The sequence below is a fragment of the Pseudonocardia sp. CA-142604 genome (assembly GCF_050948475.1).
GTDB lineage: Bacteria > Actinomycetota > Actinomycetes > Mycobacteriales > Pseudonocardiaceae > Pseudonocardia > Pseudonocardia alaniniphila.
Genome location: NZ_CP192045.1, coordinates 4,314,680 through 4,369,626, shown reverse-complemented (window position 1 = coordinate 4,369,626; position 54,947 = coordinate 4,314,680). Strand labels below are relative to the sequence as shown.

General features: G+C 70.7%; 53 protein-coding genes (2 of these 53 running past the window's edge). 28 read left to right on the top strand and 25 right to left on the bottom strand.

Features of this window, described 5'->3' with window-relative positions; genetic code table 11:
* Both ACQPZQ_RS19805 and ACQPZQ_RS19800 read right to left on the bottom strand, forming a co-directional pair.
* Positions 1-417, bottom strand: partial view of a TetR/AcrR family transcriptional regulator gene (locus ACQPZQ_RS19805; RefSeq protein ID WP_433299293.1) — the 5' portion only. The gene continues 189 nt to the left of window position 1, outside the view; the window shows 417 of its 606 coding nt (coding positions 1-417); the start codon lies at positions 415-417; the stop codon falls past the left edge of the window.
* 174 nt (positions 418-591) lie between these two features.
* Positions 592-1,230 (bottom strand): HD domain-containing protein, encoded by a 639-nt coding sequence (locus ACQPZQ_RS19800; protein ID WP_433297945.1) that lies wholly within the window; start codon positions 1,228-1,230, stop codon positions 592-594.
* Between the two features lie 87 nt (positions 1,231-1,317).
* Here ACQPZQ_RS19800 and ACQPZQ_RS19795 point away from each other — a divergent pair, with 87 nt between their 5' ends.
* Positions 1,318-2,328: a GlxA family transcriptional regulator gene (locus tag ACQPZQ_RS19795; protein WP_433297942.1), complete on the top strand. Its 1,011-nt coding sequence runs from the start codon at positions 1,318-1,320 to the stop codon at positions 2,326-2,328.
* A gap of 189 nt (positions 2,329-2,517) precedes the next feature.
* Here the strand turns inward: ACQPZQ_RS19795 and ACQPZQ_RS19790 are convergent, their stop codons facing one another.
* Positions 2,518-2,805, bottom strand: a complete 288-nt coding sequence (locus ACQPZQ_RS19790; RefSeq protein WP_433297940.1) for a hypothetical protein — start codon at positions 2,803-2,805, stop codon at positions 2,518-2,520.
* A 437-nt stretch (positions 2,806-3,242) separates the two neighbouring features.
* On the opposite strand from ACQPZQ_RS19790, the gene ACQPZQ_RS19785 reads away from it, so the two are divergent.
* From ACQPZQ_RS19785 to ACQPZQ_RS19775, 3 genes are read left to right on the top strand one after another with little or no spacing between them, the layout of a single operon-like run.
* A complete protein-coding gene (locus ACQPZQ_RS19785; RefSeq protein ID WP_433297938.1) occupies positions 3,243-3,788 on the top strand; it encodes a TIGR03086 family metal-binding protein in 546 nt (181 codons plus the stop codon).
* Positions 3,785-4,120, top strand: a complete 336-nt coding sequence (locus ACQPZQ_RS19780) for an ArsR/SmtB family transcription factor (RefSeq protein ID WP_433297936.1) — start codon at positions 3,785-3,787, stop codon at positions 4,118-4,120. The genes ACQPZQ_RS19785 and ACQPZQ_RS19780 overlap by 4 nt, the downstream gene beginning before the upstream one ends.
* The gene (locus tag ACQPZQ_RS19775) at positions 4,117-4,587 is read left to right on the top strand and encodes an SRPBCC family protein (RefSeq protein WP_433297934.1); all 471 of its coding nucleotides are present in this window, start codon (positions 4,117-4,119) and stop codon (positions 4,585-4,587) included. The genes ACQPZQ_RS19780 and ACQPZQ_RS19775 overlap by 4 nt, the downstream gene beginning before the upstream one ends.
* A gap of 213 nt (positions 4,588-4,800) precedes the next feature.
* Here ACQPZQ_RS19775 and cbbX read toward each other — a convergent pair whose 3' ends face one another.
* From cbbX to ACQPZQ_RS19760, 3 genes are read right to left on the bottom strand one after another with little or no spacing between them, the layout of a single operon-like run.
* Positions 4,801-5,904, bottom strand: a complete 1,104-nt coding sequence (cbbX, locus tag ACQPZQ_RS19770; protein WP_433297931.1) for a CbbX protein — start codon at positions 5,902-5,904, stop codon at positions 4,801-4,803.
* On the bottom strand, positions 5,901-6,335 hold the full coding sequence (locus tag ACQPZQ_RS19765) for a ribulose bisphosphate carboxylase small subunit (RefSeq protein WP_433297929.1): 435 nt from the start codon (positions 6,333-6,335) through the stop codon (positions 5,901-5,903). Before ACQPZQ_RS19765 ends, cbbX begins: the two co-directional genes overlap by 4 nt.
* 8 nt (positions 6,336-6,343) lie before the next feature.
* Complete coding sequence (locus ACQPZQ_RS19760) at positions 6,344-7,774, bottom strand: form I ribulose bisphosphate carboxylase large subunit (RefSeq protein ID WP_433297927.1); 1,431 nt, start codon at positions 7,772-7,774, stop codon at positions 6,344-6,346.
* A gap of 129 nt (positions 7,775-7,903) precedes the next feature.
* Here ACQPZQ_RS19760 and ACQPZQ_RS19755 point away from each other — a divergent pair, with 129 nt between their 5' ends.
* The gene (locus ACQPZQ_RS19755) at positions 7,904-8,842 is read left to right on the top strand and encodes a LysR family transcriptional regulator (protein WP_433297924.1); all 939 of its coding nucleotides are present in this window, start codon (positions 7,904-7,906) and stop codon (positions 8,840-8,842) included.
* Here the strand turns inward: ACQPZQ_RS19755 and ACQPZQ_RS19750 are convergent.
* Positions 8,839-9,639 (bottom strand): sulfurtransferase, encoded by an 801-nt coding sequence (locus ACQPZQ_RS19750; protein ID WP_433297921.1) that lies wholly within the window; start codon positions 9,637-9,639, stop codon positions 8,839-8,841. The two genes, ACQPZQ_RS19755 and ACQPZQ_RS19750, sit on opposite strands and share 4 nt — an antisense overlap.
* Before the next feature lie 160 nt (positions 9,640-9,799).
* Between ACQPZQ_RS19750 and ACQPZQ_RS19745 the strand changes: the two genes are divergently transcribed.
* Positions 9,800-10,831, top strand: a complete 1,032-nt coding sequence (locus ACQPZQ_RS19745; RefSeq protein ID WP_433297918.1) for a class I fructose-bisphosphate aldolase — start codon at positions 9,800-9,802, stop codon at positions 10,829-10,831.
* On the opposite strand, the gene ACQPZQ_RS19740 is transcribed toward ACQPZQ_RS19745, so the two are convergent.
* Complete coding sequence (locus ACQPZQ_RS19740) at positions 10,815-12,017, bottom strand: GAF domain-containing sensor histidine kinase (protein WP_433297915.1); 1,203 nt, start codon at positions 12,015-12,017, stop codon at positions 10,815-10,817. The genes ACQPZQ_RS19745 and ACQPZQ_RS19740 overlap by 17 nt on opposite strands.
* Positions 12,014-12,682 carry a response regulator gene (locus ACQPZQ_RS19735; protein ID WP_433297913.1) on the bottom strand — a complete coding sequence of 223 codons (669 nt, stop codon included), beginning with the start codon at positions 12,680-12,682 and terminating at the stop codon, positions 12,014-12,016. The genes ACQPZQ_RS19740 and ACQPZQ_RS19735 overlap by 4 nt, the downstream gene beginning before the upstream one ends.
* Before the next feature lie 116 nt (positions 12,683-12,798).
* Here ACQPZQ_RS19735 and rpe point away from each other — a divergent pair, with 116 nt between their 5' ends.
* The 3 genes from rpe (at position 12,799) to ACQPZQ_RS19720 (ending at position 15,011) form a co-directional block, all read left to right on the top strand.
* Complete coding sequence (gene rpe / locus ACQPZQ_RS19730; RefSeq protein WP_433297911.1) at positions 12,799-13,479, top strand: ribulose-phosphate 3-epimerase; 681 nt, start codon at positions 12,799-12,801, stop codon at positions 13,477-13,479.
* Between the two features lie 25 nt (positions 13,480-13,504).
* Entirely contained in the window at positions 13,505-14,446 is a 942-nt protein-coding gene (locus ACQPZQ_RS19725; RefSeq protein ID WP_433297909.1) for a phosphoribulokinase, read from the top strand.
* Between the two features lie 181 nt (positions 14,447-14,627).
* On the top strand, positions 14,628-15,011 hold the full coding sequence (locus ACQPZQ_RS19720; protein ID WP_433297907.1) for a VOC family protein: 384 nt from the start codon (positions 14,628-14,630) through the stop codon (positions 15,009-15,011).
* Between the two features lie 50 nt (positions 15,012-15,061).
* On the opposite strand, the gene ACQPZQ_RS19715 is transcribed toward ACQPZQ_RS19720, so the two are convergent.
* Positions 15,062-15,754 (bottom strand): hypothetical protein, encoded by a 693-nt coding sequence (locus ACQPZQ_RS19715; RefSeq protein ID WP_433297905.1) that lies wholly within the window; start codon positions 15,752-15,754, stop codon positions 15,062-15,064.
* A gap of 580 nt (positions 15,755-16,334) precedes the next feature.
* Between ACQPZQ_RS19715 and ligA the strand changes: the two genes are divergently transcribed.
* The 3 genes from ligA to ACQPZQ_RS19700 are packed head-to-tail and all read left to right on the top strand — an operon-like array spanning position 16,335 to position 18,528.
* Positions 16,335-16,724 carry a protocatechuate 4,5-dioxygenase subunit alpha gene (ligA, locus tag ACQPZQ_RS19710; RefSeq protein ID WP_433297902.1) on the top strand — a complete coding sequence of 130 codons (390 nt, stop codon included), beginning with the start codon at positions 16,335-16,337 and terminating at the stop codon, positions 16,722-16,724.
* Positions 16,724-17,566 (top strand): class III extradiol dioxygenase subunit beta, encoded by an 843-nt coding sequence (locus ACQPZQ_RS19705; RefSeq protein ID WP_433297899.1) that lies wholly within the window; start codon positions 16,724-16,726, stop codon positions 17,564-17,566. Before ligA ends, ACQPZQ_RS19705 begins: the two co-directional genes overlap by 1 nt.
* On the top strand, positions 17,563-18,528 hold the full coding sequence (locus ACQPZQ_RS19700) for a Gfo/Idh/MocA family oxidoreductase (RefSeq protein WP_433297896.1): 966 nt from the start codon (positions 17,563-17,565) through the stop codon (positions 18,526-18,528). Before ACQPZQ_RS19705 ends, ACQPZQ_RS19700 begins: the two co-directional genes overlap by 4 nt.
* A gap of 66 nt (positions 18,529-18,594) precedes the next feature.
* Here ACQPZQ_RS19700 and ACQPZQ_RS19695 read toward each other — a convergent pair whose 3' ends face one another.
* The gene (locus ACQPZQ_RS19695; RefSeq protein ID WP_433297894.1) at positions 18,595-19,833 is read right to left on the bottom strand and encodes a M20 metallopeptidase family protein; all 1,239 of its coding nucleotides are present in this window, start codon (positions 19,831-19,833) and stop codon (positions 18,595-18,597) included.
* A 101-nt stretch (positions 19,834-19,934) separates the two neighbouring features.
* Here ACQPZQ_RS19695 and ACQPZQ_RS19690 point away from each other — a divergent pair, with 101 nt between their 5' ends.
* The 7 genes from ACQPZQ_RS19690 to ACQPZQ_RS19660 all read left to right on the top strand — a co-directional run bounded on the left by ACQPZQ_RS19690 (position 19,935) and on the right by ACQPZQ_RS19660 (position 27,996).
* A complete protein-coding gene (locus ACQPZQ_RS19690) occupies positions 19,935-20,954 on the top strand; it encodes an Lrp/AsnC family transcriptional regulator (protein WP_433297891.1) in 1,020 nt (339 codons plus the stop codon).
* 190 nt (positions 20,955-21,144) lie between these two features.
* Positions 21,145-22,158, top strand: a complete 1,014-nt coding sequence (locus ACQPZQ_RS19685; protein WP_433297889.1) for an ABC transporter ATP-binding protein — start codon at positions 21,145-21,147, stop codon at positions 22,156-22,158.
* The gene (locus ACQPZQ_RS19680; RefSeq protein WP_433297886.1) at positions 22,155-23,198 is read left to right on the top strand and encodes an ABC transporter ATP-binding protein; all 1,044 of its coding nucleotides are present in this window, start codon (positions 22,155-22,157) and stop codon (positions 23,196-23,198) included. The genes ACQPZQ_RS19685 and ACQPZQ_RS19680 overlap by 4 nt, the downstream gene beginning before the upstream one ends.
* A 51-nt stretch (positions 23,199-23,249) precedes the next feature.
* Entirely contained in the window at positions 23,250-24,833 is a 1,584-nt protein-coding gene (locus ACQPZQ_RS19675; RefSeq protein ID WP_433297884.1) for an ABC transporter substrate-binding protein, read from the top strand.
* 93 nt (positions 24,834-24,926) lie between these two features.
* The gene (locus tag ACQPZQ_RS19670) at positions 24,927-25,853 is read left to right on the top strand and encodes an ABC transporter permease (RefSeq protein WP_433297881.1); all 927 of its coding nucleotides are present in this window, start codon (positions 24,927-24,929) and stop codon (positions 25,851-25,853) included.
* Between the two features lie 18 nt (positions 25,854-25,871).
* Positions 25,872-26,717: an ABC transporter permease gene (locus ACQPZQ_RS19665; protein ID WP_433297879.1), complete on the top strand. Its 846-nt coding sequence runs from the start codon at positions 25,872-25,874 to the stop codon at positions 26,715-26,717.
* A 43-nt stretch (positions 26,718-26,760) separates the two neighbouring features.
* Positions 26,761-27,996 (top strand): amidohydrolase family protein, encoded by a 1,236-nt coding sequence (locus ACQPZQ_RS19660; RefSeq protein WP_433297876.1) that lies wholly within the window; start codon positions 26,761-26,763, stop codon positions 27,994-27,996.
* A gap of 82 nt (positions 27,997-28,078) precedes the next feature.
* On the opposite strand, the gene ACQPZQ_RS19655 is transcribed toward ACQPZQ_RS19660, so the two are convergent.
* Positions 28,079-28,780: a GntR family transcriptional regulator gene (locus ACQPZQ_RS19655; RefSeq protein WP_433297874.1), complete on the bottom strand. Its 702-nt coding sequence runs from the start codon at positions 28,778-28,780 to the stop codon at positions 28,079-28,081.
* Positions 28,781-28,948: 168 nt separating this feature from the next.
* On the opposite strand from ACQPZQ_RS19655, the gene ACQPZQ_RS19650 reads away from it, so the two are divergent.
* The gene (locus ACQPZQ_RS19650; RefSeq protein ID WP_433297871.1) at positions 28,949-29,863 is read left to right on the top strand and encodes a hypothetical protein; all 915 of its coding nucleotides are present in this window, start codon (positions 28,949-28,951) and stop codon (positions 29,861-29,863) included.
* A gap of 354 nt (positions 29,864-30,217) precedes the next feature.
* Here ACQPZQ_RS19650 and ACQPZQ_RS19645 read toward each other — a convergent pair whose 3' ends face one another.
* From ACQPZQ_RS19645 to ACQPZQ_RS19600, 10 genes are all read right to left on the bottom strand, one after another.
* Positions 30,218-31,501, bottom strand: coding sequence for an amidohydrolase (locus tag ACQPZQ_RS19645; RefSeq protein WP_433297869.1), 1,284 nt, complete (start codon positions 31,499-31,501; stop codon positions 30,218-30,220).
* The gene (locus tag ACQPZQ_RS19640; RefSeq protein ID WP_433297867.1) at positions 31,488-33,104 is read right to left on the bottom strand and encodes an N-acyl-D-amino-acid deacylase family protein; all 1,617 of its coding nucleotides are present in this window, start codon (positions 33,102-33,104) and stop codon (positions 31,488-31,490) included. The genes ACQPZQ_RS19645 and ACQPZQ_RS19640 overlap by 14 nt, the downstream gene beginning before the upstream one ends.
* The gene (locus ACQPZQ_RS19635) at positions 33,097-34,044 is read right to left on the bottom strand and encodes an ornithine cyclodeaminase family protein (protein ID WP_433297865.1); all 948 of its coding nucleotides are present in this window, start codon (positions 34,042-34,044) and stop codon (positions 33,097-33,099) included. The genes ACQPZQ_RS19640 and ACQPZQ_RS19635 overlap by 8 nt, the downstream gene beginning before the upstream one ends.
* On the bottom strand, positions 34,041-35,042 hold the full coding sequence (locus ACQPZQ_RS19630; protein WP_433297863.1) for a proline racemase family protein: 1,002 nt from the start codon (positions 35,040-35,042) through the stop codon (positions 34,041-34,043). Before ACQPZQ_RS19630 ends, ACQPZQ_RS19635 begins: the two co-directional genes overlap by 4 nt.
* 2 nt (positions 35,043-35,044) lie before the next feature.
* Positions 35,045-35,953, bottom strand: coding sequence for a dihydrodipicolinate synthase family protein (locus ACQPZQ_RS19625; RefSeq protein ID WP_433297861.1), 909 nt, complete (start codon positions 35,951-35,953; stop codon positions 35,045-35,047).
* Positions 35,950-37,380, bottom strand: a complete 1,431-nt coding sequence (locus ACQPZQ_RS19620) for an FAD-dependent oxidoreductase (protein WP_433297859.1) — start codon at positions 37,378-37,380, stop codon at positions 35,950-35,952. Before ACQPZQ_RS19620 ends, ACQPZQ_RS19625 begins: the two co-directional genes overlap by 4 nt.
* Positions 37,361-37,639: a (2Fe-2S)-binding protein gene (locus tag ACQPZQ_RS19615; RefSeq protein ID WP_433297857.1), complete on the bottom strand. Its 279-nt coding sequence runs from the start codon at positions 37,637-37,639 to the stop codon at positions 37,361-37,363. The genes ACQPZQ_RS19620 and ACQPZQ_RS19615 overlap by 20 nt, the downstream gene beginning before the upstream one ends.
* Positions 37,636-38,799 (bottom strand): NAD(P)/FAD-dependent oxidoreductase, encoded by a 1,164-nt coding sequence (locus ACQPZQ_RS19610; protein WP_433297854.1) that lies wholly within the window; start codon positions 38,797-38,799, stop codon positions 37,636-37,638. The genes ACQPZQ_RS19615 and ACQPZQ_RS19610 overlap by 4 nt, the downstream gene beginning before the upstream one ends.
* Before the next feature lie 62 nt (positions 38,800-38,861).
* Positions 38,862-39,932 (bottom strand): DUF2891 family protein, encoded by a 1,071-nt coding sequence (locus ACQPZQ_RS19605; RefSeq protein ID WP_433297851.1) that lies wholly within the window; start codon positions 39,930-39,932, stop codon positions 38,862-38,864.
* The gene (locus tag ACQPZQ_RS19600; RefSeq protein WP_433297849.1) at positions 39,916-41,595 is read right to left on the bottom strand and encodes a 5-oxoproline transporter, DUF979 family subunit; all 1,680 of its coding nucleotides are present in this window, start codon (positions 41,593-41,595) and stop codon (positions 39,916-39,918) included. The genes ACQPZQ_RS19605 and ACQPZQ_RS19600 overlap by 17 nt, the downstream gene beginning before the upstream one ends.
* Before the next feature lie 451 nt (positions 41,596-42,046).
* On the opposite strand from ACQPZQ_RS19600, the gene ACQPZQ_RS19595 reads away from it, so the two are divergent.
* The 8 genes from ACQPZQ_RS19595 (at position 42,047) to ACQPZQ_RS19560 (ending at position 51,536) form a co-directional block, all read left to right on the top strand.
* Entirely contained in the window at positions 42,047-43,000 is a 954-nt protein-coding gene (locus ACQPZQ_RS19595; protein ID WP_433297846.1) for an ABC transporter permease, read from the top strand.
* A complete protein-coding gene (locus tag ACQPZQ_RS19590) occupies positions 42,997-43,905 on the top strand; it encodes an ABC transporter permease (protein ID WP_433297843.1) in 909 nt (302 codons plus the stop codon). Before ACQPZQ_RS19595 ends, ACQPZQ_RS19590 begins: the two co-directional genes overlap by 4 nt.
* On the top strand, positions 43,902-44,906 hold the full coding sequence (locus ACQPZQ_RS19585; RefSeq protein ID WP_433297841.1) for an ABC transporter ATP-binding protein: 1,005 nt from the start codon (positions 43,902-43,904) through the stop codon (positions 44,904-44,906). The genes ACQPZQ_RS19590 and ACQPZQ_RS19585 overlap by 4 nt, the downstream gene beginning before the upstream one ends.
* Positions 44,903-45,916, top strand: coding sequence for an ABC transporter ATP-binding protein (locus ACQPZQ_RS19580; protein ID WP_433297839.1), 1,014 nt, complete (start codon positions 44,903-44,905; stop codon positions 45,914-45,916). The genes ACQPZQ_RS19585 and ACQPZQ_RS19580 overlap by 4 nt, the downstream gene beginning before the upstream one ends.
* Entirely contained in the window at positions 45,913-47,733 is a 1,821-nt protein-coding gene (locus ACQPZQ_RS19575; protein ID WP_433297837.1) for a gamma-glutamyltransferase family protein, read from the top strand. The genes ACQPZQ_RS19580 and ACQPZQ_RS19575 overlap by 4 nt, the downstream gene beginning before the upstream one ends.
* 126 nt (positions 47,734-47,859) lie before the next feature.
* Entirely contained in the window at positions 47,860-49,443 is a 1,584-nt protein-coding gene (locus ACQPZQ_RS19570) for an ABC transporter substrate-binding protein (RefSeq protein WP_433297835.1), read from the top strand.
* 81 nt (positions 49,444-49,524) lie between these two features.
* Positions 49,525-50,832, top strand: a complete 1,308-nt coding sequence (locus tag ACQPZQ_RS19565; RefSeq protein WP_433297833.1) for an alpha/beta fold hydrolase — start codon at positions 49,525-49,527, stop codon at positions 50,830-50,832.
* Positions 50,833-50,912: 80 nt separating this feature from the next.
* Complete coding sequence (locus tag ACQPZQ_RS19560; protein WP_433297830.1) at positions 50,913-51,536, top strand: helix-turn-helix domain-containing protein; 624 nt, start codon at positions 50,913-50,915, stop codon at positions 51,534-51,536.
* On the opposite strand, the gene ACQPZQ_RS19555 is transcribed toward ACQPZQ_RS19560, so the two are convergent.
* From ACQPZQ_RS19555 to ACQPZQ_RS19545, 3 genes are all read right to left on the bottom strand, one after another.
* Positions 51,520-52,161 (bottom strand): LysE family translocator, encoded by a 642-nt coding sequence (locus ACQPZQ_RS19555; RefSeq protein WP_433297829.1) that lies wholly within the window; start codon positions 52,159-52,161, stop codon positions 51,520-51,522. The genes ACQPZQ_RS19560 and ACQPZQ_RS19555 overlap by 17 nt on opposite strands.
* Before the next feature lie 55 nt (positions 52,162-52,216).
* Positions 52,217-53,464 (bottom strand): amidohydrolase family protein, encoded by a 1,248-nt coding sequence (locus tag ACQPZQ_RS19550; protein WP_433297826.1) that lies wholly within the window; start codon positions 53,462-53,464, stop codon positions 52,217-52,219.
* A 144-nt stretch (positions 53,465-53,608) separates the two neighbouring features.
* Positions 53,609-54,947: the 3' portion of a hydantoinase B/oxoprolinase family protein gene (locus ACQPZQ_RS19545; RefSeq protein WP_433297824.1), read on the bottom strand. The gene runs 383 nt beyond the window's last position; 1,339 of the gene's 1,722 nt are visible here — the last part of the coding sequence; the start codon falls outside the window, past its right edge; it ends in the stop codon at positions 53,609-53,611.

The following is a 54,947-nucleotide window of genomic DNA, read 5'->3' as shown; positions in this document are numbered from 1 at the left end:
CCGCCGGGGGCCGATGAGTCGATCGCTCAGTTCTGCGGCAATCTGGGGATCGAACTGCGCCTCCCCGACGATCTGAGCGTAGACCCGCCCACTGGGGCCGTTGTAGAAGCGCATCATGCCGCGCAGTACGTGGCGGAAATCCTCACGCACGGAACCGGTGTCAGGGTCGTCGGACTCGACGAACATCTCCGACAACAGGGCCTCGATGGCAACCGCGTACTTGTTCGGCCACCACTTGTAGATCGTCGCCTTGCTCGCCCCGCACCGGCCGGCGATCTCCTCGGTGGTCATCACTCGCAGTCCGACCTCGTGCATCAGCTCGCTCGTCGCACGCAGAACGGCCTTGCGGGTCTGCTCGCTGCGTGGACGGCCCGGACGCGGTCGGGGCTGCTCCTGCTCGCCACGACTGACGGCCATCGGCCACCTTCCCCCAATACGATACTGCCCGTTCAGTTTACATCTAGCGGAGCTCGCCAGGGCCGAACGGCGCTTGTCAGTTGGTCCGATCAGCAATCACGGATGGCCCGGCCTCACCCACTGCGGGGCGGGACCGGGCCATCTGTCGTCGACCATGACGATCGGGAGCGGACGTCACTCGGGCCAGTCGGAGCCCAGAATCACCTCGACGAAGTCACCGCGGCGGAAGCCGGGTACGAAGTGTTCGAGCACGTCCGCCTTGACGTTGCCGAACGTGGTCTCGGGCCGGTCCTTGATGCCGTCGGTGAAGGCCGCGAGGATCTGGTTCTTGAAGTCGGGACGCGGGTGCGCAGCCACGATCTGCGCGCGCTGCTCGTCGGTGATCGCGTCGTAGCCGATGCCGAGCACGTCCAGCTCGACGCCCCGGGTGACGAGGGCGACCTCCGGTGCCATGTGCAGCGGGATCTCCGGCGTGGTGTGCAGCGCGATGGCCGTCCAGACGGTCTCGGCAGGCTTGGTGGCGATTCCGTGCGCGAGCAGGAAGCGGCGGGCCTCGTCGGCACCGTCGATCTCGAAGCGCTGGTCCATGCGCCGGTACTTCGCTGTCAGCCCGAGGTCATGGAACATCGCGCCCACGTACAGCAGCTCCGGGTCGAAGCGCAGGCCCTGCGCACGGCCCCGCAGGCTGCCGAACAGGTAGACCCGCCGGGAGTGGTGGTAGACCAGTGGGGTCGCCGCCTCGCGCACCAGCTCGGTGGCCTCGGCGACCAGTCGCGTGTCAGGAATCTCGACGTCCGAAATCGTCTCCGTCATGGACCTAGCATCAGCTGAGGTCGAGGTCCGGCACCATGTCATGAAGGACGGGCACACCACACATCCGGACACGAGCGGGAGCTGGCCATGGCACGCGCACATCGGGTCGGGATCCTGGTGTTCGACGGCCTCACCATGCTCGACGTCAGCGGGCCTGCCGAGGTGCTGGGCACGGCCCAGCGGTTCGGTGCGTCGTACGAGGTCGTCCTGGTCTCGCCCCGCGGCGGGGACGTGCTGACCTCGGCAGGTCTCCGGCTGGGCCCCACGGTGGCTGCGCACGAGGTGGGCCACCTGGACACCGCGATCATCGCGGGGGGCGACCGGCTGCCGGTGCAGGCCATCGAGGAGGAGCTGCTCACCGCGGCACGGGTCGTCTCCGCGGCGGCGGGGCGGGTGGCCTCGGTCTGCACGGGGGCGTTCGTGCTGGCCGCGCTCGGCGCGCTGGACGGCCGGCAGGCCACGACGCACTGGCGCCACGCCGACCGGCTCGCGCGCCGCTACCCACAGGTGCACGTACAGCGCGACGCGATCTTCGTCATGGACGGGCACGTGGTCACGTCAGCGGGCGTGAGCGCGGGAATCGACCTCGCGCTGGCGCTCGTGGAGCAGGACGAGGGTGCGGAGGTCGCGCGGAAGGTCGCCCAGGAGCTCGTGGTGTTCCTGCAACGCCCGGGCGGTCAGTCGCAGTTCTCGGTGGCTGCCCGCACGCCCGTGCCGCTGAACGCGAAGATCCGCGAGCTGCTGGCGGCCGTCGTCGCCGAGCCGGGTGCGGACCACTCCCTCACGACGATGGCCGCAGCGATTCCGACGAGCACCCGTCATCTGGCGCGCCTCTTCCAGGAGGAGGTGGGCACCACGCCGGCTCGGTGGGTGGAACGCACCCGGCTGGAGGCGGCGCAGCGGCTCCTCCTGGAAGGTCACAGCGTCACCGCGGCCGCGGAGCTCAGCGGCCTGGGCAGCGACGAGTCGCTGCGGAGGGTGTTCGGCCGCCACCTCGGCATCACGCCCAGCGAGTACCGGCAGCGGTTCGCCAGCACCCGACGCAGCGCCGTGAGTTCCTCGGCAGAGCCGACGGTCGACGCGCTCTCGGCACGCTGACCCCTCGCCCGCCGACGCGGCGAGGCCGATCGGTCAGCGGTAGGGGCCGCTCCACCGTTGTGCCGACACGCCGGGCGGCCTGGCGCTCGAACCGGCCTTAGGTGTCGCAGCGCCGGCGGTCATCCTCGGTGGCCGGGCCGAACAGGCTGCTCATGGCGACACCGTGCCACGGGGACCGGCGGTCCACGGCTAATGGAACGCGACGAGCGCGGCGTCATACGCGTCCAGCCATGGCCGCGCGCCGCAGTAGTCGTCCCAGAGCGAGAGGTGCACGTAACCCCAGTCCCCGCCGGGCAGTCCCGCCAGGTAGTAGTTCCGGCGTTCCGGCGCGGGTTTCCGGGTCATCATGAGGTTCTCGTACCCGTTGTCGAGGTCCTGCCCGTTGTCGTCGCGGTAGGGGTGCCAGTGGCCGTTGACCAGCTCCGCGACCATTCCGTTGAGGGGTCCGCCGATGTAGATCGTCGCGCGTTCGCTCATCCGGCCATCACGCCTCCGTCCGGCTCGATTGCCGCGGCTCGTCAGCGTCCACGTGGTCACCCCTTGCTCAAGAGCGACTACCAGTCGTAGCCAGCGCAGGCACGCTAATCGCTCAAGAGCACCGAGACAGCACCCGGCAGAGCGACACACGGAGAGGACGTCGTTCACCCATTCGACCAGGACCCGACGCCGCGACTCACCCGTCCGTTCACACGTTGTGGCTGCTCACCCGATCGGTCGACACCCTCTCGCACGGCCTGGCCGACCCGGGCGGGCAACTGATCGACCTGGGCGGGACGCCTCAATGATCACTGCGGGCGGCGACATGACGACGCGTACTGACGGGGTGCCTCGATCCCGCCGTGCCGGACACGAGGCCTTCCCAAGTAGTTCAGCAATCGCTAAATTTAGCGACTCTTGAACAACGGGAGGGCGAGATGCACGATCCTGTCGGCTTGTTCCAGGCAGCTGCGCAGCGGAGTGGAACCGTGATGGCCGGCGTCGGTGCGACGAAGCTGTCCGCGCCAACGCCCTGCGAGGAGTGGTCGGTGCAACAGCTGATGGACCACATGGCCGGCGGGCCGGCCTACTTGCTCGCGGCTTCGCAGGGCGGCGCGCCGGCGCCGGTACAGGGTGTGACGGCGGACGATTACCGAAAGCGCGTCGACGAGGTGCTCGCGGCCCTCACCTACCCCGCAGTCCTCGCGCGGACATGCGTCTCGCCGCTCGGGTTCGAGTGGACGGTGGCGGAAGCTGTGGCCGGCACGTTCATGGACACACTGGTCCACACCTGGGACCTCGCGGTGGCCACCGGCCAGGACAGCACGCTCGATCCGGCGCTCGTCCAGGCGTGCGTGATGATGTTCCTTCCGGACATGCCCGCGCACGGCCGGGCCGCGGGCCTCGTCGGACCCGCCGTGCCGGTTCCCCCGGACGCACCTGCCCAGGACCGGCTACTGGGCGCGATGGGCCGGCGCCCATGAGCGAACCAGCCCGCGAGGAGCAGATCCGCGCCCTGGCCCATCCCGGTCGGCGGGAGATGCTGCGACTGGTGTGGGACACCGAGCGGCCCGCCACCGAGCTCGCCGAGGCAGCGGGATTGTCCAAGTCGGCGGCGAGCCAGCACCTCAAGCTGCTGCGCGACACGGGCTTGATCACGGTGCGCACCGACGGGAACCGGCGGCTCTACCGAGCCGACCTCGGTCGGGTCGCTGAGGTCGCCGCCTTCCTCGACGCGTTCTGGGCGGAACCGCTCGCCCGGCTGAAAAGCGTCGCCGAGGCCCGCCGGGCGCCAGGACGGCCCGGGCCGCCGTGAAGCTTGTGGTGCAGGAACTCGTGATCCACGCCCCGGCCGCCGAGATCTACCGGATGCTCGTTGTACCTCACCTGTTCGCGCAGTGGATGGCGGTCGACGCCATCCTGGACCCCGTGGTGGGCGGGGCCGTCCGGTGGACCCACGCGAACGGGGACACGTGCTCCGGTCGCTACCTGGAGCTGGTCCCGGATCGCCGCGTCGTCTTCACCTACGGTTGGGAGCGGACCGAGGTCGGGATCCCGCCCGGATCGACGACCGTCGAGATCGACCTCGTCACGGACGGCCCCGCGTCCACGCTGCTGAAGCTCGTACACCGCGGCCTGGACGACGACGCCGCCGCCGCGCACCACGGCGGATGGATTCACTACCTCGGCAGGCTGTGCGCGCTCGCACGAGGCGTGCGGCCTGGCCCAGACCCGCTCGCCGACCGCCGTGTGCCGTCGTTCGCAAGCGACGATCGACCCTGATTCCCCGGCGTCGATGCCAGCCGCCGCGGTGGAGACCAGCTGCGAGGTCACGCTGTGACCGCCGCCTCCCGGCCCGGCCTGGCTCCGCGGCTGGGCATGCCGACCCGGCTTCCTCCGCCGGCACGTCCTCCTGCGACGTGATGCGGAAATACGCAGAGCACGTCGCTGTCCTTGGGCGCCCCGCGCGTGCCGATCTATGCGCTGACACGCACCTCAATGATCACTGTGGGCGGGCCGCTCATCGGCCTTCGGAGCCCCGGGCCGCTCGCCGCCGCCGTCCACGTCGGCCGAGAACACCCGGCTGGCCAGGAAGTCGGCGGGTTCGAGCCGCATCAGGTCGTCCTTGGCCCACTCCCGACCGGGTTCGTCCACCAGGCGATTGGCGTGGCGCAGGCGGGCGCGCTCGAGCGCGTTGCGCACGCTGCGCGCGTTCGCGAACCGTGGCTGACGCATCCGGCGGCGCAGATAGTCGTCCAGCGTCTGCTCGGCGTCGGCGGACAGGCGGTAGCGCTGTCTGCGCAGCATCATCTGCGCGATGGCGAGGAGCTCGTCGAGCTCGTAGTCCGGGAAATGCAGGTGGTGGGCGATGCGTGAGCTCATCCCGGGGTTGGACGCGAAGAACTCCTCCATCCGGTCCTGGTAGCCGGCGAGGATCACCACGATGTCGTCGCGCTGGTTCTCCATCACCTGCAGCAGGATCTCGATGGACTCCTGGCCGTAGTCACGCTCGTTCTCCGCCCGGTAGAGGTAGTAGGCCTCGTCGATGAACAGGACACCGCCCATCGCGCGCTTGATGACCTCCTTGGTCTTCGGCGCGGTGTGCCCGACGTACTGCCCGACCAGGTCGTCGCGTGTCACGGCCACGAGATGGCCCTTGCGGAGATAGCCGAGCCGCTGCAACAGCCCGGCCATCCGCAGTGCCACCGTTGTCTTCCCGGTGCCGGGGCCGCCGGTGAAGCTCATGTGCAGGTTGGGCCGCTCGGTGGCGAGGTCGAAGCGGTCCCGAACGCGGTCCACCAGCAGCAGCGCGGCGATCTCCCGGATCCTCGTCTTCACCTGGGCGAGCCCGACGAGCTCCTCGTCCAGGCCTGCCAGGATCTCGTCGATACCCGACGCCGCACGCTCGGCTTCGAGGTCGACCGTCGCGTCCTCCGGCAGCGACTCCTCAGCGGACCCACCACCGGGAACCTCGACGCGACGGTCGTCCCCGGCCTCGCCGTTACGACGATCGCCGTCGCCGGAGTCGTCGGGATCCGGCGACGTCACCCCGGGCCGCGGCATCCCGAAGCTCGGCCGGCCGCCGTCCGATGCCGTCATCGCCGGTCGGCGGGCTGGTACCGCTCACCCGCCGGACGCTCGGTGGCGTACGCATGGGTGGTGTAGCGGATGACCCGGTCGTGGCTCTCCTGGCGATCCAGGCGGAACCCTGGTTCCTCGGCCGGCCGATGGACCAGGAACGACAGCACGATCGTCTGCCGCCCCAGCCGCGCGTCGTAGGCGTTGAGCCGGATGTAGCAGTTCGGGTACGCCTCCCGGCACGCGTTGACCTCCATCAACACGCCGGCCGCGTCCGCCAGGTCGAACATCGGCATCCCCCACATCTCCCAGTACGTGTTGCGGGGGTGCGGGTCGTCGGTGAACTCCACCGACAGCGGCCACGAATTGCCCAGTGCGTAGTCGATCTGCGCGGTGATCTCCTCGTCGGTGAGATCGGGTAGGTAGGAGAAGGTTCCCTGCGTGATGTGCATCGGTGCTCCTAGGCGTGTGTCGGCGTCGCCACGACGTCCGGGGTGTCCGTGGACTCGTAGTTGAACGTGATGTCGCCCCAGGTGGAGAGCGCCACGTCGAGCTCGCGGCTGTGCTTCGCGGCGGCCTTGAGGATGTCCTCGCCCTCGGCGTAGTAGTCGCGGCCCTCGTTGCGCGCCTTGATCATCGCCTCGACGGCCACCCGGTTCGCGGTGGCGCCCGCGGCGATGCCCATCGGGTGCCCGATCGTGCCGCCGCCGAACTGCAGCACGACGTCCTCGCCCAGGTAGTGCAGCAGCTGGTGCATCTGACCGGCGTGGATCCCGCCGGAGGCCACCGGCATCACGGTGGCGAGCGAGGCCCAGTCCTGGTCGAAGTAGAGGCCCTTGACCGGGTCGGCGCTCACGTGGTCCTTGCGGAGGACGTCGTAGAAGCCGGCGGTCGCGTTGGGGTCGCCCTCGAGCTTGCCGACCACCGTGCCGGCGTGGATGTGGTCGACCCCGGCCAGCCGCATCCACTTGGCGATCACGCGGAAGCTGACCCCGTGCGTCTTCTGCCGGGTGTAGGTGCCGTGCCCGGCGCGGTGCAGGTGCAGGATCACGCCGTTGGCCCGCGCCCAGCGGGCCATCGACTGGATCGCCGTGTACCCGACGGTCAGGTCGATCATGACGATCACGCTGCCGAGCTCCTTGGCGAAGTCGGCACGCTCGTACATGTCCTCCATCGTCGCGGCGGTGACGTTGAGGTAGTGCCCCTTGATCTCGCCGGTGGTGCTCTGCGCGCGGTTCACCGCCTCCATGCAGAACAGGTAGCGGTCCCGCCAGCGCATGAAGGGCTGGCTGTTGATGTTCTCGTCGTCCTTGGTGAAGTCCAGCCCGCCGCGCAGCGCCTCGTAGACGACCCGCCCGTAGTTCCGCGCGGACAGGCCCAGCTTCGGCTTGGTGGTGGCGCCGAGCAGCGGCCGCCCGTACTTGCCCAGGTACTCCCGCTCCATCACGATCCCGTGTGCCGGCCCCTGGAACGTCTTCACGTAGTGCGGCGGGATCCGCATGTCCTCCAGGCGCAGCGCCCGCAGCGCCTTGAAGCCGAAGACGTTGCCGATGATCGACGAGGTGAGGTTCGCGATCGACCCCTCCTCGAACAGGTCGAGGTCGTAGGCGATGTGGGCGATGTACTGCCCGGGCGTCCCGGGTACCTCGTCCACCCGGTAGCACTTCGCCTGGTAGTGGTCGTACGCCGTGAGCCGGTCGGTCCACACCACCGTCCAGGTCGCGGTGCTCGACTCCCCCGCCACTGCCGCCCCGGCTTCCTCCGGCGGCACGCCCTCCTGCGGCGTGATCCGGAAGGCGCACAGCACGTCGCTGTCCTTCGGCTCGTAGTCCGGCTGCCAGTAACCCATCTCGGCGTACGGGATCACGCCCGCGCCCCAGCGTTCGGCCATCTCCACCACCTCGGTGTGTGTGTTCGTCTACGGCTGGAGTTCCCCACCGTGGCCTCGGACTATCGAACTGTCTATTGAGAATCGCCTCGACATCGTCAAGGATTGACTTATGAGTGGGGTGAGCCTGCGATGACACTGGCGCAGCTGCGCACGTTCCTTGCGGTCGCGGAGACCGGGTCGGTCAGTGCGGCCGCGGCGCGGCTGGTGGTCACACAGTCCGCGGTCTCGGCGTCGATCGCGGCACTGCAACGCTCACTCGAACTCCAGCTCGTCGAGCCGAGTGGCCGAGGCCTGCGGCTCACCCCGGCAGGCGCCATCTACGCCGGTTACCTGCGCCGCGTACTCGGGTTGCTCGACGAGGCGCGGGTCGCTGCAGGCTCCGAGGGCGAACCCGCGCGGGGTGAGCTGCGCATCGCGGCGGTGACCACCGTCGGCGACCACCTGCTGCCGAGGATTCTGGTCCGCTTCCGGGAGGCCCACCCCGAGGCACGAATCCACGTCGAAGTGGGCAATCGGGCGCAGGTGCTCGCTCTGCTCGACGACCACGAGGTCGACCTCGTGCTCGGCGGCCGCCCGGTCCGCACCCGCAACCACGTGGCACTCGCGGTGCGGCCAAACGAGCTCATCGTGGTCGGTCCGCCCGGCTCACCGCAGCACAGCGGCGACGAGCTGCTGAGCTGGCTCGCCGCGCAAACGTGGGTGCTGCGCGAGCCCGGGTCGGGCACCCGGGCCACCACCGATTCCTACCTGGCCGGTCTCGACCTCACGCCCGCGCAACTCACGCTGTCGTCCAATGCCGCGGTCTGCGAGTCGGTGGCCGTCGGGCTCGGCGTCACCCTGATCTCCCGCGACGCGGTGGCCCGCGACCTGGCCGAGGGTCGACTGGTCGAGCTCGCCGCGCCGGGCGCCCCCCTGAAACGCGACTGGTACCTGCTGGCCCACCGGAGCGGGCCGCCTGCCACCGCGCGCCTGCTCGTCGACCAGCTGCTCGCCAACGGCGAGTTCGAACGCCCCCCAGGAGCTCGCCGCCGCTCCCGAACGCCCGCCGAGGCGGTCGGGGACCGCTAGCTCGTCTCGATCGGACGGTTCGGGTCGCGGCTCCACTGCGACCACGAGCCGGGGAAGAGGCGGCCACCGCCGAGACCGGCGTGCTCGAGTGCGATCAGGTTGTGGCACGCCGTGACGCCCGATCCGCAGTAGGAGATCACGGGCTGCTCCCCCGTGATGCCCGCCTCGGCGAACGTGGCCCTGAGCTCGTCCTGCGGCAGGAAGCGACCGTCCGGCGCGAGATTCTCCCGGCACGGGACGCTGCGTGCGCCAGGGATGTGGCCGAAGCGCGGGTCCAGGTTGTCCGGGGCGCCCTCGAAACGCTCGCGCTGACGGGCGTCGATCACGACGTTGGCACCGGTCCGCGCAGCCTCATCGATCGAGGCCAGCTTGTCCTGCGGCCACGGCCTGGCGGCGAAGGTCGCGGGCGCGCGCAGCGGCGGATCCGTCTCGAGCGGGCCGTCGTAGGCCTGGATCCCGCCGTCGAGCAGCGCGGCCTCGTGACCGGTCGCCCGAAGCATCCACACCAGTCGCGCCGCCATGACGCCGCCTGCGTCGTCGTAGGCGACCACGACGTCGTCGTCACCGATCCCGAGGGCGGACATGTCACGGGCGAACGCCTCCGGCGCGGGAAGCGGGTGGCGGCCCGCGACGCTCGGGTCGGTGTGGTCGGCGAGCACCTCGTCGAGGTCGACGAACACGGCTCCGGGCAGGTGGCCGGCGTCGTAGGCGTCGCGGCCGACACGCCCGTCCAGGTAGGAGCGCACGTCGGCGAGCACGGCGCCGGCTGGAGCATCTGAGACGACGGGAGCAATCACACTTCGGAGGGTACGAGCACCGGCGCGCCGGGGTGAGTGCGTCTCCCACCGGAAACCCCTCGCCGGAGGGAAGGACGTCCCGCTGCACCCGCCTACCGTCCGGGGACTCCGGGCGGCGAGTCGGCGTGCCCGCCTTCCGCACCCGGCGAAGGAGGACGCCATGACCGAGCTCGTCACGACCGCGCGGGCGCTGGTGGCCGAGGGCAAGGGCATCCTTGCCGCCGACGAGAGCACCGGCACGATGGACAAGCGGCTGACCGCAGTCGGGGTGGCCGCCACCGCCGAGTCGCGCCGGCAGTTCCGCGAGATCGTGGTGACCACCCCCGGCCTGGGCGAGAGCATCAGCGGGGTGATCCTCTTCGACGAGACGTTCCGCCAGAAGACGTCCGACGGAACGCCGATCCCGAGGACCGCCGAGGATGCCGGGATGCTGCCCGGCATCAAGGTCGACACGGGCGCGAAGCCGCTGGCCATGACCACCGACGAGACGGTCACCGAAGGGCTCGACGGCCTGCGCGAGAGGCTCGCGGAGTACGTCGAGCTCGGCGCACGGTTCGCGAAGTGGCGGGCGGTCATCCGGATCGGCGAGCAGCGACCCACGACGAGGTGCCTCCGGGCGAACGCACATGCGCTCGCCCGCTACGCCGCGCTGTGCCAGGAAGCCGGGGTCGTGCCCATCGTCGAGCCCGAGGTGCTGATGGACGGCGACCACTCGCTGGAGCGCAGCGAACAGGCCACCGGGGACGCACTGGACCATGTGTTCGCCGAGCTCGCCGGCCAAGGCGTGCTGCTGGAGGGCATCGTGCTGAAGCCGAACATGGTGCTGCCCGGCACGGATCACCCGGACCAGCGGGATGTGGCCGCGGTGGTCACGGCCACCCTGCGCTGCCTCCGCCGGCACGTCCCGGCGGCCGTGCCGGGCATCGCGTTCCTGTCCGGCGGCCAGGGCGACGAGGCCGCCACCGTCCATCTCGACGCCCTCAACCGGGCAGACCCCCAGCCGTGGCGGCTCACCTTCTCCTACGGACGTGCGCTGCTCTCCCCTGCGCTGTCGGCCTGGGCAGGCCGGGAGGACGAGGCGCCTGCCGCCCAGCGGATCCTCGCGCACCGGGCCCGGTGCAACGGGGCTGCCGCCATGGGCCGTTACTCCCCCGAGCTGGAGGATCGGCTCGAGGTCACCGCCTCAGCCTGAGCGGCACCCGCACCCGCAGCGTGCTGCCCCGGCCAGGGGCGCTGTCCACCTCCAGCCGGCCGCCGAGCAGCTCGGCACGCTGCAACATCCCGGACAATCCGTACCCACCCGACCCGGGGCTCTCGGACTCCGGCACCGACGCCGGATCGAAACCCACGCCGTCGTCGCTGACCTCGAGCAGGACGGTGCCCGAGGAGACCTTCAACCGGATCTCCACGTTCTGCGCCGACGCGTGCTTCACGACGTTCTGCAGGGACTCCTGGGCGATCCGGTAGAGCGCCGTCTCCAGGTGCTCGGGCAGCGCTTCGGCGCAGACCTGGACGTCCACGTCCAGCTCAGGGGAGGCGTGCGCGAGGCTCTCCAGACTCGCCGCCAGCCCCAGGTCGTCCAGCACGGAGGGCCGCAGGCCCGTCATCGCCGCACTGACCTCGTCCAGCGCGGCCGCCGCGAGCTGCTGCGCCTTGTCGATCTGCTCGCCTGCCAGCGTGGCGTTCGTGCCCACCAGGTCCGCTGCAGCGGACAGGTAGAACGACAGGCTCACGATGCGCTGGCCGATGCCGTCGTGGATCTCCCCCGCGAGCCGCCGCCGGTCCAGCTCCTGCATCCGCACCATCCGCTCGGTGAAGCGCTCGAGCGCCTCCTCCCGCTCGGCGAGCCTGCGGTGCAACCGGGCGTTGTCCATCGCGCCGGCGATCAGCCCGGCAATCGACCGCAGCAGCTGCACGTCGGCCCCGGTGAACTCGCGGCGGAGGCGTGTGTGGACGTTCAGGACGCCCACCAGGGCACCCAGCCGGGTGATGATCGGGACCGAGACCAGCGACGTGAAGTCCTCTCCGCGCAGCTCGGGGATGTACTTGTACCGGGGGTCGGCGAACTTGTCCTGCACGATCACCACGGGCTCGCGGTGCGCGGCCACCCATCCGGCCACGCCCTCGCCCACCGACAGCTCGATCCGCCGGACCACCCGCTCGAACGGCGGAGTGGCCCCCCGAAGCTCCAGATGACGGCCGGAGTCGTCGATGAGGTGGACGAAGCAGACGTCGGTTGCGGTCATCTCGGTGATCACCACGGCCACCCGCTGGGCGACGGCGTCGAGGTCGAGACCTGCCGAGATGGTCTCGATGATGCGCATCAGCAGGCCGACCTCGTGCTCGGCGTCCGCCAGGCCGAGGCGTCCCTCGGTCATTGGAAGACCCCTTCGCGCAGGGCAGCAGCGACAGCGCCCGCCCGGTCGCTCACCTCGAGCTTGCGGTAGATCCCCCGCGAGTGCGTCTTGACCGTCTCCTCGCTGACGAAGAGCTTGGTGGCGATGGCCCGGTTGGACAGCCCCGCCACCATGAGGGCCAGCACCTCGCTCTCGCGCTGGCTGAGCCCGAGCTGCGCACCCGGCCAGAACTCCCCGCTCTGCACCCGCGCCGCGGACAGCGCGACCCGGCTGGCCAGCGCCGGGTCGACCAGCGTCTCGCCCTCGTGCACCCGTGTGAGGTACGCGACCAGCTCACTGCCTTCGATCCGTTTGAGCAGGTAGGCCGCCGCGCCCAGGCGGAGCGCCTGGTAGAGGTACTGCTCGTTGTCGTAGACGGTCAGGAACACGATCTTGCAGCCCGGGTCCTGCTCCAGGAGGTCCGCGCACAGGTCGAGTCCGCTGGAGTTCTGCAGCCGCACGTCGAGCAGCACGGCGTCCGGCTGTTGCTCCGCGACGATCCGGATCGCCTCATCCGGTCTACTGGCCTCGCCGACTATCTCGACCTGGTCGGCGTAGGGCAGCAGCATCGCTTTGAGCCCGTCCAGCACGATCTGGTGATCGTCGACGATCACCAGGCGCAAGGGCCGCGCTGTGCCGGATTCCATGCCCGAGAACAGTAGATACCGGGGGGTCGTCGAGAAAGGCGAGGAAGCCGCTGCCACCCCATGAGCCCCACCTGCGGGGGAAGCGGCACCGCCTGACGGGTTCGTACCGTCCGCGGATGGACAGACGACGCGCCCAGATCGCGCCCTCGGTTCTCCCGGCGGACTTCGCCGCCCTGGGCGACGAGTGCCGGGCGCTGGAGAAGTCCGGCGCCGACCGCATCCAGTGGGACGTCATGGACGGCCGGTTCGTGCCGAACCTGACGTTCGGTCCGGACGTGGTGGCCGCCGTGCGACCCCACACCGCGCTGCCGTTCGAGGCGCACCTCATGGTCGTCGAGCCGGACGCGCTCGTCGGGGAGATGGTCGAGGCAGGCTGCGAGCTGGTCATCGTGCACGCCGAGGCGTGCGTCCACCTCCACCGCACCCTGGGCGCGATCCGCGACCTCGGCGCGCGCTCCGGGGTGGCGGTCAACCCGGCCACCCCGCTGACGGCGGTCGAGCACGTGCTCGACATCGTCGACCTGCTGCTGGTGATGACGGTGAACCCCGGGTTCGGCGGCCAGCCGTACCTGGCGAGCATGGAACCGAAGATCGCAGCCGCGCGCCGGCTCATCGGACGGTCCGGTCAACGGATCGAGCTGGAGGTCGACGGCGGGATCGGTCCGGCAACGATCGGTGGCGCCGCACGTGCCGGTGCCGACGTGTTCTGCGCAGGCAGTGCGCTCTACCGCCACCCAGACGGCCTCGCGGCGGCCGTCACGGAGCTGCGCGAGCGCGCCGAGGAGGCCTGGCGATGACCAGGTGCGGGACGGGAGAAGAGCCATGTCGCACAAGTTGATGCAGATGCAGCGCGCAGAGACAGGACCACCGCCGGTGCGGCCCATCATGCTGGGGATCGCCGGCGACAGCGCCGCGGGCAAGACCACCCTGACCGGCGGCCTCGTGAAGGCGCTCGGGGCAGAGCGCAGCACCTCCCTCTGTGTGGACGACTACCACCGGTACGACCGGGCGGAACGAGCGTCGCTGCCGTTCACGCCACTGCACCCGGACTGCAACTACGTCGAGATCATGGAGCAGCACCTCCAGCTGCTGGCCACCGGCAAACCGGTGCTCAAACCGGTGTACGACCACAGCGACGGCACTCTCACCCGGCCCGTACTGCTCGAACCGAGGGAGTTCGTGATCGTCGAGGGTCTGCTGCCGCTGTACACCAAGCTGGCCAGGGCATGCTTCGACGTCACGGTCTTCCTCGCCCCACCCGAGGACATCCGCACCCGGTGGAAGATCACGCGGGACACCACCAAACGGGGCTACACGGAGGAGAAGGTCCGCGCCGAGATGCAGCGGCGCGAGCCCGAGTCCGAGCGCTTCATCCGCTCGCAGCGCAGCAACGCCGACATCGTGATCGTCTTCAGCCCGATCGAGGGCCGTGACGACCCCCCGGACACCCCGCTGTCGGCCACGATCCTGCTCCGGCCGACCATTCCGCACCCACCGCTCGCCGAGATCCTCGCGGAGACGCCGAGCAAGGCCATGCACGTCAAGTTGATGCGGGACGTCGACGGCAGCCCGGTCGACGCATTGCACATCCACGGCTACGCCCCCACCGAGCAGAGCACCACGGTGGCCAACGCGATCTGGGAGCGCCTCCCGGTCGACGACCCACTGCCGGACGGGCTGGGCACGCTGGCCGACGGCGAGCACAACGAACCGCTGCGGCTGGCTCAGCTCATCCTGCTGTACCACCTGATGGGCGGAGCCTGACGAGCTGCGAAAAGCGCCCAGTGCGGGCCTTTTCGGAATTCACGAATTCGCATTCACGGACGACCCACGAGGCCCTGCACTACCGTGATGTGATGGCAGCGAACGGCGGTCGGTACACCGGAAACGGCCCCGCTCCACAGACCGCCGTCCTCATCGCGACAGGCACCACTGGGAGTTCGTCATGCGGATCGACCGGCTCGACCACACCGTCCTGACCGTTGCCGACCTCGGCAAGACGATCACGTTCTACACCGAGGTCCTCGGCATGGACCTCGTGACGTTCGGGGAGGGTCGCAAGGCCCTGACCTTCGGCCGCAACAAGATCAATCTCCACGAAGCGGGCCACCCCTTCTCCCCGCACGCCGCGAGCCCCGTCCCCGGGAGCCAGGACTTCTGCCTGATCGTGGACGGAGCACTCGACGACGTGATGGAGGACCTGAAGCGGGGTGGCGTGGCGATCGAGTTGGGCCCGGTCGACCGCACGGGCGCCACCGGGACGATCCGGAGCGTCTACGTGCGGGACCCGGACCAGAACCTCGTCGAACTGAGCGTCTACGGGGAGTAGTCCGCGACCTCGTCGGCGCGGACCGTCCCCGGGAGCCACAGCAAGATCGGTCAGCCGCCCGGCAACATGGAGTGCAGCGAGATGTCGAGGGTGGTCGCAAAGGTCAGGTACATCAGCCAGAGGCCGGTGACCAGATGGAAGAACCCGAGCGCGCGCTCCCCCGGGTTGACCACTGAGGCCTCGGGTGCTCGGCTGGCGCCCAGGGACCCACTCAGAACCCCACCACTCGCCTGCGCCCCGCTCAGCGAAGACGGCGGACCCGTCCTGGCCCCGATGCGGAAGCTGGCGAAGAACTCACTGACGTAGACACCGGTGAGGCCGGCGAACAGGATCCCGACGGGCCAGGCTCCGGCGGCGAAGAAGACCACCAGGCCCAGTACCGAGATGATCGTGAAGGCAATGGACATCAGGCCGGTCGGACGGACGTCGTTGCCCTGATACCTGTTCCAACCCAGCGCGAACCAGTGGATGCCGTAGGCGGAGAACGCAAGCGCGGCGGTGTACAGCACCGGATCCTTCAAGGTTTCCAGCCAGGTCAACGCCACGAACAGGTACACCCCGGTGACGAACTGGCAGAAGCCGGGAAGCCAGATGCCCCAGACCCCGGAGGCCCGGTCCACCGAGGCATCACGGCGCGGGAAGCCGAACAGCTCCTGGGGCCCGTAAATGAGATAGCCGGTGCCCAGTCCGAAGAATCCGAGGACGACCGGCGCAAATGCGGTCGTCGCGAGCGTCACATTCATTAATCGTTTCTCCTTGCGGCACGGTTTCGCGCTGACAGCTCGGCCGCCGGTAGCTCGGCGCTGACGCTTCCAGGATGTGCATCACGTACTAAGCGGACATCCCCGCCAGCCACCCTCCGCCGCTACCGCTGGGGGAGAGTCCGGATACCGGCTACCTGGAAGGCGCCTGCCGAACCATGCCTCGATGTCGGGGAATGGCCGCGACGCCGGGTTTCGCGGGATCGGATGAACGGATGTAATGGGAGAATGACATCGAATAGCTCTTCGCCTCCAGAACCACCCATCGTGGCCGTTCAGGGCCGAAGAAGACCTGGACACACCGGCCCGGCCGACAATGGCCCGACTCGGGACCGAACCGCTGCGACCACCCCGGGAATGGTTTCCGGTGGCGAATCTCGATGCTCCTCCGTCTGCGCCGGCCGTGATGTCGATAGCGAACCTCAATGAGTCCATGCACGAACCAGATCGGCATGACCCGAGTCGATCACTAGGGTTGCACCCATGATTATCTCGAGGGCCCACAATTCACACTCGGGTATCCATCCGATGGCGGACGGCCGGCAGGATGGGTAGCGAACCCATGAGCACTGAGGCACACCTTCACGACATTCCCGGCACCACCGTCTTCACCGGACGGCAGACGCGCAAGGGCTACCATCTCAACCAGTTCTGCATGAGCCTGCGCCACGCCGAGAACCGCGCACGATTCCTTGCCGACGAGCGCAGCTACCTCGACGAGTGGCCCATGACCGAGGCGCAGAAGCGGGCCGTGCTCGACCGGAACTGGAACGCCGCGCTGGCCGAGGGCGGCAACATCTATTTTCTCGCCAAGATCATCGCCACGGATGGCACCAGCATGTCCGAGGCGGCCAGTGCGATGTCCGGGGTGAGCGTGGCGGAGTACACCGCCATGATGGCTGCCGGGGGCCGGTCACCCGAGGGGCAGCGATCGATCAGGGAAGGCCGCTGATGGCCCGAATCACCGCAGGGGTAGCAGCCAGCCACGTGCCGGCGATCGGTGCCGCGATCGATCACGACCAGGAGGGCACGGACTACTGGAAGCCGCTCTTCGACGGATTCGCCTGGACCCGTGAATGGATCAGCCGGGAGCCACCGGATGTCGTGATCCTCGTCTACAACGACCATGCCACGGCGTTCGACCTGCGAATGATCCCGACGTTCGCCATCGGCTGCGGCGACTCGTTCCGTCCTGCCGACGAAGGGTTCGGTGCCCGTCCGGTCCCCACGGTGCAGGGACACCCCGAACTGGCGTGGCACCTGGCCGAGTCGCTGATCCTCGACGAGTTCGACATGACCGTCCTCAACGAGCACGACGTCGACCACGGGCTGACCGTGCCACTGTCGCTCATGTTCGGACAGCCCGAGGCGTGGCCCGTGAAGGTTGTTCCGGTGCTCGTCAACGTCGTGCAGTACCCGCCGCCCACAGGAAACCGGTGCTGGTTGCTCGGCGAGGCCATCCGGCGTGCGGTGGAGAGCTTCGACGAGAATCTGGACGTGCAGATCTGGGGAACGGGTGGCATGAGCCACCAACTTCAGGGCCCGCGCGCCGGGCTGATCAACACGCCGTTCGACCACGCCTTCATGGATCGGCTCGTCACCGATCCCGAAGCGCTGCGGCGCATTCCACACCTCGAGTACCTGCGCGAAGTCGGGACGGAGGGCATCGAGATGGTGATGTGGCTGATCATGCGCGGGGCACTGGGACCCGACGTGACGGAGCTCCACCGCCACTACCACGTCCCGGCGTCGAACACCGCGGTCGGCCACATGGTGCTGGACGCCTCGGCATGACGGCGCCGCTACGGATCGCGCTCGTCGGCGCCGGAGCGTTCGGGGCCAAGCATCTCGACGCGCTCTCGGCGATCGAGGATGCGGTGGTCGACACCGTGGTGAGCCTTCCGCTCGAACAGGCCGAGAAGCTCGCCGACCGTCATGGCGTGGCGCATGCCGACAGCGACCTGCACCGGGTGCTGGCGCGCGATGACATCGACGCGGTCATTCTCGCCACTCCCACCCCGCTGCACGCGGAGCAGGCCCTCGCCGCGCTGCGGGCGGGCAAGCACGTGGAGGTCGAGATCCCGCTCGCCGACTCCTGGGCCGATGCCGAACTCGTCGCCCAGGTCGCCGAGCAGACCGGGCTGGTGTGCATGGCCGGCCACACCCGCCGGTTCAACCCTTCGCACCGCTGGGTGCACGACCGGATCCGGCGCGGCGAGCTGAGTCTGCAGCAGCTCGACGTGCAGACCTACTTCCTGCGCCGCACGAACATCAACGCACTCGGCGAGCCGCGGAGCTGGACCGACCACCTGCTGTGGCACCACGCCGCACACACGGTGGACCTTCTCCGGTACCAGACCGGAGAGGAGGTGGTGGCGGCGAACATCCTGACGGGCCCGACCCACCCGGAGCTCGGCATCGCTATGGACATGTCGGTGCAGCTACGCACCAGCGGAGGAACGCTGTGCACCCTGTCGCTCAGTTTCAACAACGACGGCCCGCTCGGCAGCGTCTTCCGCTACATCGGCGACACGGGCACGTACCTCGCGCGCTATGACGACCTGTTCACGGGCCACGAGGAGCCGGTCGATCTCTCCGCGGTGCCTGCGCCGCAGAACGGCATCGAGGGCCAGGATCGCGAGTTCGTCGCGGCGATCCGCCAGGGCCGCGAACCGGAGTCGAGCGTGCGGGCGGTGCTGCCGTCGTATCGGGTGCTGGCCGATCTCGACGCGCAGCTCCGCCCAGAGACGTCGTAGCCGGGTCCGGCCACGCCGGCGCATCGCGTCGGCGGCCGGGCTCTGCCTTTGCGGATCGCGTCCGGTTCAGCCGGCCACTGCGGCGCCGACAGCCTCCCCCGCGGAGTCCCGCTCGAGCGCGCGCACCGCCAACTCGGCGTGCAGCAGCACGCCGTCGGAGAGCACGGAGTCGGTGAACCGGGCGCGCGGACTGTGGTTGTTGGGGGCCGTCTGCCAGTCCTCGCCCATTGCCGCCCCCAGGAACAGGTAGCAGCCGGGCACCGCGGCCAGCACACGGGAGAAGTCCTCGGCACCGGTCTGCGGGTGCACCATCGGGGCGTACCTCTCGTCACCGAACACGTCGGCGGCGACCCCGGCCGCGAACGCGGCGTGGTCGGCGTCGTTGACGGTCACCGGGTACTCCTCGAGGTACTGCGCGTCCACCTCCATGCCGTACGCGGCGGCCACCGACTCGCACAACCGCACCGACTCGACACGCATCTGCTCCCGCGCCGCCGCCGAGAACGACCGGACCGTCGCCTGGAACCGCGCCTCGTCCGGGATGATGTTGCGCATCGTTCCGGCGTGGAACGAGCCCACCGTGAGCACCACGGGGTCGAAGGCGTTGAACCGCCGGGTGATCAGGGTCTGCAGGTCGCCCACGAGCTGAGCGGCCACCGAGATCGGGTCACGCGCCAGGTGCGGCGCCGAACCGTGACCGCCGGCACCGCGCACCACCACACGCAGCTCGTCGGCTGCGGCCATCAGCGGGCCCGGCCGGGTGATGAACTGCGCCGGGGGGATCGCCGAGGACATCACGTGCATGCCGTAGGCCGACGACACCCGCGTGCCAGCGGCGTCGAGCACACCCTCGGCCAGCATCTTCCCGGCGCCGTCGCAGCCCTCCTCGCCCGGCTGGAACATGAAGACCACGTCCCCGGCGAGCTGGTCGCGGTGGGCGCTCAGCAACCGGGCCGCACCGGCGAGCATCGCGGTGTGCAGGTCGTGACCGCAGGCGTGCATCACCCCGTCGACCTCGCTGGTGAAGTCGAATCCCGTCTCCTCCTGCACCGGCAGCGCGTCCATGTCGCCGCGCAGGAGAACCGCCGGGCCCGGACGACCGCCACGCAGGACCGCCGTCACCGACGTCAGCGCCTCGCCCGTGCTGATCTCCAGCGGGAGTCCCTCCAGCGCCTCGAGGACGGTTTCCTGCGTCCGGGGTAGTTGCAGCCCCACCTCGGGACGACGGTGCAACCGGTGGCGCAGCTGCGCCAGCTCGCCCTGCATCGCGTGCGCGTCGTCGCGCAGTGCCGCTGACCCAGCCATGTGCCCCCCTTGATGTCGACCCGCCGAACGTTAAGAGAAGTCGGCCGATTCCTCCAACATGCGACAGAATCTGCATATATCCGTCACGAAGGGTCGCTGAGATGCAGGGATCGGTTGCGCTCGACAAGGACGACCTTACTCTGGTGGAGGCGCTGCAACGCGATCCACGGGCTCCCTGGACGACGGTCGCCGAGATCGTGGGCACGAACCCCGTGACCGCATCACGCCGGTGGGAGCGGTTGCGCTCCACGGGCGCCGCCTGGGCCACCGGCACACCCGGACCTGGGTCCTTTCACGCCCAGTGCCTCGCCTACGTCGATGTCACCTGCCTGCCCAGCGCCAAGACGCGGGTGGCGCAGGAACTCGCAGGCGATGCGCACGCCCTCTCGGTCGACATCACCGCAGGCGGCCGGGATCTGCTGATGACCGTCGCCGCGGTCGACCTGCCGACGCTCGGGCGATACCTGCTCGAACGCCTGGACCGGGTGCCAGGCGTCACCGGCACGCGCGCCCGGATCGCCACCCGGCTCTACGCCGAAGGCAGCTTGTGGCGCCTCGGGGTGCTCCCCGCGGCCGCAGGCGGTGCACCACTTCCGCCGACCCGCGCCGCCACCCTCGACGCCGTCGACCGCGAGCTCATGTCCGCGCTCGGAGTGGACGCCCGCGCGTCCTATGCCACGTTGGCGCAGGTCACGGGCATCAGCCAGCCGACCGCGCGCCGCCGGGTGGACCGCCTGATCAGCTCCGGTGCGATCCTGCTGCGCACCGAGGTGGCGGCGCCGCTCGCCGGCTGGCCGGTGTCGGTGGTGCTGTCGGCAGACGCGCCTGCCGGCCGCCTGCACGACGTCGCCACCACGCTCGCGCGGCTGCGGGAGGTGCGGTTGTGCGCCACCCTCGCCAGCACGCCGAGCCTGCTCGTGGTCGCGTGGCTCTCCTCCCTGGAGGAGGTCCACCGGTTCGAGCAGGACTTCCTGCAGAAGGTGCCCGACGTCGAGGTGCTCGACCGGCTGGTCGTGCTGCGCGCGGTGAAGCGCATGGGCCACCTGCTCGACGACGAAGGGCGCGCCGTCGGCATGGTGCGGATGGACGTGTGGCAGGACCCGGTGAACCCGGACGAGTAGGTATGGACCGGACAGCGCACGGGTCCGGCGCGGCGGCGGAGAGCGATCCGCGATCACACGCGTAACACGGCGATGATCCACGGCCGTTATACGACTGTCACCCAGTCGATGTCGATCTGCCCTACTTTTCACCAACTGATCCGTCACGAAGGGCCCGTTGGTGAGCGATCCCGTCCTATCGATCCGCGGTTTGACGACGGAATTCGTCACGCCAGCAGGGGTGGTCAAGGCCGTCAACGACGTCAGCTGGGATCTCCATCCCGGCGAGACGCTGGGTGTCGTCGGTGAGTCGGGGTCGGGCAAGAGCGTGACGGCCATGTCGATCCTCGGCCTGATCCAGAAGCCTCCGGGCCGGATCGTCGCCGGCGAGATCCTCTTCGAGGGCCAGGACCTCCTGAAGATGTCGGAGAAGGCCCTCCGGCAGCTGCGCGGCCGGGCGATCGGGATGATCTTCCAGGACCCGATGACGAGCCTGAACCCGGTGCTCACGGTCGGCGACCAGATCGCGGAGACCATCCGGTTGCACAACCGCGGCATCGGACGGGACGAGGCGCGCACCCGGACGATCGAACTGCTCGCGATGGTCGGCGTCCCCGACCCCGAGAGCAGGTACGACCAGTACCCGCACGAGCACTCGGGAGGCATGCGCCAGCGCGTGATGATCGCGATGGCCATCGCCAACGACCCCAAGGTGCTCATCGCCGACGAGCCCACCACCGCGCTGGACGTGACGATCCAGGCTCAGGTGCTCGACGTGCTCCGGACCGCGCAGGAGCGGACCAACGCCGCCACCATCATGATCACCCACGACCTCGGGCTGATCGCCGAGAACGCCGACCGCGTCGTGGTCATGTACGGCGGCAAGGTGGTGGAGGTCGCCGACGTGTTCTCGATCTTCGCCGCGTGCCGGCACCCCTACACCCTCGGCCTGATGAGCAGCCTTCCCCGCCTGGACGTCGACGTCGAGCAGCTCGAACCGATCCCCGGTTCGCCGCCCAGCCTGATCGACCTGCCCACGGGCTGCGCCTTCCACCCGCGGTGCCGGGTCTCCAAGGGGCGGGAGATCTGCCGCACCGAGGTGCCGCTGCTCCGCGATGTCGGCGACGGGCAGCAGGCCGCGTGCCACTTCTCCGACGAGGTCCCCGCAGAGATGGCCGTGGTGTCCGACGAGATGGGCGCCCAACTCGGAACGGCGACGTCATGAACGCATCCGGCAACCCACCCCATGACCTGCACGAACGCACGGCGCACGGCGCGGAGATCCTACGGGTCGAGGACCTCAGGACGCACTTCCCGATCCGGGGCGGGGTGACCCGCCGCCAGATCGGCACGGTCTACGCCGTGGACGGCGTCAGCTTCAGCCTCGACGCCGGCGAGACCCTCGGGCTCGTCGGGGAATCGGGGTGCGGCAAGACCACCACCGGCCGCACCCTGGTCAAGCTCCTCGAGCCCACGTCAGGCCGGGTCTTCTTCAAGGGCAACGACATCACGAACCTCGGCGGCGCGAAGATGAAGGCCGTCCGCCGGGAGGTGCAGTTCGTCTTCCAGGACCCCTACCGTTCGCTCAACCCGCGGATGACCGTGCGGGCCATCGTCGGCGAGCCCTACCGGATCCACGGCCTGGCCTCCGGCAGTGATCTGCGTGCGCGGGTGGACACGCTCCTGGAGTCCGTCGGGCTGACACCGGAGCAGGCCGACCGTTACCCGCACGAGTTCTCCGGCGGCCAGCGGCAGCGCATCGGCATCGCGCGGGCCCTGGCCCTGGACCCCCAGGTCCTCGTCCTCGACGAGCCGGTGTCGGCGCTGGACGTGTCGATCCAGGCCCAGGTGGTGAACCTGCTCGGCGAGGTGCAGTCACGGCTGGGCCTGGCCTTCGTGTTCATCGCCCACGACCTGTCGGTCGTCCGGCACATCTCGGACCGCGTGGCCGTCATGTACCTCGGCAAGATCGTCGAGATCGGCACCCGGAACGACATCTACAACCGATCCGCGCACCCCTACACGCAGGCGCTGCTGTCGGCAGTGCCCATCCCCGATCCACGCAAGCGGGGATCCCGCGAGCGGATCATCCTCACCGGCGACGCACCGAGCCCGGCGAACCCGCCGTCCGGCTGCAACTTCCGGACCCGCTGCCCCAAGGCCCAGCAGATCTGCGCCGAGGAGGAGCCCCAGCTCGTCGACCGCTTCGGCCACGGCCATCCCAGCGCCTGCCACTTCGCCGAGGTCCGCCCGGTGGTCGCCTAGCACAGCCACAGCCTGGAACGTCCACATCGCACCACGTCAAAGCAGGAGCCCATGAGCACAACAGCACGAGGACGCACCGTCCGGATAAGAGCCTTCGCAGCAGTCGTGGCGGCCGGCCTCCTCCTGGGCGCCTGCAGCTTCTCCGAGGACCCGGCCGCGTCGTCGGGAGACGGCGGGAGCTCGTCCTTCTCGATCGCCATCGGCGTCGACCCGGACACCTTCGACCCCGCCGGTCAGACCACGACGACCGTGCAGAACATCGTCGACTACTCGGTCGAGACGCTGGTGAAGATCGAGGACGGCAAGGTCGTCGGCCTCCTCGCCGACACCATCCAGACGTCCCCCGACGGGTTGACGATCGACCTCACCCTCCGTAAGGGCGTGAAGTTCCACGACGGCACGCCGTTCAATGCGGAAGCGGTGGTGTTCAACCTCAAGCGCATCACCGACCCGAACCTGACCGTCCCGCTGGGCGCACCCTTCGAGGTGATCAAGTCCGTCACGGCCAAGGACGAGAGCTCCGTCCAGATCGTGCTGAACCGGCCGTCCCCGGGCTTCCTGAGCGCCCTGTCGGTGACGACGGCAGGAATGATCTCGCCGGCCTCGGTGACGGCCGACGGCAACACCAACGACAACTACCAGCACCCCGTCGGCACCGGGCCCTACACGTTCACCGACTACGTCGCCGGTCAGAGCGTCAAGGTCACGAAGTTCGCCGACTACTGGGGTGAGAAGCCGTACTACGACACCGTCGAGTTCCGGGTGGTTCCGGAAGCCGCCACCCGCGAGAGCCTGCTGCTCGCCGGCCAGGTCGACATGATCATCCTGCCGCCGGTCTCGGACATCGAGGCGCTGCAGAACAACTCCGCGGTGAAGGTGATCCTCGGCGAGAGCGACCGCTCGATCTACATCGCGCTCGACAACAACGATGCGCGGCTGTCCAACCCGATGGTGCGCCAGGCGCTGAACTACGCGGTCGACAAGGACGCGATCATCAAGAGCGTCCTGTTCGGGGCCGCCCAGCCGATGGACGCGCCGATGGCGTCGAGCCTGTTCGGTTACTGCAGCACCGGGACCTACCCCTACGACCCGGACCGCGCCCGGCAGATGCTCGCCCAGGCCGGCGTTGCGGGGGCGACGTTCGACCTGCTCACCCCCAGCGGCCGTTACGTGCAGGACCAGCAGGCCTCCGAGGCCGTCGCCGGCTACCTGCGTGAGGCCGGCCTGACCGTGAACGTCTCGACGAGCGACTTCCCGTCGTTCCTCGCGCGGGTGAACGCGGCGCCGTCGCCGAACACGGTGGACATGCACCTGCTGGGCTGGGCGCCGGCCTACCTGGACGCCGACATGCAGATGCAGATGTTCCGCAAGGCCACGCACCCGCCGGCCGGTCTGGGCACGGCGTTCTACACCGACCCGAAGGTCGAGGAGCTGCTGGCGCAGGCCGACACCGAAATCAACCAGGAGGTCCGCAAGCAGCTGTACTGCGACGCGTCGAAGATCATCTGGGACCAGGCGCCCTGGATCTTCCTGTGGACCCAGTCCTTCCCGGTCGTCCACTCCACCGACGTCACCGGCATCACGACGACGCCGACCGAGAAGTTCGACGCCATCCACGCACGGCCGGCGAGCTGAGCCAGACCATGCGGCCGCTCCCGCCTCCGGCACGGGGGCGGGAGCGGCCGCGGACATGCAGAAGGGGAAGCCGGGCATGAAGGGCCTGTCGCGATGAAAGGCACCGCAGCACACATCGTGCGCACGCTGCTGCTGTCGCTGATCACCCTGTTCGGGGTGTCGGTGCTGATCTTCCTGATGCTGCGGGTGCTGCCCGGCGACCCGGCACGGGTCCTGGCCGGTCTGGACGCCAGCGCGGAACAGGTCGACCGGCTCCGCGCCCAGCTGGGGTTGGACCAGCCGCTGCTGTCGCAGTACTGGTCGTTCATCTCCGGCGTGCTCCAGGGCGACCTGGGCGAGTCGGCCCGCACGTCCCGGCCGGTCGTCACGGAGATCGTCGCCCGGTTGCCGGCCACGCTCACCCTGGCCGCGGTGGCCACCCTCGTCGGCTCGCTCATCGGGGTGACCGCGGGCGTCATCGCTGCCGTGCGGCGCAACTCCGTCCTCGACCACGTGATCTCCGGCGTGGCGATGGCGGGCGTGTCCATGCCGGTGTACTGGCTGGGCCTGCTGCTGATCCTGGTGTTCGCCGTGACGCTGGGGTGGCTGCCCGCCGCCGGTAGCGAGGGGCCGCTCAGCATCGTGCTGCCGGCGGGCACCCTCGCGGCGTTCTCCACCGCGCTGGTCTCCCGCATGACGCGCGCCAGCATGCTCGAGGTGCTCGGACAGGACTTCATCCGGACGGCGCAGGCCAAGGGCGCACCACCGAGCACCGTGATCATCCGCCACGGGTTGCGCAACGCGTTCATCCCGGTTCTGACGGTCATCAGCCTGCAGTTCGGAGCGTTGCTGGGCGGGGCCGTCCTGACCGAGACGGTCTTCGGCTGGCCCGGTATCGGGCGGTTGATGGTCGACTCGATCGCCGCCCGTGACTTCGCCGTCGTGCAGGGCCTCGTCCTCGTCTACGCCACGCTGTTCATCCTCCTGAACGTGATCGTCGACGTCCTCTACGTCGTCGTCGACCCGCGGATCAGGTACTGAGATGGTGGAGGGAACCCGATGAGAGCCTGGCGGCGCTTCCGCCACCACCCCCCGGCGCTGATCGGGCTGGGGATCATCCTGACGTTCATCCTGCTGGCCGCCGTCGCGCCGCTGATCTCGCCCTACGACCCGAACGCGCAGGACCTGTCCGTCGCGATCCAGGGACCCTCGGGATCGCACTGGCTCGGCACCGACCAGCTGGGGCGCGACATCGCCACCCGGCTCATGTACGGCACCCGGATCTCGTTGCTCATCGGCGTGCTGGCGGTGGCGATCGGCCTGCTCATCGGCGTGCCGCTGGGGATCGTGGCCGGGTACTTCGGCGGTTGGGCCGACCTGGTCGTCTCCCGTTTCGCCGACATGCTGTTCGCCTTCACCAGCATCCTGTTGGCGCTCACCCTCGTCGCGCTGCTCGGGGTGAGCCTGCAGAACGTGATCATCGCGGTGGGCGTCAGCGTCATCCCGGTGATCGCCAGACTCGTGCGCTCCTCGGTGCTCAGCCTGCGCGAGGAGCCCTATGTCGAGGCGGCGCGGGCGCTGGGCGCCGGAAACCTGCGGATCATCACCCTGCACGTGTTTCGCAACTCACTGACGCCCGTGCTGGTGCATGCGACGCTGAGCATCGGGGTGAGCATCCTGCTTGCAGCCGGGCTCGGATTCCTCGGCCTCGGCGTGCAGTCACCGACCGCGGAATGGGGGACGATGCTCGGCGAAGGGCGGCAGTTCATCTTCAGCGCTCCGCACCTGACAGCCTTCCCGGGCATCGCGATCTTCCTGGCCATTCTCGCCTTCAACCTGCTCGGCGACGGCCTGCGGGACGCGCTGGACCCCCGAATGCAGGTCGTGGACCGGCCTGCGGCATGAGCACCGGCGGTCGCCACCTCCCTTCCCACTCCCGAGAGGCCTCATGAGCACTCCGAGCTTCCTGATCCGCGACGTCACGATCATCGACGGCACCGGTGCGTCACCGGTCCCCGACCAGGCGCTGGTGGTGGAGGGCCGCCGCATCGCCTGGATAGGTCCGGCCGATCAGGCGCCCGTCACCTCCCCGGAGACCGTGGTGGAGGGCGAGGGCCGCACGCTGCTGCCCGGCCTCATCAACTGTCACGTGCACCTGACGGCCGACGGGGCACCGGACACGTTCGCCCAGGCCGCCGGAGACAGCATTCCCAAGGCCACTCTCCGGGCCGCCCGCAGCGCCTGGGCCACCCTGCGGTCGGGGGTGACCACCGTGCGCGACTGCGGGGCCGCCGACGGCGTCGTCGTGGAGCTGGCCAAGGAGATCGAACGCGGAGTGGTCCCCGGGCCGCGGGTGCAGGCGGCAGGCCGGGTCATCACGATGACCGGGGGCCACGGACATTTCATCGGCCGGGAGGCCGACGGCCCCGACGAGGTGCGTAAGGCGACCCGTCAGGAGATCAAGGCCGGCGCCGCGGTCATCAAGATCATGGCCACCGGGGGCGTGCTCACCCCCGGCGTCACACCGACCCAGACCGCCCTGCTGCCCGAGGAGCTCGCGGCCGCCGCGCAGGTGGCGCACAACTCCGGCAGGCGGGTGACCACACACGCCATCGGCCGGGCCGGCATCCACAACGCCCTGCTCGCCGGCATCGACTCGATCGAGCACGGCTTCTACCTCGACGACGAGCTGCTCGAACTGGCCATCGACCAAGGCACGTTCCTCGTCCCGACGATGCTCGCCGTCGACGGGATCATCCGCAACGGCCAGGCCAAGGGCATCCCCGCATGGGTGGTCGACAAGGCCGAGTCCGAGGCGGAGCAACAGCGCAAGAGCTTCGCCGCCGCGGTGGCCTCCGGCATGCGGATCGCCGCAGGCACCGATGCCGGCACCCCGTTCAACGCCCACGGCGACCTCGCCCGCGAGCTCGCCCTGATGGTCGAGCACGGGCTGCCGCCGATGCAGGTCCTGGTCGCCGCCACCAGCGCCGCCGCGGAGAACCTGGGCCTCGCGCACGATCTCGGCACGCTGACGGCCGGCAAGCTCGCCGACCTGAGCCTGGTGGACGGCGACCCGATCGCCGACATCACCGCGACCGGCCGCGTCGCACTGGTCGTCAAGGACGGCGTGGTGCAGCGGAACGAACTGACCACGACAGGGCCTGCGGTCCCGACGGCTCTCTGACCGGCTCTTCCCCCGTCCCACGAGCCTGCGGGTCCGCGGTCGACGCGCTATCGGCGCCAGCCGCGGCCCGCACCGGAACAGCTCAAGCGTCGTCGCGGTCCGGCTGCGGCTCGGCCCAGATCCCCCGCACGTGACGGATGTGGCGGTGCATCAAGCGTTCGGCTCCCGCCGCGTCCCCTGCCTCGATGAGATCGATCAGCTCGGCGTGCTCGTGCGCGGAGGGCACCAGCTCGTCACGCTCGGCGAGGCTGCGCAGCCCGTAGATGCGTGATCGCGAACGCAGCGAGCGCACCGTCTCAACAAGATGCGGGTTGCCCGCCAGGGCGAGGAGTTCGAGGTGGAACTCCATGTCGATGGCGACGTGAGCGATGAAATCGCGCCTCTCGGCGGCCTCTTCGATACCGGCGGCCAGCGGCCGGAGCCGGTCGATCACCGACTGGTCCACGCCGGCCTCGGCGATCCTCCGCACCGTGGGCACCTCGATCAGGGCGCGCAGCTCACTCAGGTCGTCGAGGTCCTTGTCGGACAGCTCGGTGACCCGGAACCCCTTGTTCCGGAGGGCGTCGATCAGCCCTTCCTTGACCAGGTCGAGCATCGCCTCCCGCACCGGGGTGGCCGAGACGCCGAACTGCGCAGCCAGGCTCGGCGCGGAGTACACGACTCCCGGCCGCAGCTCGCCAGAGATCACCGCCGCGCGTAACGTCTCGATGATCTCGTCACGCAGGTTCCGGCGCACGCCGAACGAAGGCAGAGTCAACGAGGGGTGACCCTCCGCGGCCGTCATACGTCTCCCCTGCTCGTTCCACCGCTGGTCACAGCGACCAGCGGATCCTCCCATGCCGAGTCCACGCTCCCGGAAAGCAGGACTTCGAGGATGCCCCTGATTACACACAGTCAACCCCAGGCTGTGTGGCATGTGACATAGTACAACCGGTGCGGCCGGGACGACGCCATGATCGTCGCCGGATCCGGGTTTCCGCCCCCGCAAGGGCGCATAACCGAATCTCGCGGTGATCTTGCCGCGTCTCGCAGTGCCCGCCCCGTCGCGGTCGCGGCGGTGGTGCGGCCGGAGGCGCGTATCCCGAAACTCACACGAGTGGCGTCGGTTGACCCGCCGCGCATGCTGGGTGAAGGGTTTTTTGCGGATGCACAGACCGGCCGCGGAGGACTTTCTGCAGAGCCGAATCAGCGGAATGCCCATAATCACCTCAGTGGCCACACGGCGCATCCGTTCATTGTTTTCCTCTGTCAACAAACGATGAATGAGGGAGTCGGCGTGACGTCTTCACAGTCCAGGTCAGGGCAGGCCGCTGCGGAACGCAGTCAGGAGGTTTCCGCGCGCCAGCGCTACGAGGACGAGAACACCTTCGCTCACCTGGCCGTGAGCGAGATGCAGCGGGACCTGCAGCGGGTCGAGGACCAGGCTCGCATGGCACAGCAGGATGCACAGGCTTCGCGACAGCTCGCGCAGCACGCCCGGAGCGCGGCTCAGCAGGCCCAGAACCAGGCGCGGCAGGCGCAGAGCCAGGCCCAGCAGGCGCAGGGTCAGGCTCAGCAGACCCAGAACCTGCTGCAGCAGGCACAGAACCAGGCGCAGCAGGCGCAGAGCGAGGCCCAGCAGGCCAACCAGCGCGCTCAGCAGGCGCATGCCCAGGTGCAACAGGCACAGAACCAGATGCAGCAGGCCCAGAACGAGGCGCAGCAGGCCAACCAGCGCGCTCAGCAGGCGCAGGAGCGGGCCGACCAGGCCAACCAGCAGGCTCAGCAGGCCGAGGACCAGGCCCAGCAGGCGCACAACATGGCCCAGCAGGCGCAGACCGACTCTGCACAGATCCGCATGAACAGTCGGCAGTTCCAGCGGGCCTGACCGGAAAGCGGCAGCCCACCCCGTCGAAGGCGTGGGCCGATGGACCACCCGTGCGGGTCAATGGTGCGCAGCCCGTGCGGGTGCTCCACGAGCCCGCATAGCACGTCCTCTGCGAGATGAGAGCAAGCCACGTCGAACCGAACGCAGAGATCTACCTCATCAAGAATCGCTCGGGGCCGTCCAGAACGAGAATCACACCAGTATTCGACACTCCGCCACCGTTCCCGGTCGGGGAGCCGACGCCGACTGCATCATCATGGGCTCGAAAACCCGGTGGCTGTAGCCGCCGGCCCCAGCGCTGAGCGCGGCGACGGCCCGGCACCCACGTCGACATGCCGGGCCGCCCGCTCGGGCTCATGCCGCGGGCGCGCCTGGTCCCAGCCAGATCGCGGCCGCCGTCAGCATCGCCTCGACAGCACGTCGCAGGGTCGACTCGAGGCCGGTCGGGACGAACTCCGGCGAGTGGCCCCCGGGAACGCTCCCGGCGGTCACCGCTACCTGCGGCCGCTCCGGGCCGTCGGGGAAGAACGCCGGGTCGAACCCGCCGAAGTTCCAGAAGACCGACGGCACCCCGGCCGCCTCGGCGAAGCACCCGAAGTCCTCGCTGCCCGTCTTGGGGGTCGTCTCGTGCACGTGGTCCGCCCCGAACGCCTCGCTGAACGCCGCCATCACCTTCCGCGTCGCCTCGACGTCGTTGGTGAGCACGGGGAAGCCGTTGATCGGGGCGATCTCGGGTGCCCGGGGCGCTCCGGCCGCCACGGCCTCAGCCTGCACGATGCGCGTGATCGCGGCCAGCACGTGTGACCGGACGTCCGGATCGAAGGTGCGCACGTTGACCTTGAGCTCCGCCTCCGCGGCGATGACGTTCTCCTTGCGGCCTGCGTGGATGGCGGCGACCGTCACCACGGCCACGTCGTTCGGCGCCACCTCCCGCGCGACGATCGTCTGCAGCCGCATCACGATGGACGCGGCGATGACGACGGGGTCGATCGTGGTGTGCGGGGCCGATCCGTGCCCGCCGCGCCCGTGGACGGTGATCCGCAGGCTGTCGGCCGCGGCCATGAACACACCGGGGCAGGCGTAGAGGTGGGTGCTGGGCGCCGAGGTGATGTGCTGTCCCAGCGCGACGTCGAAGCGCGGGAAGCGCTCCAGGAACCCGTCGTCGAGCATGGCGCGGGCACCGCCCCCGACCTCCTCGGCAGGCTGGAGGACGGCGAGCACCGTGCCCGACCAGTCCCCGCGGCGCGCGGCGAGCTGCTCGATCGCGCCGACCAGCGCGGTCATGTGGGTGTCGTGCCCGCACGCGTGCATGACCGGAGCGGCGAGCCCGTCCTGGTCGATGCCGGTGGCGCGGCTGCGGTAGGGAACCTTCTCGATCTCCTGGACCGGCAGCGCATCCATGTCGGCCCGCAGCAGCACGGTGGGCCCCTGCCCGTTGCGCAGCACGCCGACGACGCCGGTGCCACCCACCCCGGTCGTCACCTCGAACCCGGCGGCGGCGAGCCTGCCCGCCATCACCGTCGCAGTGCGCTTCTCCTGGAACGACAGCTCGGGGTGCTCGTGCAGGTCGCGATAGAGCGCCTCCAGGTCCGGTAGTCGATCCTCCAGGCCTGCGATCAGATCTTCAGCTCGGGTCATGGTGTTGACGAATCCGTCCCTTCTCACTCACTGTGCGCACGACCTGTCCGGCGGCGGCGCCTGTGAACGCGCCGTCCTCCCAGACGGGCTGCCCCCGCAGGAGCGTGTGGATCACACCTTCCGCCAGCTGCCACGGCTCGGAGAACGTCGCCGGGTCGCCGACCCGGTCAGGGTCGAAACAGGCGATGTCGGCGACGGCACCGGGACGCAGCACACCGCGGTCCGTCCAGCCCAGCCGCGAAGCGGGGAGCGAGGTCATCTTCGCGACCGCCGTCGGCAGGTCCAGCAGGCCCTCGTCGCGGGTGTAGTGGCCCAGCACCCGGACGAACGTGCCGAAGCTTCGGGGGTGCGGCATTCCGTCGCCGGGACAGCTCAGTACCCACCCGTCACTCGCGACGGCCACCGCAGGGTCGGCGAGCGCCGTGCGGACGTCGTCCTCCGCCATCCCGTGCATGATGATCGACACGGTGCCCCGCTGGCCGCGCAACACCTCCAGCATCGCGCGGGCGGGCGTCTCCCCGATCGCCGCGGCGATCGTGGCGAGGTCCTGGCCCACGAACCGGTGGAACGGCCCCTCCGGGGTGTCGGCGACGACGATGCGCGGGGCCAGGAACGACCACATGTCGTCGGCCTCCAGCTCCGCCACGATCCGGTCGCACACCGCCGGGTCGGACAGCCTGCGCAGAAGCTCCGGCACGCCGCCCTCCATGCTCCAGGCCGGCAGCCGCGTGGTGAGCGTCGTGCTTCCCGCCGCATACGGGTACTGGTCGGCGCGGATGTCCACGCCATCGCCGCGAGCCGCGGCGATCTGCTCCATCGCGGCCGCGACCCGCCCCCAGTTGGCAGGCCCCACCGCCTTCAGATGGGAGATCTCGACCCGCACACCCGTGCTCCTGCCGACCTCGATCGCCTCGTCGATCGCGCTGTCGAGGTAGTCGCCCTCGTCACGGATGTGCGTGGAGTAGACCCGCCCGAACCGAGCGGCCTCGGCCGCGACGGCCGCGAGTTCCTCCGGCGCCGCGTACGACGCGGGGGCGTAGATCAGCCCGCTGGACAGGCCGGCGACACCGTCGGCGAGAGCCGCCCGCGCGAGCTCACGCATCCGCGCGAGCTCCGCGGCGTCCGGCTGCCGGTCGTCGAGGCCGAGCACTGCGATGCGCAGCGCCGAGTGGCCCACCTGCGGGGCGATGTTGACGCCGAGCGGGAGCCGATCGACGGCCTCTGCGTACTCCCCCGCGGTCGACCACTCCCACGTCAGGCCGTCGTCGAGGAAGTCGCCGTGGGAACGCAGCTCCTCGGCGTGCTCGGGCACGACGGGGAACGGGGAGAACCCGCAGTTGCCGGTGACCAGCGTGGTGACGCCCTGCGCGGACTGGGTGACGGCCTCCGGCGCTGCGAAGACGGTGTAGTCGGCGTGCGAGTGCAGGTCGATGAAGCCGGGGCAGACCACGGCTCCGGCCACGTCGGCGTAGCGGCGCGCCTCGCCCCGGCCGATCCGGCCGATCTCGGCGATCCGGCCGTCGCGGATGCCGACGTCGGCCGACCGGGCACGAGCCCCCGTGCCGTCCACGACCGTCCCGCCCTTGAGCACGAGGTCATACACCGTGGATCTCCTCCCCCAGCCGGGACCCGGCGAACACCGCAGCGGCGAGCACCAGGTCCTGCCATGCCATCCCGACGCTCTTGAACAGCCGCGGCCGGGACGGCGGAACAGGCACCGCGCCCCGGACGACCTCCGCCAGGCCGACGAGTGTGTCGGGGTCGAGCAGGCCTGCCTGCACCGGCCCGATCACGTCGCCCGCCTCCCGCAGCGCCGTCGACCGGTCCTCCACCACGACGGTGGAGGCGCACACGGTGGTCGCGTCGACCTCGGCGGCGTCCGGCTCGTGCGAGCCCACGGCCACCACGGTGGCGCGCGAGCGCAGCAGTGCGCCGTCGAACAGCGGCGTGCGCGCGGTGGTGGCGCACACGACCAGGTCGGCGCTCGCCACGTCCGCGGCCGTGCCCACGCGGGCCGTGACTCCCTCCCCCGCCGCGGCTTCGGCGAACGCACGGGCCCGGCCCTCGTCGCGGCCCACGACGACGACCTCGTCGACCGGCCGGACCGCGCGCACCGCGGCGAGGTGGCTGTGCGCCTGCGGCCCCGAGCCGAACACGAGGAGCCGCCGCGCGTCCGGCTCGGCGAGCAGGTCGACGGCGACGGCCGACACCGCCGCGGTGCGGATCGCGGTGAGCGACACCGAGTCGACCAACGCGAGCGGCGTGAGCGTCTCGCCGTCGAGCAGCAGATAGGCGCCCTGGATGCGCGGCAGGCCGCGCTCGGGGTTGCCGGGGGCCACGGTGGCCAGCTTGACGCCCGCGTACCCGCCCCAGTACGCGGGCATCAGAAGCAGCTGTCCGTGCGGCACCGGCACCACGGAGCGCGCAGGCCCCGCCGCCGGGTCGAGCCCGCCGCGCAGTGCCTCGCGGATCGCGGCGATCGCGACGGGCATCGGGAGGGCCCGTTCGACCGCCGCTGCATCCAGCGCCGCGGGCACCGTCACAGCTCGAAACCCTCCGGGAACGGGTCGGTGGGGTCGAGGAAGTACTGCGCTGTACCGGTGATCCAGGCCCGTCCGGTGATCGTCGGGACGACCGCGGGCAGGGCTCCGACCGTCGTCTCCTCCACGAGCCGCCCGATGAAGTGGGTGCCGATGAACGACTCGTTGTCGAAGTCGGTGTCCATGGGCAGCTCGCCGCGGGCGTGCAACTGCGCCATGCGAGCGCTGGTGCCCGTGCCGCACGGCGAGCGGTCGAACCAGCCCGGGTGGATCGCCATCGCGTGCCGCGAGTGCCGCGCCGTGGAACCCGGTGCGGCGAGGTAGACGTGGTGGCAGCCCGCGACCTCGGGGTTCTCCGGGTGCACCGGGCGGTCCTTCGCGTTGACCGCGTCCATCATCGCGAGCCCGAAGTCGAGCAGTCGCTGCTTCTCCGCCCGGTCGAACGGGATGCCGACCTGGTCGAGGTCGAGGATCGCGTAGAAGTTGCCGCCGAAGGCCATGTCGTAGCGCACCTCGCCGTAGCCCTCGACCACCACCGTGCGGTCCAGGCCGAGCACGAACGACGGCACGTTCCGCAACGTGACGGCCCGTGCGACGCCGTCCTCGACGGCCACGTCCGCGACCACGAGCCCGGCGGGCGTGTCGAGCCGGATCGTGGTGACCGGCTCGGTGACCTCCACCATCCCGGTCTCGACCAGCACCGTCGCCACGCCGATGGTGCCGTGTCCACACATCGGCAGGCAGCCGGAGACCTCGATGAACAGCACGCCCCAGTCGGCGTCGGGCCGCGTGGGCGGCTGCAGGATCGCCCCGCTCATCGCGGAGTGCCCGCGCGGCTCGTTCATCAGCAGCTTGCGCACGTGGTCGAGGTGCTCCATGAAGTACTGGCGGCGGGCGAACATCGTGGCGCCGGGAACCATCCCCATGCCACCCGTGATCACGCGCGTCGGCATCCCCTCGGTGTGGGAGTCGACGGCGTGGAAGACGCGTTTCGCGCGCATCGTCAGGTCAGTCCCTCGGCGACGGCCTTCTCGGTGGCCTGGCGCACGGTCTGCTCCTGCTCCGGGGTGAGCGGCACGCGGGGCGGCCGGCACGGGCCACCGTAGCGGCCCACGACGTCCATGCTCAGCTTGATGGCCTGCACGAACTCGGTGCGCGAGTCCCACCGCAGCAGCGGATGCAGCGATCGGTAGAGCGGCAGCGCGACGTCGAGATCCTTCGCCGTCGCGGCCTCCCAGAAGCGCACCGTGGAGCGCGGCAGAGCGTTCGGGTAGCCGGCGATCCAGCCCGGCGAGCCCGCGATCGCAAGCTCCAGCGCCACGTCGTCGGCGCCACACAGGACGTCGAGCCCGGGCGCGAGCTCGGCGATGCGGTAGATCCGGCGCACGTCGCCGGTGAACTCCTTGACCCCGACGATGAGCCCCTCGCCGTGCAGTTCGGCAAGCAGCTCGGGCACGAGGTCGATCTTGGTGTCGATGGGGTTGTTGTAGGCGACGATCGGCAGGCCCGCCTTCGCCACCTCGCGGTAGTGCTCGACGACCGCACGCTCGTCGCCGCGGTAGGCGTTGGGCGGCAACAACATCACCGCGGCACAACCGGCCTCGGCGGCCTGCTCCGCCCACCGCCGCGCCTCTCCCGCCCCGTAGGCGGCGACACCGGGCATCACGGTGAAGCCCTCCGGCGCGGCCGCGACCGCGGTGGTCACCACCCGCGCGCGCTCCTCGGGCGTCAGGGTCTGGTACTCGCCCAGCGAGCCGTTCGGGGTGACACCCTGGCAGCCCTGCTCCGCCAGCCAGGCCACGTGCTCGGCGAAGGTGTCGAAGTCGGGGGCGAGCACCCCGGACTCGGACGGCCGCAGCGGCAGAGCGGTGGCCACCAGGACTCCGTGCCACGGTCGAGTGGGTGCGGTCATCGGTCCTCCGGAAGGTCGTCGGTCGGGTCCAAACCTGCGGCGACGCTGCCGAGCGTCACCGGTTGCGCGATCGGGCGGGAGGCGGTGCCGAGGAGATCCTGCGCGGTGACGGCGCGGCCGCACTCCCGCGCCACCAGGCCCGCGGTGGCATACCCGCAGACCCGTCCTTGGCAGAGCCCCATCCCGGGGCGGGCCAGCAGTTTCACGGTGCGCGCCTCGGTGGCGCCGAGCTCGGTGACGGCCGCGCGGATCGCCGACGCCGGCACCTCCTCGCAGCGGCACACCGTGGGGTCCCCGGTGAGCCAGTCCGCCCAGCCGGTGGGCACCGGGTGCGCGTCGTGCATCGCGGCGGCGAAGGCGCGGAGCCGGTCGCGGCGGCGCCGCAGCCGGGCGAGCACGCCGGGATCGAGGTGGCCGTGCGCTGCGTGCAGCCCGGCCAGCTGCCCTTCCACGAGCGACAGCGCCGCCCCGCCCACCCCGCACACCTCGCCTGCGAGGAACACGTCGGGCTCGGACGCCTGCTGCCGGTCGTCGGCGACGGCCACCAGGCTGCCGTCGGCGTCGAGTCGCGTGGCGCAGCCCAGCTGCAACGGGATCTCCAGTTGCGGGGTGAAGCCGTAGCCGACGGCCACCGCGTCGCACTCCAGCACCCGCTCGGTGCCCGGCCGGACGTTCCACCCGGCGTCGAGACGGGCGACCGTCACCGCGTGCACGCCGTCGCCGCCGCCGTGTGCGGCGATCACCGCCGTGCGGGTCCGGTACGGCACGCGGTGACGCAGCAGCGTGCGCGCGTACCCGGCGCCCTCCGCGAGCTTGCCGGCGTTGGCGAGCACCGCGGCCGGGTGGCGGGCGAAGCCGGTGGGCGCGCCCGCCTCGAAGACGCCGACGACCTCGGTGCCCGCCTCCGCGAGACCGGCCGCGACAGGCAGCAGGAACGGCCCGGTGCCGGCGACGACGACCCGTCGGCCCACCGCCACGCCGTGGCCCTTGAGCAGGGCCTGCGCCCCGCCCGCCGTGTAGACGCCGGGCAGCGTCCAGCCGGGGAACGGGAGCTGGCGGTCGTAGGCGCCCGTGGCGACGACGAGCGCTCGGCAGCGGATCCGGCGGGAGACCGATCGACCGTCCACAGTGGTCGTGGTGTGCAGGGTGAAACCGCGGTCGGTGCGTTCGGCGTGCCAGACCGCGTGGCCACCGAGCAGGTCGGGTCCGGCAACTGCGGCGCGCAGCCGCCTCAGCTGCGGCCACTGGTGGTGGCCGGTGCCGTCGTCGCCGTCGCGGTGGCGCCAGAACTGCCCGCCCACCCGCTCTCCTGCGTCCACCAGCGCCGTTCGCGCTCCGGACGCCCGCGAGGCGACCGTGGCGGCGAGCCCGGCAGGCCCGGCGCCGAGCACGGCGACGTCGTAGCTCTCACCGGGCGAGGTGCTCACGGCCCGTCCCCTCCTGAAGCTCGACCCGGTCTCCCGGCTGCACCTCGGTCAGGCACGCCCGCTGGTTCGGCCTGCCGTTCACCATCACGAGGCAGTCGAAGCACACCCCGATGCCGCAGAACGCACCGCGCGGCTCGCCGCCGACGCGGGTGGTGCGCCACGACCGCCGTCCCGCGGCGATCAGCGCCGCCGCGATGCTCTGCCCCGGTGCGGCGGTGAGCTCGGCGTCATCGAAGACGAAGCGGATCTCCGGCGTCATGCCACCTCCACGGTGAAACGGTCCGGCCGGAACGGGGCGAGGTCCAGGTCGGGCTTCTCGCCGGTGAGGGCTTGTGCGATGAGGTGGCCCGTGGCGGCGGACAGACCGATCCCCGCCCCCTCGTGGCCGCAGGCGTGCACGAGGCCGGGTGCGCGCGGATCCTCGCCGATCACCGGCAGATGGTCCGGGCAGTACGGACGGAACCCGAGGTAGCTGCGCAGCAGCGTCACGTCGGAGAGGAACGGGAACAGGCCGATCGCCTGTGCGGCGAGCCGCTGCAGCACCGCGACCGAGACCGTGCGGTCGAAGCCCACGCGTTCCCTGCTCGCTCCGATGAGCACAGTGCCCGCCCGCGTGCCCTCGACGACCACCGACGTCTCGAGACCCGCGTCGCCGCTCGCCACGTTGGCGACGTAGTCGGCGGAGTAGACCTTGTGGCGCACCACGGCAGGCGGCAGCGGCTCGGTCACGAGGATGAACCCCTTGCGCGGCAGCACCGGGACGTTCACCCCTGCCATCGCCGCCACCTCACCGCCCCAGGTGCCGGCGGCGTTGATCGTGTATCGCGCGGAGATCTCCCCCGCGCTGGTGGTCGCACCGATCACCGCGCCGTCCGGGCCCGTCCGGAGGCCGAGGACCTCGCAGCCGGTGCGCACGGTGGCGCCGCGGAGGCGCGCCTGCCGCAACAGCTCCGCGGCCGCCAGCATCGGCTGCACCTGCATGTCCTGCGGGTAGTACGCGCCGGCGCTCACCTCTCGCGTGAGGTTCGGCTCCAGCTCCGCAAGCTCGGCCGGGCTCACGTCGGTGACCTCGACGCCGTCTGCGCGCTGGGCTGCCACCAGCCCGGCGAGGCCCGCGGCAGCCTCGGCGGTCTGCGCCACGACCACCCCGCCCTTGGGCTCCAGCTCGAGGCGATCGGCTCCGATGCGCTCGCCGAGCGCTGCCCACAGCTGCACGGACAGCAGGGCCATCTCGAGCTCGGCGCCCGGCTCCTTGTCGGAGACGAGGATGTTGCCCTCTCCCCCGCTGGTGGTGCCTCCGGCGACAGGTCCGCGGTCGACGACCGCGACCCGCAGCCCGGCCTCGGCGCAGTGGTACGCGCACGCGGAGCCGACCATGCCTGCTCCGATCACCAGCACGTCCACAGTCACCACAGGCACCCCAGTACTATGTCACATTGCACGGGATTTCCGGGACATTTTCCCGACCGGGGCGACGCAGCTCAGCTCGCCTGCACACTCCCCTCGATGGACTCCATCGCGACCCACGCGAACGTCGCGAGCCAGTGCGTCGAGTAGTACTCGTCCGAGACGCTCGCCGCGAGCCCCGCGCCGAGCAACGGCGGGACACACGCCCGCAGTCTCCGCGCCAGTTCACCCGCGTCACCGTCGTCGGGGAGAGCACCGGCGACGCGTGTGGCCGCGCCCGCGCGGAAGAGGTCGAGGCCGTAGAGGTGAGTCTGATGTCCGTCGTGCGCGTCGAGCACGGTGACCGGGCGGAAGATCGGGCTCTCCGACGCGGTACCGCCGAGGAACCCGACGCACCACGGGACGTACTCCTCGGCGGGCAGCACGAGTCGCATGAGGTCCGCCTCGGCGAGGCCGGGTGAGAGGAAGTCCTGCCCGCTGCGCTCCCAGTCGGCGGGCCAGCCCCGGTCGCCCGCGAACCAGCGGCGCGCGGCGCCGGCACAGGCGGCCTCGAGATCAGCGAGCTCCAGTGTCCGCGCAGACTCGACGATCAGCGTGAGCGCGAAGGCGGAGTTCGAGTGCACGCCGTGGCGCACCGGCTCGGGCACGCTCACCGTCCACGCCGTGACGAGCTCCGCCACCGTCCCGGCGAACGCGGTGGTCGCCGTCGCCAGCGCCCGGATCGCGGGGACCGCTGAGGTGGCCACCTCCGCGGCCAGCCGAAGGGCCCACGCCCAGCCGTACGGTCGTTCGAAGTGCGGGTGCGCAGCGAGGTAGGCGGCCTCGACCTCCAGGTTGGCGGCGGTGAGGTTCTCCGCGAGGAGCGCCTCCAGCCGGACGCCCACGGCCTCGTCGACGCCGAAGGCCAGCAGCCGCGCCGCCAGCCAGTGCATGTGCACGCACGAGTGCCAGTCGTAGGACGTGGCGAACGCCGGGTGCAGCTCGATCGGCAGCGCGCGGTCGTCCGATCCCTGGGTCTCGTGCTGCGTGGCGTACGGGTAATGGCGCGACAGGTTCGCGACGACTACGGCGGCGAAACCGTCCGCCCAGCTCCGTCGGTCCGTCGGCGTCCCGGTGGGCAGCAACAACTCAGAATGCGACGACATACATCACTCCGATGTTCACCAGCAGCACGAGGCCTGCCGTCGGCAGTTGTGCCTTGATCGGGCCGTACTTGTCCTTCATCTCCAGCAGGGCGGCTGGCACGAGGTTGAAGTTCGCAGCCATCGGCGTGGCCAGCGTGCCGCAGAAACCCGAGAGCATCCCGATAGCGAAAATCGGCGCCGGCGCGCCACCGAACGTCTGCACGAGCACCGGCCAGCCGACAGCCGCCGTCATGATCGGGAACGCTGCGAAAGCGTTGCCCATGATGATCGTGAATGCGGCCATACCGATCGCGTAGACGGCGACCGCGGCGAGGAGTGAACCCTCGGGAAGCACCCAGCCCGCGATCGTGCCGACCGCCTTGCCGACGCCCGCCTGTGTGAAGAGGCTCCCGAGTGTCGAGAGCATCTGCGGAAGCAACGCCGCCCAGCCGATCGCCTCCAGCAGGCGGCTGCTCTCGCGCAGCGGAACGCCGAGCGACGGCGGCGCGGCGGGCGACGGCGGCCGCAGGAGCCGCATCGCCACCACCAGCGCCACGATCGCGCTGATGCCCAGGCCGGTCAGCGTGGCGCTGCCCTCGGCGAGCAGCGGCTCGCCCCCGATGCTGATCAGCGGGCCGACGAGAGCGATCAGCACCGCCACGATCGGCACGACCAGCGCGGGCACGAAGAGCTTGTTGCCGAAGCGCTCGGCGAGGCTCGTGCGCTCCTCGGGGGTGGTGGTCCGACCCTTACCCCGCCCGACACGGCCGAATCCGGCGAGCACCACCATCACGAGCACCACGATGCCCAGCAGCCACGCGGGCGCCTGGCCGCTCTGCACGAACGTCCCGTAGAAGAAGCTGATGCCCAGAAGCCCCCAGAACGCGGCGCTGCCGAGGCGCCGCGGGTGCTCGGTGTCGCGCAGGATGTGGACGGCGATCGCCACGAAGAACGCGCCGATGAGCCAGTAGAGCCATTCAGCTGTCAGCACTGGCCGTCTCCTTCTCCTGAGCCGGCGCAGCGGCCATGCGCGTGAGCTGCGGTCCAGCCACAGCAGTTGCGGGGCGTGGATCAGCAATGCGGCGACGCCGGTCGGGATCGCCCAGAGCGCGAGGTCGATGGGTTCGAGGGCGAGGCCGTAGGTGGTGTCGACGAAGCTCGTGATCAGCAGGATCGAGCCGATCGCAACGAAGATGTCCTCGCCGAAGAACACGCCGACGGTGTCGGCCGACGACGCGTAGCCCTTGATCTTGTCCCTCATCCGCAGCGACAGCGGGCCGTACCGCTCCACCGCCGCCCCTTCCGCCATCGGGTAGATCAGCGGCCGCACCGTCTGCGCGGGGCCGCCGATGCTGTTGAGCCCGACTGCCGCGGTGACCTGCCGGATGACCATGTAGCCGGCCAGGATCCGCCCGGTCGTCATGGACTTGAGGCGGGAGATCAGCCGCTTCGCCTGCTCCTGGAGCCCGTAGCGCTCGATCAGTCCGATCACCGGCAGCACGATCACGAACGTCGTGACCGATCGACTGCCTGCGAAGCCGGTACCGAAGGCGTTGAGGATCTCGACCGGCCCGATCCGGGCGATCGCAGCGGTGGCGATGCCGGCGACCGTGACCACCAGCAGCGGGTTGATCCGGAGTGCGAACCCGACGACCACGAGTCCCACGCCGATCAGGACGTACATGCTTCCCCGATTCGATCTTCACGAATGTGGCATGTGATATTGCACTTTCGTCGGACGGTCCGGCAACGGTCGCCCGCGGGGAGAAACCGGATCGTCACAACGCCCGTCGCCGCCTCGGAGGGCCTCACACCCGGAAGCCCGCAGGTCGGGCAGTACGCAGGCAGTACCGGCGTCCCCGAGAGGTCGAAGTCGCCGTCATCTGTTCGTTACATCGAACGCTGGGAGCGGTAGGTGAGGGCCGACCGGGCTGTACGTCCGGTCGTGAGCCACTATCGGCACAAGGTGTTGACTCTCCGTATCAAGATCCCTAGCCTCCCGTTCACTTTACCGAACGACGGCGAGGTCAGACATGCCATCACAGCCGGACGTGAGACGGGCAGGCGCGAGCAGGCCGGTGCGTCCCGGGGCTCCGCACCCGCACTTCGCACCCTCCGGTACGACGGGCTGACGGATGGGCGTCTTCATCGTGCGGCGCGTACTCGCTGCCCTGCTCACGCTGTTCATCGCGAGCATCGTCGTGTTCCTGGGAGTGCGTGCGCTGCCCGGTGACCCGGCGCTCGTGCTCGCCGGGGAGAGCACCGACGAGGCCACGCTGGCGGCGATCCGCGAGCAGTTCGGGCTCGACGACCCCCTGCCCGTGCAGTACTGGAACTACGTCAGCCAGGCCGTGCAGGGCAATTTCGGGCTCTCCACGCGCGACCGCATCCCGGTGGCCCAGATCATCGTCGAGCGCCTGCCCGTCACGATCGAGCTGACGGTGCTCGCGGTGATCGTCGGGCTCGCGATCGGCGTGCCTGCCGGGATCGCGTCCGCGGTCCGCCGCGGCGGCCCTGCCGACTACGCCGCCACGGGGCTGGGTCTGTTCGGCCTCTCGGTCCCGCACTTCTGGCTCGGGCTGCTCGCGATCCTGGTCTTCTCGGTGACGCTGCGCTGGCTCCCGGCGTCCGGGTTCGTGGGAATCGCCGAGGACCCGCTGGAGAACGTGCGCCGGATGGTGCTCCCCGCAGTCGTGCTGGGCACGGGGTTGTCGGCGGTGTTGATGCGCCAGACGAGATCGGCGTTGCTGGGCCAGCTCTCCGCCGACTACGTGCGCACGGCGCGTTCGAAGGGAGTGTCCCGGCCACGCGAGGTCCGCCACGCCCTGCGCAACAGCCTCACCACCGTGGTCACCGTGCTCGGCCTGCAACTGGGTGCGCTGATCAGCGGCGCCGTCGTGACCGAGACGATCTTCGTCATCCCCGGGTTCGGCAAGTTGATCGTCGATGCCGTGCTGGCCCGCAACTACCCGGTGATCCAGGGTGCCGTGCTCGTGACGGTCGCCGGGTACGTGCTGATCAACCTCCTGGTGGACCTGACCTACGCCTACCTGAACCCGCGCCTGCGTCTCACCGGAGCGTCGACATGACCGACCCCAGCGGACCACTCCTCCTCGAGGAGGCCGCCGACACCGTGGCACCGCCCCCGGCGGCCACGGCCTCGCGTTGGCAACGCATCCGCCGCCGGTTCCTGCGCCGCAAGCTCGCGATGCTGGGCCTGGTGCTGGTCACCGCGTTCGTGCTGCTCGCCGTGCTCGGGCCCCTGCTCACCGGCGATCCGGAGGAGCAGGACTTCTCGACGACGCTCGCCGGGCCGTCCGCGGCGCACCTGCTGGGCACCGACGATCTCGGCCGCGATGTGCTCTCCCGCATCGCGCACGGAGCACAGGTCTCGCTGCTCGCCGGGGTGCTGTCCACTGCGCTCGCCCTGCTCATCGGTGTGCCGATCGGGTTCCTCGCCGGCTTCTACCGGGGATGGCTCGACCCGGTGATCATGCGGATCAACGACGTGTTGCTCGCCTTCCCGTTCCTCGTGTTCGCGGTGGGGCTCGCCGCCATCCTCGGGGCGTCGCTGCGCAACGTGGTGATCGCGCTGGCGGTGGCCCAGATCCCCGCGGTGGTGCGGATCGCCCGCGGTGAGGCGCTGATGCTGCGCGACCAGGACTTCGTGGCCGGAGCGATCGCCGACGGCGCCCGCGACAGCACGATCCTCGCCCGCTACATCCTGCCGAACACCATGAACGTGCTGATCGTGCAGGCGACCGTCGCGATCCCGGGCGCGATCATCGGCGAGGCCACGCTGAGCTTCCTCGGCCTCGGTGTGCAACCCCCGACCCCGTCGTGGGGAACGATGCTCACCGACGCCCAGCAGTACCTGTCGCAGGCGCCGCAGCTCGCGCTGTTCCCCGGCCTCGCCATCGCGATGGCCACGCTCGGGTTCAACCTCCTCGGCGACGGACTGCGTGACGTCCTCGACCCGCGGAGCGCCCGGTGACCACCGCCGCAGCAGCCGGACCGCTGCTCGACGTGCGGGACCTGCGCGTCACGTTCGCCACCGACGACGGCCCTGTGATCGCCGTCAAGGACGTGTCGTTCACCCTGGAGCGGGGCGAGATCCTGGCCCTCGTCGGCGAGTCCGGCTGCGGGAAGTCCGTCACCGCGATGGCGGTGCCCCGGCTGCTGCCCGACGGTGACGTCACGGTGGAGGGCACCGTCACGCTCGACGGCGTCGAGCTCACGTCGCTGCCGGAGCAGCGGATGCAGGAACTGCGCGGCAAGGACGTCTCGGTGGTCTTCCAGGAGCCGATGACCTCGCTCAACCCCGCGTACACCATCGGCCGCCAGATCGGCGAGGTGCTGCAGCAGCACGAGCGGCTCAGCAGGCGTCAGGTGCGCGAGCGCACCGTCGAGCTGCTCGCACTGGTCGGAATGCCGGACGCCCGCCGCCGTGCCGACGCCTTCCCCCACCAGCTCTCCGGCGGGATGCGCCAGCGCGTGATGATCGCGATCGCGGTGGCGTGCAACCCCAAGGTGCTCATCGCGGACGAGCCGACCACCGCACTCGACGTCACCGTGCAGGCCGGCGTGCTCGACGTGATCCGCAAGTTGCGCGACGAGCTGGGCACCGCGGTCGTGCTCATCACCCACGACCTCGGGGTGGTCGCCGACGTCGCCGACCGCGTGGTGGTGATGTACGCGGGCAGGCGAGTTGAGCAGGCGCCGGTCGCCGAGGTGTTCGCACGTCCGCAGCACCCCTACACCGTCGGCCTGCTGGGCGCCCTGCCCGGCCGGGCCCGGCTGGTGGACGGCAGGCGGCGGCTCACGGAGATCCCCGGGCTGGTGCCCGCGCCCACGTCGGACCCCGACGAATGCCAGTTCCACCCCCGCTGCCCACGCGCCACCGACGCCTGCCGCGGCGCCCGGCCGCTGCTGGAGCCGAAACAGGCCGGGCACCTGGCGGCCTGCCACCACCCCGGCCCGGGAGGTATCCAGTGACCGGCGAGAACCCCGTGCTGGTCGTGCGCGACCTGCACAAGCACTTCGCCGGCGGGTCGCGGCTGCGCGGCGGCCGGCACACCGTGCGTGCCGTCGACGGCGTCGATCTCACGATCGCGCCCGGCGAGGTGCTCGGCCTGGTGGGCGAGTCGGGCAGCGGCAAGTCGACGGTGGGTCGCTGCATCGCGCGCCTGGAGACGCCGACGTCGGGCACCGTCGAACTGCTGGGCCGCGACGTCTCACGGATCAGCCGCCGGGAGATGCGGCCGGTACGGCGTGACGTGCACGTCGTCTTCCAGGACCCCTACTCCTCGCTCAACCCGCGCATGACCGTCGGCCAGATCGTCGGCGAGCCGCTGCGGCAGCACGGCGAGGGCGAGCGCCGCGACCGGACGCGGCGGGTGGGCGAGATGCTGGAGCGGGTGGGCCTGCGCGAGCAGATGCGCACCCGCTACCCGCACGAGCTGTCGGGCGGCCAGCGCCAGCGAGTGGCGCTGGCCAGAGCGCTGGTGCTCGGCCCGCGGCTGCTGGTGGCCGACGAGCCGGTGTCCGCACTCGACGTCTCGGTGCAGGCCTCGATCCTCAACCTGTTCCTGGACCTGCAGCACGACCTCGGCTTCTCGTGTCTGTTCATCACCCACGACCTGTCGGTCGTCGAGTTCATCAGCGACCGGATCGCCGTGATGTACCTCGGCCGGATCGTGGAGACGGCAAGCCGGGAGACGCTGTTCGCCGATCCCCAGCACCCGTACACCCAGGCGCTGCTGTCCGCGGCGCCCGCGCCCGACCCGGCCGACGTGCGGCGCCGGGAGCGGATCGTCCTCAGCGGCGACCTCCCCAGCCCGTCCGATCCCCCGTCCGGCTGCCGGTTCCACACCCGCTGCCCCGTCGCGATCGACCGCTGCGCCACCGACAACCCGCCGCTCACTGCCGTCACGGCACCGGACCACCCGGTGGCATGCCACCTCGTGACCGCGGAGTCCGGACGGCCGCGGGTGGCCGCGCCATGACCGCAACGAACGACCGGAAGCCCGACAAGAGGAGTCCCGTGTTCACCACCCGTCCCGAAATCACCGGCGACATCGGCATGGTCGCGAGCACCCACTGGCTGGCGTCGTCGGCCGGGATGTCGGTGCTCGAACGCGGTGGGAACGCCGCCGACGCCGCTGTGGCGGCCGGGTTCGTCCTGCAGGTCGTCGAGCCGCACCTGAACGGGCCGGGCGGCGAGGTGCCCGCGCTGGTCTGGGACCCGAGCACCGAGGACGTGACGGTCCTGTGCGGCCAGGGGGTCGCGCCGCAGGCGGCGAACGTGGGCGTGTTCGCCGACCTCGGGCTCGACCTCGTGCCCGGCACGGGGCTGCTCCCCGCCGTGGTCCCGGGCTCGTTCGGCGCGTGGCTGCTGATGCTGGAGCGCTGGGGCACCTGGCCGCTGCGGGACGTGCTGGAACCCGCCGTGCACTACGCCGAGCACGGCCACCCGATGCTGGAGCGGGTGTCGCACGCGCTCGGCACGGTCGCCGAGATGTTCACCAGCCGCTGGCCCACGTCGGCCGCCACCTGGCTGCCGGGCGGAGCCGTGCCCGCACCGGAGGCCCGCTTCGCCAACCCCGTGCTGGCCCGCACCTACAAGCGACTGATCGAGGAGGGCGAGGCTGCCGGCGGGGGCCGCGAGCGGCAGATCGCCGCGGCCCGCGACGCCTGGTACCGCGGGTTCGTCGCCGAGGCCGTCGGCGAGTTCTGCGCGAACACCGAGGTCGTCGACACGTCGGGGCGCGCGCACTCCGGGCTGCTCACCGCCGACGACCTCGCGCGCTGGGAGCCGACGTTCGAGAAGCCGGTGACGCTCGACTACCACGGCTACACGGTGTGCAAGACGGGCCCGTGGGGGCAGGGCCCGGCGCTCCTGCAGCAGCTCACGCTGCTCGACGAGCTGGATCTGGCCGCCGCCGAACCCGGCTCGGCCGACTGGGTCCACACGATCGTCGAGACCGCGAAGCTCGCCATGGCCGACCGCGAGGCCTGGTACGGCGACCCGAACCACGTCGACGTGCCGCTCGCCGACCTGCTCGACCCCGCCTACGCCGCAACCCGCGCGAAGCTCGTCGGCGCCGACGCGTCGTACGAGCTGCGGCCGGGCTCCCCCGGGGGACGGACACCCCGGTTGCCCGGCGCCCACGCGACCGGTGTCGCCGCGGCGGTCGCGGCGGGCGTCGGGGAACCGACCCTCACCCCGGACGGCGAGGTGCGCGGCGACACCTGCCACATCGACGTCGTCGACCGGAACGGGATGATGATCTCGGCGACGCCGAGCGGCGGCTGGTTCCAGAGCTCGCCGACGATCCCCGCCCTGGGGTTCTGCCTGTCCACGCGCGGCCAGATGTTCTGGGCCGAGGACGGCCTGCCGGCCACGATCCGGCCCGGCGCTCGCCCGCGTACCACCCTCACCCCGTCGTTCGCACTGCGCGAGGGCAAGCCGTGGCTCGCCTTCGGTACCCCGGGCGGCGACTACCAGGACCAGTGGTCGATCCAGCTGTTCCTGGCCATCGTGCACGGCGGGATGGGCCTGCAGCAGGCCATCGACTTCCCCATGTTCCACACCGATCACGTCCGCAGCTCCTTCTACCCGAGGGAGGCGGTGCCGGGCTCGCTCGTCATCGAGGACCGGCACGCACCGGACGTGCTGGCCGATCTGCGCGCCCGCGGCCACGACGTGCAGGAGGTCGACGGCTGGTCGCTGGGGCGGCTATCCGCCGTGGCCCGCGACGGCGAGTGGCTACGGGCGGCCGCCAACCCGCGCGGCTCCCAGGGCTACGCGGTCGGGCGGTGAGCACCTCACCCACCCCCGGTGGCTGACCCGCCGCCTGCCGGCCCAGCCCCACGCCGCGGGCTCCCCGTTGACCGCGGCGCATCCCTTCCTGCCCGCAATCCCCTTTCCTTCCCCCCGGAGGTCCTCGTGAGAGCACGACGTTGGATCGTGGCGCTCGCCTTACCCCTCGTCCTCGCCGCCTGCACCACACCCGGTGCGAGCAGCGGCGCCAGCGCATCCGGCGGCGCGGCCGCCTCGGGCGGCACGCTGGTGATGGCGCTGTCCGCCGAACCGGACGTGCTGGACCCGACGCTCGCCAACACCTTCCCGGCGCGCGTGGTGTTCACGTCGTTCTGCGAGAAGCTCTACGACACGAACGAGACCCTGAGCCTGGTTCCCCAGCTGGCCGCCGACGTTCCCCAGGTCTCCCCCGACGGCCTGACCGTCACCATCCCGCTGCGCCAGGGCGTGAAGTTCAACGACGGCACCCCGTTCAACGCCGAGGCCGTCAAGACCTCGCTGGACCGGCACCGCACGCTCAAGGGCTCGGCGCGCACCAAGGAGCTGGCCTCGGTGCAGGACGTGACGGTGGTCGACCCGAACACCGTCCGGCTGACCCTCAAGTACCCGTTCACCCCGCTCGGCGCGCAGCTCGCCGACCGTGCCGGGCTGATCATGTCGCCGACCGCACTGCAGCAGCTGGGCGACAACTTCGGCACCGCACCGGTCTGCGTCGGGCCCTTCAAGTTCCAGTCCCGGACGTCCGGCAGCGAGATCGTCTTCACGAAGTCCACGGACTACTACGACGCCGACAAGGTGAAGCTCGACGGCGTCACCTACCGCATCATCACCGACCCGAACGTGCGGCGGGCGAACCTGGAGTCCGGTGACGTCCAAGCGGCCGAGCGCATCACCGCGACCGACGCCATCGCCCTCAAGAACAGCCCCGACGTGACGATCCAAGACGTCGACACGATCGCCTACCAGGCCGTCAGCATCAACGTCGGCAACACCACCGGCACCGCGACGCCGACCGGCCAGGCCAGCACCCCGCTGGGCCAGTCGGCGCTGCTGCGCGAGGCCTTCGAGCTGAGCCTCGACCGCAACGCGATCAACAAGGTCGTCTTCGCCGACTCGAACGCCGTCGACTGCCTCCCGCTGCCGCTGCAGAGCCAGTTCCGGCCCTCGGACCCGCAGTGCACGCCCTACGACCCGGAGCGGGCGCGCCAGCTCGTCGCGCAGTCGGGGGTGCCGACGCCGATCCCGGTCAACCTGATGGTGCCCGCAGGCAACGAGGGCCCGCGCACCGCCGAGGTGATCGCCGGGATGGCGAAGGACGTCGGGTTCGACGTGCGGATCAACCAGCAGGAGTTCGTCTCGTCGCTGGCGGCGGCGCGGGCCGGGCAGTTCGACGCGTTCCTCATCGGCTGGTCCGGCCGGATCGACCCGGACGGCAACATCAACGACCTGGTGACCACCGGTGGCTCCAACAACTTCAGCGGCCTCTCCGACCCGCAGGTCGACGACCTGGCCAAGCGGGCCGCCGCTGCCACCGACCAGGCCGAGCGCGCCGATCTCTACGGCCAGGCGATCCGGCGGGTCCACGAGCTGCGGTCGGTGATCTACCTGTACCACGACGCCTGGTTCCTGGGGACGTCGAAGAACCTGCAGGGCGTCGTCTACTACCCGGACGGCATCCCGCGCTTCAAGACCGCGTCGCTCGCCGGGTGACGCCGTCGGGGCCGGGTGGTGCAGGCGGCGCCACCCGGCCCCGACGTGTCGCGGAGATGATCTGACGAGAAGGAGGACGGGATGGCCGTCGTCAACGTCACCACGAGCCCCGGCTTGCGGGTAACCGACCACCGAGTGGACGTGCCCGTGGACTGGGCACGCCCGGATGGCGAGACCCTGCAGGTCTTCGCCCGCGAGGTCGTGGACCCTGCGAAAGCGAACGAGGACCTGCCGCTGCTGCTGTTCCTACAGGGCGGCCCGGGCGGCAAGGGCCCTCGCCCGCAGCGCGACGGGTGGCTGCCCGTGGCACTGCGGACCCACCGTGTGGTGCTGCTCGACCAGCGGGGAACCGGGCGCTCCAGCCGGGTCGACGGTGCGGACATCTCCCGCTTCACCGACCCTGCCGCCGCTGCCGCGTACCTGCGCTGCTTCCGCGCCGACAGCATCGTCGCCGACGCCGAGCACCTGCGGACCACGGTCTACGGGGGACGGCGCTGGGAGACGCTCGGCCAGAGCTACGGCGGGTTCATCACCCTCACCTACCTCTCGCAGGCCCCGCAGGGCCTCGCCGCCTGCTACGTCACGGGTGGGCTGGCGTCGCTGGAGCCGTCCGCGGCCGAGGTCTACCGCCGCACCTACCCGCGAGTGGCTGCTCGGGTGCGCCGCTTCTACGACCGGTACCCGGCCGACGCCGACCTCGTCGCGGCGGTCGCCGACCACGTGGCCGCGTCCGACGTGCGGCTCCCCGACGGGGACCGGCTGACGGTGCACCGGCTGCAGGCACTCGGCGGCGACCTCGGCATGGCCCCGGGCGTGGACGAGCTCCACTGGCTCTTCGACGAGGCGTGGGCCGACGAGCGGCGCGCCGACCGGCTCTCCGAGACGTTCTGCCGGCAGGTCGCCGAGCGCACCGCGTTCGCTGACAACCCGCTCTTCGTCGTGATGCAGGAGAGCATCTACGGCCACGGCGCCGGCGGACCCGCCACGGGATGGGCGGCGGCCGCGGAGCGTGAGCGCCACCCGGAGTTCGCCGAGACGGCCCGGCCGCTGACCTTCACCGGCGAGATGATGTTCCCCTGGATGTTCTCCGAGATCAGGGCGCTGCGCCCGTTCGAGGCCGTGGCGCACGCTCTCGCGACCACGCCCGGCTGGAGCGACCTGTACGACCTCGATCGGCTGGCCGCGAACGACGTGCCGGTCGCTGCGGTGGTCTACCACGACGACCTGTACGTCGACGCCGGGCTGTCGCTGCGCACGGCCGAGCACGTCGGCAACTGCGAAGCGTGGGTGACCAACGAGTACGAGCACGACGGGCTGCGCCGCGACCCGGCCGTGCTGGAGAGGCTGCTGGACCGGATCCGGGACCGCGGCGGACCGCTCACCGGATGAGCGGCGCAGGCACCGGGAAGGGGCCGGCCAGGAGAAGGACCCCGGGCTGGGTAGCGTTTCCTCCCGACGAAGGAGGTCGCATGGCCCGGGAACGAGCCGGTGAGGTGCTTGCGGCCAACCTGCGGTTGCTGCGGGAGGAGTCGGGGCTCTCGCTCTCGGAGCTGGCACGACGGTCCGACATCGCGAAGGGCACGCTCTCCCAGCTCGAGTCGGGGGCGGGCAACCCGACGATCGAGACGGTGTTCAGCCTGTCGAGCGCGCTGCAGGTTCCGGTGTCGTCGCTGCTCTCCCAGCGCACCGACCCCGACGTGGTGCTCGTGCGCTCGGCGGACCTGGAGGTGCTCAGCAGCAACGCTGTGGACCTGCGGATGCTGCGCAGGCTCGACATCACGGCCGAGGTGGTGGAGGTCTACGACCAGCGTGTCCGGCCCGGGGAGACCCAGCAGTCGGCAGGCCACCACGGTCGCGAGCACGTGATCGTGACCGGGGGCAACCTGCTCGTCGGCCCGCCGGACAACCCCTTCGAACTCGGTCAGGGCGACTACGTGTGCTTCCCCGCCGGCCGCCCGCACATCTACCGCAGCCTCGGCGGGCCCGTCACCTCGGTGCTGCTCCTGGAGTACCCCGCCGACGCCGGACCGCCCACCGTCGCCGGGTGCGCCGTGCCACGCAGCGAGCCCACCGTGGTCAAGCCCGTGGGGTGAGGGCGAGGCGAGCGCCGAAGGCGATCAGGACGCCTCCGGTGATGCGGTCTGTCCAGCGCACCGCGGCGGACCCGGCCAGTCGGTCCTTGAAGAACCCGGATCCCAGGACGAGGCTGCACGACCACGCGGTGCCCATCGCGCAGTGCACAGCCGCCAACAGCAGTCCCATCCACAGTGGAGAGACGCCGTCGGGCACGAACTGGGGGATCATCGCGATGTAGAAGACCCCGACCTTGGGGTTCATCAGGTTCGTCGCCAGGCCCAGCGTCAACCCGCGGTGCAGCTTCGGGCTCGACGGGACGTCGGGGGCCACACCGGGTGCGCCGTCCTGGCGGCGGAAGGTCTTCCAGAGCATCGAGGCGCCCATCCAGACCATGTAGGCGGCCCCGAGGATGGTCAGGACACGGTAGGCGGACTGGCTCGCGGCGAGCAGCGCCGCAGCGCCCGTCGCTGCCGCCACGCCCCAGATCAGGGTGCCGACCTGGATTCCCGCGGTGGTGGCCAGCCCGTATGCGCGGGAACGCGCCAGCGTGCTGCGCAGCACGAGAGCCGTGTCCAGCCCCGGAATGATCGTGAGGAGCCCCGCGACGAGGGCGAACTGGAGCACGGCCTCTGGGAACGTCACGCGGCGACCCTATGTGGATGTTCGTCCGCGCTGTGATCAGGTCCTACGCAGCGATTCAGGACTCATGCGCCGGGCCCCCGACCACCACCCCGGCCGTGATCACCGACGGCGGCCGGGCAGGAGCCCACAGCAGCGACGGGTCGGCGAACGGGTCGCCGTCCACGACGAGGAGGTCGGCGACGCAACCGCCCTGGACCCGGCCGAGATCGGGGCGCCCGAGCAGGTCGGCATTCACCGAGGTGGCCGCCTGCAGAGCGCGCGCCACCCCTTCCACCTCGGTCTGGATGCGGAGCCCGCCGAGCTGCTCGTCCTCCAGCACGCCCATCAGGTCGGTGCCGAACCCGATCCGCACGCCCGCGGCGCGGGCCAGCTCCACGGCGGCGCGGCCGGAGTCGAGCACCTCCTGGTTCTTCGCCTGCCCCACTGCCGACAGCCCCACCTCCGCACCGCGCCGGTTCATCGCGTCGTAGGTGATGAGCGTGGGCACCAGGTAGGCCCCGTGCGCGGCCATCGAGGCGGCGGTCTCGGCGTCGAGCAGGTTGCCGTGCTCGACCGAGCGGACGCCGTTGTCGACCGCGTGCCGGATCGCCTCCGGCGAGTACGCGTGCGCGGCGACGTAGCTGCCGCGGCGGGCGGCCTCCTCGGTGACGGCGCTGATCTCCTCCGCGGAGTACTGAGGGATGCGGATCGGGTCCGTCAGCGAGACGACGCCTCCCGAGGCCATGATCTTGATGGCATGTGCGCCGCGGCGGAAGCGGTCGCGCACCGCGTGCCGGAGCGCGTCCACGCCGTCGACCACCTCGTTCATGTGGGCGTGGCAACCGCACATGTCGCTGTCGGCGCTGCGGGCATCGCCGTGCCCGCCGGTCTGGCTCAGCGCCGGCCCGGTGTAGAGGTAGCGCGGCGACGGGAGCAGCCCCTCGTCGATCGCTGCCGCGAGACCCGCGTCGCCACCCGCCACGTCCCGCACGGTCGTGAACCCGCGGGCCAGCGCCCTCGCCAGGCGCCGTGCGCCCGCCAGCGCAACGTAGCTCAGCGAGCGCGACTCGATGCCGAGCAGGTCGAGCCCGATCCCGTACGCGTGGAAGTGCGCGTCGATCAGGCCGGGCAGCACCGTGCCGCCGCGCGCGTCGATCACACGGTCCGCCGTGGCGCTCGCGCCCGGTCCCACCTCCGTGATCCGCCCGTCGACGACATGCACGGGTCCGTCGATCAGCTCGTCGGAGACGCCGTCGAAGACACGCGCGTTCACGATCGAGAGCGATCCCTGCTGTATCGACGATTCGCTCGCACGCTCGCTCATCGCACTCCCTCGCTGCGCTCGGTCAGCGCTGCGCGAAGGCGCTGTGTCCATGATTCGCTCGCAAGCTCGCTCACCGCACTCCCTCGCTGCGCTCGGTCAGCGCTGCGCGAAGGCGCTGTGTCGACGATTCGCTCGCAAGCTCGCTCATGCGGCACGCTCCCGCCGCCGCGCCGTGGCCGCTGCGTCCACCGTGAACGTGTCGGCATCGATCACCACGCCGTAGTCGCGGGCTGCCGCCTGCACCGACACGAAGCCGTTGCGCACGTCGCGGGCCACGCTCTCGGGCTCCCGCGTGAACGGATCGCCGAAACCGCCTCCGCCACCGGTGTCGTTCACCAGCACCTCCCCTGCGTCGAGCCTGTTGTAGCTGCCGCCCTGCACCACCTCGAGATCGGTGCCGGGGTTGAGCACGATCCTGTTGTTCTCTCCCGCGCTGCCCCCGCCGATCGGCCACGGCTTCGTCCGGGTCTTGTAGACCAGGCAGATTCCCGTGGAGGGTGCGGCGAAGCGGTAGGCGCGGCTCACGCCGACCCCGCCACGGTGGCGGCCGGCGCCGCCGGTGTCGGGCCGGTAGCCGTAGGACTCGATGAACATCGGCGCCTTCGTCTCCAGCACCTCGACGGGGTTGTTGCGGCACCCGGGCTCCGACAGGTGCATCACGCCGTCCGCGCCGTCGCCACCCGCGTGGCCGCCCATGCCCACGGCCTCGTTCGTGGCCTCCAGCCACGCCTGGCCCGTACGGGGGTCGACGCCGAGCCCCATCATCGAGCAGACATCCCCGCCCGAGCAGGCAGGCACGCGCTCCGGCATGCCGTCGGCGAGCGCCTTGAGCACGACCTCGCCGGCGAGCAGCCCGGTCCACAGCGTGAATGTCGGCATCGGCGGCACGGCGTGCATCACCGAGCCCGGCTGGGTGACCACGCGCAGCGGGCGGAAGTTCCCCGCCACCACCGGGGTGTCGGGCGTGGTCAGCGCCTTGAACACGAGGCTGCATAGCGCCTCGGTCTGGCCCAGCGGGAGGTTGATCGGGCCGCGCACACCGCTGTCGCTGCCCGTCCAGTCGATCAACATCTCCTCGTCCGTGACGGTCACGGCCACCTGCAGCCGGACCATCCGGTCGACGTCGACGCCGTCGGAGTCCACGAAGTCGTGCGCACTCCAGGTGCCCTTCGGAAGCTTCGCCAGTGCGAGCCGGGCGAGGCGCTCGCCGTGGTCGTTGATCGCGGCCATCGCCCCGGCCAGCGTCTCCGCGCCGTACTTCGCGGCGATCTCCTGCACGCGGCGCACCCCGGTATGACAGGCCGACACCTGCGCCTGCAGGTCGCCGATCGTGCGCTCGGGCATCCGGCTGTTGAACCGGATGATGTTGAAGACCTCGTCGTTGCGCACCCCGGCGACGTAGAGCCGGGTGGCGGGGAAGAACAGGCCCTCCTGGTGCATGTCCGTGGAGTCGAGGACGTAGCCCGGATCCTTCTGCTTGAGG

What these genes read in the sequence shown, in the direction of transcription:
- ACQPZQ_RS19715 (WP_433297905.1), bottom strand. Translation starts at nt 15,754, where the DNA reads ATGAATGTGACGCTCGCGACGACCGCATTTGCGCCGGTCGTCCTCGGA.
- ACQPZQ_RS19740 (WP_433297915.1), bottom strand. Translation starts at nt 12,017, where the DNA reads ATGACCGAGGGACGCCTCGGCCTGGCGGACGCCGAGCACGAGGTCGGC.
- ACQPZQ_RS19590 (WP_433297843.1), top strand. Translation starts at nt 42,997, where the DNA reads ATGACCGACCCCAGCGGACCACTCCTCCTCGAGGAGGCCGCCGACACC.
- ACQPZQ_RS19625 (WP_433297861.1), bottom strand. Translation starts at nt 35,953, where the DNA reads ATGACCGCACCCACTCGACCGTGGCACGGAGTCCTGGTGGCCACCGCT.
- ACQPZQ_RS19595 (WP_433297846.1), top strand. Translation starts at nt 42,047, where the DNA reads ATGGGCGTCTTCATCGTGCGGCGCGTACTCGCTGCCCTGCTCACGCTG.
- ACQPZQ_RS19615 (WP_433297857.1), bottom strand. Translation starts at nt 37,639, where the DNA reads ATGACGCCGGAGATCCGCTTCGTCTTCGATGACGCCGAGCTCACCGCC.
- rpe (WP_433297911.1), top strand. Translation starts at nt 12,799, where the DNA reads ATGGACAGACGACGCGCCCAGATCGCGCCCTCGGTTCTCCCGGCGGAC.
- ACQPZQ_RS19725 (WP_433297909.1), top strand. Translation starts at nt 13,505, where the DNA reads ATGTCGCACAAGTTGATGCAGATGCAGCGCGCAGAGACAGGACCACCG.
- ACQPZQ_RS19800 (WP_433297945.1), bottom strand. Translation starts at nt 1,230, where the DNA reads ATGACGGAGACGATTTCGGACGTCGAGATTCCTGACACGCGACTGGTC.
- ACQPZQ_RS19660 (WP_433297876.1), top strand. Translation starts at nt 26,761, where the DNA reads ATGAGCACTCCGAGCTTCCTGATCCGCGACGTCACGATCATCGACGGC.
- ACQPZQ_RS19760 (WP_433297927.1), bottom strand. Translation starts at nt 7,774, where the DNA reads ATGGCCGAACGCTGGGGCGCGGGCGTGATCCCGTACGCCGAGATGGGT.
- ACQPZQ_RS19600 (WP_433297849.1), bottom strand. Translation starts at nt 41,595, where the DNA reads ATGTACGTCCTGATCGGCGTGGGACTCGTGGTCGTCGGGTTCGCACTC.
- ACQPZQ_RS19700 (WP_433297896.1), top strand. Translation starts at nt 17,563, where the DNA reads ATGACGGCGCCGCTACGGATCGCGCTCGTCGGCGCCGGAGCGTTCGGG.
- ACQPZQ_RS19675 (WP_433297884.1), top strand. Translation starts at nt 23,250, where the DNA reads ATGAGCACAACAGCACGAGGACGCACCGTCCGGATAAGAGCCTTCGCA.
- ligA (WP_433297902.1), top strand. Translation starts at nt 16,335, where the DNA reads ATGAGCACTGAGGCACACCTTCACGACATTCCCGGCACCACCGTCTTC.
- ACQPZQ_RS19655 (WP_433297874.1), bottom strand. Translation starts at nt 28,780, where the DNA reads ATGACGGCCGCGGAGGGTCACCCCTCGTTGACTCTGCCTTCGTTCGGC.
- ACQPZQ_RS19755 (WP_433297924.1), top strand. Translation starts at nt 7,904, where the DNA reads ATGACACTGGCGCAGCTGCGCACGTTCCTTGCGGTCGCGGAGACCGGG.
- ACQPZQ_RS19550 (WP_433297826.1), bottom strand. Translation starts at nt 53,464, where the DNA reads ATGAGCGAGCGTGCGAGCGAATCGTCGATACAGCAGGGATCGCTCTCG.
- ACQPZQ_RS19630 (WP_433297863.1), bottom strand. Translation starts at nt 35,042, where the DNA reads ATGCGCGCGAAACGCGTCTTCCACGCCGTCGACTCCCACACCGAGGGG.
- ACQPZQ_RS19785 (WP_433297938.1), top strand. Translation starts at nt 3,243, where the DNA reads ATGCACGATCCTGTCGGCTTGTTCCAGGCAGCTGCGCAGCGGAGTGGA.
- ACQPZQ_RS19720 (WP_433297907.1), top strand. Translation starts at nt 14,628, where the DNA reads ATGCGGATCGACCGGCTCGACCACACCGTCCTGACCGTTGCCGACCTC.
- ACQPZQ_RS19575 (WP_433297837.1), top strand. Translation starts at nt 45,913, where the DNA reads ATGACCGCAACGAACGACCGGAAGCCCGACAAGAGGAGTCCCGTGTTC.
- ACQPZQ_RS19650 (WP_433297871.1), top strand. Translation starts at nt 28,949, where the DNA reads ATGATCGTCGCCGGATCCGGGTTTCCGCCCCCGCAAGGGCGCATAACC.
- ACQPZQ_RS19780 (WP_433297936.1), top strand. Translation starts at nt 3,785, where the DNA reads ATGAGCGAACCAGCCCGCGAGGAGCAGATCCGCGCCCTGGCCCATCCC.
- ACQPZQ_RS19565 (WP_433297833.1), top strand. Translation starts at nt 49,525, where the DNA reads ATGGCCGTCGTCAACGTCACCACGAGCCCCGGCTTGCGGGTAACCGAC.
- cbbX (WP_433297931.1), bottom strand. Translation starts at nt 5,904, where the DNA reads ATGACGGCATCGGACGGCGGCCGGCCGAGCTTCGGGATGCCGCGGCCC.
- ACQPZQ_RS19705 (WP_433297899.1), top strand. Translation starts at nt 16,724, where the DNA reads ATGGCCCGAATCACCGCAGGGGTAGCAGCCAGCCACGTGCCGGCGATC.
- ACQPZQ_RS19765 (WP_433297929.1), bottom strand. Translation starts at nt 6,335, where the DNA reads ATGCACATCACGCAGGGAACCTTCTCCTACCTACCCGATCTCACCGAC.
- ACQPZQ_RS19735 (WP_433297913.1), bottom strand. Translation starts at nt 12,682, where the DNA reads ATGGAATCCGGCACAGCGCGGCCCTTGCGCCTGGTGATCGTCGACGAT.
- ACQPZQ_RS19745 (WP_433297918.1), top strand. Translation starts at nt 9,800, where the DNA reads ATGACCGAGCTCGTCACGACCGCGCGGGCGCTGGTGGCCGAGGGCAAG.
- ACQPZQ_RS19645 (WP_433297869.1), bottom strand. Translation starts at nt 31,501, where the DNA reads ATGACCCGAGCTGAAGATCTGATCGCAGGCCTGGAGGATCGACTACCG.
- ACQPZQ_RS19795 (WP_433297942.1), top strand. Translation starts at nt 1,318, where the DNA reads ATGGCACGCGCACATCGGGTCGGGATCCTGGTGTTCGACGGCCTCACC.
- ACQPZQ_RS19665 (WP_433297879.1), top strand. Translation starts at nt 25,872, where the DNA reads ATGAGAGCCTGGCGGCGCTTCCGCCACCACCCCCCGGCGCTGATCGGG.
- ACQPZQ_RS19670 (WP_433297881.1), top strand. Translation starts at nt 24,927, where the DNA reads ATGAAAGGCACCGCAGCACACATCGTGCGCACGCTGCTGCTGTCGCTG.
- ACQPZQ_RS19790 (WP_433297940.1), bottom strand. Translation starts at nt 2,805, where the DNA reads ATGAGCGAACGCGCGACGATCTACATCGGCGGACCCCTCAACGGAATG.
- ACQPZQ_RS19605 (WP_433297851.1), bottom strand. Translation starts at nt 39,932, where the DNA reads ATGTCGTCGCATTCTGAGTTGTTGCTGCCCACCGGGACGCCGACGGAC.
- ACQPZQ_RS19560 (WP_433297830.1), top strand. Translation starts at nt 50,913, where the DNA reads ATGGCCCGGGAACGAGCCGGTGAGGTGCTTGCGGCCAACCTGCGGTTG.
- ACQPZQ_RS19695 (WP_433297894.1), bottom strand. Translation starts at nt 19,833, where the DNA reads ATGGCTGGGTCAGCGGCACTGCGCGACGACGCGCACGCGATGCAGGGC.
- ACQPZQ_RS19680 (WP_433297886.1), top strand. Translation starts at nt 22,155, where the DNA reads ATGAACGCATCCGGCAACCCACCCCATGACCTGCACGAACGCACGGCG.
- ACQPZQ_RS19690 (WP_433297891.1), top strand. Translation starts at nt 19,935, where the DNA reads ATGCAGGGATCGGTTGCGCTCGACAAGGACGACCTTACTCTGGTGGAG.